This is a genomic window from Acinetobacter sp. HZNU-JH01 (assembly GCF_037996845.1).
Lineage (GTDB): Bacteria > Pseudomonadota > Gammaproteobacteria > Pseudomonadales > Moraxellaceae > Acinetobacter > Acinetobacter haemolyticus.
Genome location: NZ_JBBMZX010000001.1, coordinates 2768228 through 2825898 on the forward strand (window position 1 = coordinate 2768228; position 57671 = coordinate 2825898).

Annotated in this window: 45 protein-coding genes and 3 pseudogenes (2 of these 48 running past the window's edge); 21 read left to right on the forward strand and 27 right to left on the reverse strand. The window is 37.3% G+C overall.

Annotated features, from left to right (window positions below):
- On the forward strand, positions 1–1606 hold the 3' end of the coding sequence (locus AAC851_RS13120) for a BapA/Bap/LapF family large adhesin (protein WP_340600937.1). Its footprint begins 6551 nt before the window's first position; the window shows 1606 of its 8157 coding nt (coding positions 6552–8157); its start codon lies beyond the left edge, outside the window; the stop codon is at positions 1604–1606.
- Between the two features lie 48 nt (positions 1607–1654).
- On the opposite strand, the gene AAC851_RS13125 is transcribed toward AAC851_RS13120, so the two are convergent.
- Entirely contained in the window at positions 1655–2812 is a 1158-nt protein-coding gene (locus tag AAC851_RS13125) for an IS4 family transposase (protein ID WP_008942576.1), read from the reverse strand.
- A 207-nt stretch (positions 2813–3019) separates the two neighbouring features.
- Here AAC851_RS13125 and AAC851_RS13130 point away from each other — a divergent pair, with 207 nt between their 5' ends.
- Genes AAC851_RS13130 through AAC851_RS13140 form a run of 3 tightly spaced genes read left to right on the forward strand, consistent with a single transcriptional unit; the run spans position 3020 to position 9326 of the window.
- Positions 3020–4675 carry a poly alpha-glucosyltransferase gene (locus AAC851_RS13130; protein WP_340600938.1) on the forward strand — a complete coding sequence of 552 codons (1656 nt, stop codon included), beginning with the start codon at positions 3020–3022 and terminating at the stop codon, positions 4673–4675.
- Positions 4676–4686: 11 nt separating this feature from the next.
- On the forward strand, positions 4687–7875 hold the full coding sequence (locus AAC851_RS13135; RefSeq protein WP_125502884.1) for a CapA family protein: 3189 nt from the start codon (positions 4687–4689) through the stop codon (positions 7873–7875).
- Positions 7875–9326 (forward strand): Mur ligase family protein, encoded by a 1452-nt coding sequence (locus tag AAC851_RS13140; RefSeq protein ID WP_125502882.1) that lies wholly within the window; start codon positions 7875–7877, stop codon positions 9324–9326. The genes AAC851_RS13135 and AAC851_RS13140 overlap by 1 nt, the downstream gene beginning before the upstream one ends.
- Here the strand turns inward: AAC851_RS13140 and AAC851_RS13145 are convergent.
- The gene (locus AAC851_RS13145) at positions 9319–10056 is read right to left on the reverse strand and encodes a metalloprotease (RefSeq protein WP_125502880.1); all 738 of its coding nucleotides are present in this window, start codon (positions 10054–10056) and stop codon (positions 9319–9321) included. The genes AAC851_RS13140 and AAC851_RS13145 overlap by 8 nt on opposite strands.
- Before the next feature lie 82 nt (positions 10057–10138).
- Between AAC851_RS13145 and AAC851_RS13150 the strand changes: the two genes are divergently transcribed.
- Positions 10139–10453 (forward strand): MGMT family protein, encoded by a 315-nt coding sequence (locus tag AAC851_RS13150; protein WP_005084354.1) that lies wholly within the window; start codon positions 10139–10141, stop codon positions 10451–10453.
- 179 nt (positions 10454–10632) lie between these two features.
- Here AAC851_RS13150 and AAC851_RS13155 read toward each other — a convergent pair whose 3' ends face one another.
- The 6 genes from AAC851_RS13155 to carA all read right to left on the reverse strand — a co-directional run bounded on the left by AAC851_RS13155 (position 10633) and on the right by carA (position 17257).
- Positions 10633–11070 (reverse strand): universal stress protein, encoded by a 438-nt coding sequence (locus AAC851_RS13155; RefSeq protein ID WP_004640302.1) that lies wholly within the window; start codon positions 11068–11070, stop codon positions 10633–10635.
- 225 nt (positions 11071–11295) lie between these two features.
- Complete coding sequence (locus AAC851_RS13160) at positions 11296–11922, reverse strand: CatB-related O-acetyltransferase (RefSeq protein ID WP_340600939.1); 627 nt, start codon at positions 11920–11922, stop codon at positions 11296–11298.
- A 62-nt stretch (positions 11923–11984) separates the two neighbouring features.
- Positions 11985–12200, reverse strand: coding sequence for a hypothetical protein (locus tag AAC851_RS13165; RefSeq protein ID WP_004640299.1), 216 nt, complete (start codon positions 12198–12200; stop codon positions 11985–11987).
- A 100-nt stretch (positions 12201–12300) separates the two neighbouring features.
- A complete protein-coding gene (gene greA / locus AAC851_RS13170; protein ID WP_004640296.1) occupies positions 12301–12777 on the reverse strand; it encodes a transcription elongation factor GreA in 477 nt (158 codons plus the stop codon).
- 92 nt (positions 12778–12869) lie between these two features.
- Positions 12870–16103 (reverse strand): carbamoyl-phosphate synthase large subunit, encoded by a 3234-nt coding sequence (carB, locus tag AAC851_RS13175; RefSeq protein ID WP_125502876.1) that lies wholly within the window; start codon positions 16101–16103, stop codon positions 12870–12872.
- A gap of 14 nt (positions 16104–16117) precedes the next feature.
- Positions 16118–17257 (reverse strand): glutamine-hydrolyzing carbamoyl-phosphate synthase small subunit, encoded by a 1140-nt coding sequence (gene carA, locus AAC851_RS13180; protein ID WP_125502874.1) that lies wholly within the window; start codon positions 17255–17257, stop codon positions 16118–16120.
- A gap of 360 nt (positions 17258–17617) precedes the next feature.
- Here carA and AAC851_RS13185 point away from each other — a divergent pair, with 360 nt between their 5' ends.
- Complete coding sequence (locus AAC851_RS13185; protein ID WP_004640291.1) at positions 17618–18160, forward strand: hypothetical protein; 543 nt, start codon at positions 17618–17620, stop codon at positions 18158–18160.
- Between the two features lie 53 nt (positions 18161–18213).
- Here the strand turns inward: AAC851_RS13185 and AAC851_RS13190 are convergent, their stop codons facing one another.
- Together AAC851_RS13190 and yhbY are read right to left on the reverse strand one after the other, a co-directional pair.
- Entirely contained in the window at positions 18214–18750 is a 537-nt protein-coding gene (locus AAC851_RS13190; protein ID WP_125502872.1) for a DOMON-like domain-containing protein, read from the reverse strand.
- 5 nt (positions 18751–18755) lie between these two features.
- Positions 18756–19082 carry a ribosome assembly RNA-binding protein YhbY gene (gene yhbY, locus AAC851_RS13195; protein WP_004640287.1) on the reverse strand — a complete coding sequence of 109 codons (327 nt, stop codon included), beginning with the start codon at positions 19080–19082 and terminating at the stop codon, positions 18756–18758.
- 264 nt (positions 19083–19346) lie between these two features.
- Here yhbY and rlmE point away from each other — a divergent pair, with 264 nt between their 5' ends.
- From rlmE to AAC851_RS13220, 5 genes are all read left to right on the forward strand, one after another.
- Positions 19347–19997, forward strand: a complete 651-nt coding sequence (gene rlmE, locus AAC851_RS13200) for a 23S rRNA (uridine(2552)-2'-O)-methyltransferase RlmE (protein WP_004640284.1) — start codon at positions 19347–19349, stop codon at positions 19995–19997.
- 137 nt (positions 19998–20134) lie between these two features.
- A complete protein-coding gene (gene ftsH / locus AAC851_RS13205; protein ID WP_004640283.1) occupies positions 20135–22030 on the forward strand; it encodes an ATP-dependent zinc metalloprotease FtsH in 1896 nt (631 codons plus the stop codon).
- 133 nt (positions 22031–22163) lie between these two features.
- A complete protein-coding gene (gene folP / locus AAC851_RS13210) occupies positions 22164–23015 on the forward strand; it encodes a dihydropteroate synthase (RefSeq protein WP_340600940.1) in 852 nt (283 codons plus the stop codon).
- 126 nt (positions 23016–23141) lie between these two features.
- Positions 23142–24761 carry a vWA domain-containing protein gene (locus tag AAC851_RS13215; protein WP_340600941.1) on the forward strand — a complete coding sequence of 540 codons (1620 nt, stop codon included), beginning with the start codon at positions 23142–23144 and terminating at the stop codon, positions 24759–24761.
- Between the two features lie 109 nt (positions 24762–24870).
- Positions 24871–25185, forward strand: a complete 315-nt coding sequence (locus AAC851_RS13220; protein ID WP_005089457.1) for a DUF5713 family protein — start codon at positions 24871–24873, stop codon at positions 25183–25185.
- A gap of 30 nt (positions 25186–25215) precedes the next feature.
- On the opposite strand, the gene AAC851_RS13225 is transcribed toward AAC851_RS13220, so the two are convergent.
- Entirely contained in the window at positions 25216–26814 is a 1599-nt protein-coding gene (locus AAC851_RS13225) for an alpha/beta hydrolase family protein (RefSeq protein WP_340600942.1), read from the reverse strand.
- 154 nt (positions 26815–26968) lie between these two features.
- Positions 26969–27916 carry a DMT family transporter gene (locus AAC851_RS13230; protein ID WP_340600943.1) on the reverse strand — a complete coding sequence of 316 codons (948 nt, stop codon included), beginning with the start codon at positions 27914–27916 and terminating at the stop codon, positions 26969–26971.
- A 448-nt stretch (positions 27917–28364) separates the two neighbouring features.
- Between AAC851_RS13230 and pnuC the strand changes: the two genes are divergently transcribed.
- On the forward strand, positions 28365–28967 hold the full coding sequence (gene pnuC, locus AAC851_RS13235) for a nicotinamide riboside transporter PnuC (RefSeq protein ID WP_151211692.1): 603 nt from the start codon (positions 28365–28367) through the stop codon (positions 28965–28967).
- A gap of 49 nt (positions 28968–29016) precedes the next feature.
- Here the strand turns inward: pnuC and AAC851_RS13240 are convergent, their stop codons facing one another.
- Positions 29017–30156 (reverse strand): glycerophosphodiester phosphodiesterase, encoded by a 1140-nt coding sequence (locus AAC851_RS13240; RefSeq protein ID WP_005089465.1) that lies wholly within the window; start codon positions 30154–30156, stop codon positions 29017–29019.
- Positions 30157–30362: 206 nt separating this feature from the next.
- The gene (locus tag AAC851_RS13245) at positions 30363–31976 is read right to left on the reverse strand and encodes a phosphoethanolamine transferase (RefSeq protein WP_005089467.1); all 1614 of its coding nucleotides are present in this window, start codon (positions 31974–31976) and stop codon (positions 30363–30365) included.
- A gap of 341 nt (positions 31977–32317) precedes the next feature.
- Here AAC851_RS13245 and AAC851_RS13250 point away from each other — a divergent pair, with 341 nt between their 5' ends.
- The 3 genes from AAC851_RS13250 (at position 32318) to AAC851_RS13260 (ending at position 37691) form a co-directional block, all read left to right on the forward strand.
- Complete coding sequence (locus AAC851_RS13250) at positions 32318–35419, forward strand: efflux RND transporter permease subunit (protein WP_075315055.1); 3102 nt, start codon at positions 32318–32320, stop codon at positions 35417–35419.
- A 279-nt stretch (positions 35420–35698) separates the two neighbouring features.
- A complete protein-coding gene (gene mgtE, locus AAC851_RS13255; RefSeq protein WP_075315057.1) occupies positions 35699–37036 on the forward strand; it encodes a magnesium transporter in 1338 nt (445 codons plus the stop codon).
- Between the two features lie 76 nt (positions 37037–37112).
- Positions 37113–37691 carry a DUF4112 domain-containing protein gene (locus tag AAC851_RS13260; RefSeq protein WP_005084386.1) on the forward strand — a complete coding sequence of 193 codons (579 nt, stop codon included), beginning with the start codon at positions 37113–37115 and terminating at the stop codon, positions 37689–37691.
- Positions 37692–37754: 63 nt separating this feature from the next.
- Here the strand turns inward: AAC851_RS13260 and htpX are convergent, their stop codons facing one another.
- Positions 37755–38660 carry a protease HtpX gene (gene htpX, locus AAC851_RS13265; RefSeq protein WP_004640254.1) on the reverse strand — a complete coding sequence of 302 codons (906 nt, stop codon included), beginning with the start codon at positions 38658–38660 and terminating at the stop codon, positions 37755–37757.
- 217 nt (positions 38661–38877) lie between these two features.
- Positions 38878–39741 (reverse strand): lytic transglycosylase domain-containing protein, encoded by an 864-nt coding sequence (locus AAC851_RS13270; protein ID WP_125502858.1) that lies wholly within the window; start codon positions 39739–39741, stop codon positions 38878–38880.
- 495 nt (positions 39742–40236) lie between these two features.
- Between AAC851_RS13270 and ttcA the strand changes: the two genes are divergently transcribed.
- Positions 40237–41142 (forward strand): tRNA 2-thiocytidine(32) synthetase TtcA, encoded by a 906-nt coding sequence (ttcA, locus tag AAC851_RS13275; protein WP_004640251.1) that lies wholly within the window; start codon positions 40237–40239, stop codon positions 41140–41142.
- A gap of 196 nt (positions 41143–41338) precedes the next feature.
- Positions 41339–41722, forward strand: a complete 384-nt coding sequence (locus AAC851_RS13280; RefSeq protein ID WP_004640249.1) for an SCP2 sterol-binding domain-containing protein — start codon at positions 41339–41341, stop codon at positions 41720–41722.
- 48 nt (positions 41723–41770) lie between these two features.
- Here AAC851_RS13280 and AAC851_RS13285 read toward each other — a convergent pair whose 3' ends face one another.
- Positions 41771–42880, reverse strand: coding sequence for a transglycosylase SLT domain-containing protein (locus AAC851_RS13285; protein ID WP_005084391.1), 1110 nt, complete (start codon positions 42878–42880; stop codon positions 41771–41773).
- 374 nt (positions 42881–43254) lie between these two features.
- On the opposite strand from AAC851_RS13285, the pseudogene AAC851_RS13290 reads away from it, so the two are divergent.
- The 3 genes and pseudogenes from AAC851_RS13290 to AAC851_RS13300 form a co-directional block, all read left to right on the forward strand.
- Positions 43255–43395: pseudogene (locus AAC851_RS13290) on the forward strand (transcription elongation factor GreAB); the annotation flags it as partial.
- Between the two features lie 118 nt (positions 43396–43513).
- Entirely contained in the window at positions 43514–44773 is a 1260-nt protein-coding gene (locus tag AAC851_RS13295) for a hypothetical protein (protein WP_340600944.1), read from the forward strand.
- Positions 44774–44887: 114 nt separating this feature from the next.
- Positions 44888–45200 (forward strand): annotated as a pseudogene (locus AAC851_RS13300) (DEAD/DEAH box helicase); the annotation flags it as partial.
- 227 nt (positions 45201–45427) lie between these two features.
- Here the strand turns inward: AAC851_RS13300 and AAC851_RS13305 are convergent.
- From AAC851_RS13305 to AAC851_RS13320, 4 genes are read right to left on the reverse strand one after another with little or no spacing between them, the layout of a single operon-like run.
- Positions 45428–46756, reverse strand: coding sequence for a nucleobase:cation symporter-2 family protein (locus tag AAC851_RS13305; protein WP_340600945.1), 1329 nt, complete (start codon positions 46754–46756; stop codon positions 45428–45430).
- Between the two features lie 17 nt (positions 46757–46773).
- Positions 46774–47565, reverse strand: coding sequence for an outer membrane protein OmpK (locus AAC851_RS13310; RefSeq protein ID WP_340600946.1), 792 nt, complete (start codon positions 47563–47565; stop codon positions 46774–46776).
- A gap of 16 nt (positions 47566–47581) precedes the next feature.
- Positions 47582–48535 (reverse strand): isopenicillin N synthase family dioxygenase, encoded by a 954-nt coding sequence (locus AAC851_RS13315; protein ID WP_340600947.1) that lies wholly within the window; start codon positions 48533–48535, stop codon positions 47582–47584.
- A 14-nt stretch (positions 48536–48549) separates the two neighbouring features.
- Positions 48550–49524 carry an isopenicillin N synthase family dioxygenase gene (locus AAC851_RS13320; protein WP_340600948.1) on the reverse strand — a complete coding sequence of 325 codons (975 nt, stop codon included), beginning with the start codon at positions 49522–49524 and terminating at the stop codon, positions 48550–48552.
- A gap of 301 nt (positions 49525–49825) precedes the next feature.
- Here AAC851_RS13320 and AAC851_RS13325 point away from each other — a divergent pair, with 301 nt between their 5' ends.
- Complete coding sequence (locus AAC851_RS13325) at positions 49826–50752, forward strand: LysR family transcriptional regulator (protein ID WP_340600949.1); 927 nt, start codon at positions 49826–49828, stop codon at positions 50750–50752.
- 66 nt (positions 50753–50818) lie between these two features.
- On the opposite strand, the pseudogene AAC851_RS13330 reads toward AAC851_RS13325, so the two are convergent.
- From AAC851_RS13330 to gmtZ, 6 genes and pseudogenes are all read right to left on the reverse strand, one after another.
- Positions 50819–51841 (reverse strand): annotated as a pseudogene (locus AAC851_RS13330) (BMP family ABC transporter substrate-binding protein).
- A 62-nt stretch (positions 51842–51903) separates the two neighbouring features.
- Positions 51904–52995, reverse strand: a complete 1092-nt coding sequence (locus tag AAC851_RS13335; RefSeq protein WP_340600950.1) for a hypothetical protein — start codon at positions 52993–52995, stop codon at positions 51904–51906.
- A 23-nt stretch (positions 52996–53018) separates the two neighbouring features.
- The gene (locus AAC851_RS13340; protein ID WP_340600951.1) at positions 53019–54008 is read right to left on the reverse strand and encodes an isopenicillin N synthase family dioxygenase; all 990 of its coding nucleotides are present in this window, start codon (positions 54006–54008) and stop codon (positions 53019–53021) included.
- 506 nt (positions 54009–54514) lie between these two features.
- A complete protein-coding gene (gene greB, locus AAC851_RS13345; protein WP_340600952.1) occupies positions 54515–54988 on the reverse strand; it encodes a transcription elongation factor GreB in 474 nt (157 codons plus the stop codon).
- Entirely contained in the window at positions 54985–55596 is a 612-nt protein-coding gene (gene gmtX / locus AAC851_RS13350) for a gamma-mobile-trio protein GmtX (RefSeq protein ID WP_340600953.1), read from the reverse strand. Before gmtX ends, greB begins: the two co-directional genes overlap by 4 nt.
- Positions 55586–57671, reverse strand: partial view of a gamma-mobile-trio integrase GmtZ gene (gene gmtZ / locus AAC851_RS13355; RefSeq protein ID WP_340600954.1) — the 3' portion only. The gene runs 674 nt beyond the window's last position; 2086 of the gene's 2760 nt are visible here — the last part of the coding sequence; the start codon falls outside the window, past its right edge; it ends in the stop codon at positions 55586–55588. The genes gmtX and gmtZ overlap by 11 nt, the downstream gene beginning before the upstream one ends.

Consider the following 57671-nt stretch of genomic DNA (forward strand, 5'->3'; position numbering starts at 1 on the left):
CATGGCCTTTGATGGATTACTTGGTGTTGGTTTGTTAGGCACCTTGTCAGCAACTATGGATCTTTATGATCAATCGCAAATTGGCGGTTATGAAGTCGTTGCAGCGTCTGGTAATGTGATTACTGATGCTGGTATTGATGGTAATGCCGATGTTACGACACCATTTACCACTGTAAGCAGTGTCAATGGCGTAGCAGTAGCTGCTGGTGGAACGACTATAGAAGGTACCTATGGTACTTTAGTAATTCATCCAAATGGTAGTTATACCTACACACCATATAGTGATGTAACAGGTTTAGGTCAAGTGGATCAGTTCACTTATACCTTGTCTGATCCTATCGGTGGACCAAATGCTGCGACAGCGACGCTGTACTTCCATCTTGACAGTAGCGTTGTAGATATGACATGGAATCCTGCTGATCCATCAGAGCCTGCAACATTCACATTTGTCGCAACAGATGATGTTGATACATCATCACTAGTGATGGTGAATGAAGTGGATGAGGATTACTTCAATGCCTCAGCGTCATTGCTAGGTATTTTAGCAACGACTCAAACTTACACTTCAGGCACATTCACATTAGGTTCCAATATGGATGCGTATGGATTGATTACGGTTAACTCTTTGGCAACTGCTGGAACAGTAAACCTTAATTTAAATCTACAAATGAATGTAGGCGGGGTTTGGACAACTGTAGCGAATGATAGTTACTCAGGAATTATCTCATTGCTTGGTACATTGGCATCACTAGACCTATCTACTTTAGATCTAGCAGCTGGAACATACCGTATTCAAACAACCTTACAACAACCATTATTAGGTGGATTGGCGGCGCTAGTTGGTATCAATACAGATGTAAATGTTACTTATCTTGATCAATATGTGGTATCGAATACGATTGAAGCAGAAGGTAATATCTTCGGAAATGATGCAACTGGCTCTACATTCACTCAACTTCAAGTAACAGATGCAAATGGTAATGTAATTGATGTCTCATATGGCACGATCATCCAAGGCCTACATGGTAATCTGGTGATTAGTGCAAATGGTGACTACAGTTATACACCATCATCGACGACTGGAGGTGGTAGTGAGAGCTTCACTTATACAGTAACTCATTTGAATGGTGATACTATAACTGCGACCTTGAATATCAATGTCGGCTACACGATCCAAGGCAGTACAGGTAATGATATTATTACTGACAGTGCTGGAGATGATCTGATCTATGCTGGTGCAGGTAATGATACGATCAATACTGCAAATGGTGGCTCAGATACCCTAATCTTTGATCTGTTAAATGCTGTAAATGGTACTGGTGGAAATGGTCATGACACATGGTTCAACTTCCATGTCGGAGATACAGCTATAGATAGCGAAGCCGATAAGATCGACATTAGTGATCTGTTAGTAGGCTACGCAGGAGATGGTAGTGCTGCTTCTCTGAGTGCTTATGTAAGCGTAGACTTTGATGGTACAGATACAATCATTAGCATTGATCGTGATGGTGGTGCTGGAGTACATAGTTCTACAGAACTTCTTACACTGAAAAATGTAGATACTTCTTTAGAAGAGCTATTACAAAACAACCAATTGTTGTTCTAATCTAGATTGATAAAAAAAGAGGGCTTTCGAGCCACTGCTGTCCCACAATTATTCCAAGAAGAACCTCAATTGAGGTTCTTCTTGTTTTCGCCACTTCTTATCGGGTAAAAATAATGCCTTTAGAAGTTTTCTTTCAAATAAATTGACCTGAATAATTCTTAATAATCTCTGGACAGTCCATCCCTCATGAGCCATATGTTTTGCAAAACTCACTAATAAATAGGCAATTAATGCAATCCATATTTGAGTTTGTATGGCATTTCGGCTTCGACCTAGAAATGATTTCAATTTTAAATTCTGTTTAATCGCTTTGAAAAATAATTCTACTTTCCAACGATCTTTGTAAATTGCTGCAATAGTCGATGCAGCTAGATGAAAGTTGTTACTTAGAAATTCAAATGTCCTTTTCTTTTCAACATCATAAAATTCTATTCGTCTTAATCGCTTCGGTGCACCACGCTTTTTAGCATAATCACTGCTCAACTCAATATATTCATCCGCAAGAATTCCTTTGCAAGCGTATACTTCACGTTTTGACTTTACTTCATAAACCGTCTTCGGTCTTAGCCGTGTCACAAAGCTGACTTTTCGGTCAGTCATCTCTGCAAACCACTGATAATCAACATACCCCTTGTCAAAAACTACGATACTTCCAGGTGGAAATTTGAGTAATCTGCCTTGCACCATATCATTTTCAATACCATCTCCGAGTGCAACAAATTCAGGAATCGTATTGCTGTGATTTAATCCAACTGTCAGTTTAATGCTCGCTTTGGATTCATGTACTTTTGCCCATTCGCATAAGGACAGTGAAAGATCAATGTGGCTTGCATCAAGTGAATACAGCGGATTCTTAAATCGAAATTTATGTGCAATCTTTGTGTTTTCACAATGCCGAAGTAACTGAGTAAATAATTGCTGATATAGGCTGGCAGGTTGTTCTTGATTGATTCTTGCCAAGGTGCTTCGTGCAATAGTCTTAGCACCGAGGTGATAGAGCTTTTCCTGCTGTGATTCGAGATTGGATTGAATATCTCTTAAGCTTTGCCGACAGGACAGCTGGGACATCAATATGGCAATAAACTGATCCCAGCGTGTGGCTGATCTTAATTTTTGTCCACAATGATGCTGCTTGGCAAGACGTTCAAAATCACATCGTGAAATAGGTTTAAGTAATTGATGAAATACGGTATTCTGATGTGACAAAACCTGAGTCCTTGTAGTTAAAGTGTTTGTTCGCACTTATATTTTAACTATTTTGGACTCAGGTTTTTTATTTAAACAAAACTATGGGACAGCAGTGCTTTCGAGCTCTCTTTTTTTTATTTAAATAAGTAAATTCATATATTCAAACAAAAGTTCTATGCTATATTTTGAGACAGGATAATGTTTATAATCAATAAAGTGGAAGATATGGGCGTTCAAATTTATAATGAATTATTAGACTTTAAAAAGAAATTAGAGAGTTGGATAGATAAAGAAATTGAAGATAAAAAAATAAATGAAAACGTGTTTTGCATTTTTTTATCTTATGGAACAAAAGATCAGAGATGCAATGTATGGAATAATGCTGATAAAAATGTACATTTGATTAAGAAAAGGTTATTTAGCTTTGTTGATAAAATTTTTGAAAAAAATAAAACTCAGCTTAACTTTATAAAAATAGATATTGCTTATCAAATTGAACAACAGGCATGGCCAAGTGTTGTTTATCAAGTTATAAATCAAGTACATAATAATCATTACCGCAAAGGTATTAGTTTAGATGAAAATTTTAATATTGCATTTCTTGAGCAAGAAATTTATGGGCGAGCAGTAATAAGAGGCTTGCGATATGATCAGCCTAACTTTTTTGATGAGAAAAATTTAAATAATGCGATTAAGAAAAAATATCCTAATATTCAAAAAAATATAATTTTAGATCAACTTCAATTTGTATGGACTTTTGAGACACATGGCGCAATATATGAAGGTAATCAATTTATCGAATTGCAAAGTGGTGGTTGTCAAAATGGTGTTAGGAAACTTATAGACGATAAAAAAGAACATTTAGAGCATTTGATTGAAAAAAATGCGGAGTTTTTAGCGCAACAAATCCAAGAAGATGGGCGATTCATTTATGGTTATTTTCCAGCATTTGACCGTGAATTAAAAAGCTACAATACGGTTCGCCATTGCACATCGGTATATGCATTAATCGAAAGTTTTGAAGTTAAAGAAAAACAAGCCTATTGGCCAAAGGTTTATAGTGCAATTCAGTATGCTATTGATACTTTTTATAAAGAAAAACAAAGTAATACTGCATTTATGATAGATGGAGAAAAAGACCCAGAAATTAAGCTAGGATCAAACGCTGCGGCTATTCTCATGCTTACAAAATATCAAGAACTTACCCAAGATGACCGCTATTTAGAATATGCTGAAGCGATTGCAAATGGGATTATGGAAATGGTTGATGACAAGGGTGAAACAACACATGTCTTGCATTATCCAAGTTTAGACGTCAAAGAAAAATTCCGCATCGTGTACTATGATGGAGAAGCAGCATTAGCATTGCTAAGACTTTATCAAATTAATCATGATGAAAAGCTCCTAATAACAGTAAAACGTATGTTTGAGCATTTTATTGAGAAAAAATATGAAAAATATCATGATCATTGGTTAAGTTATTGTACCAATGAACTCACGAAAATTTGTCCTGAAGAGCAATATTTTCAGTTCGGCTTAAACAACTATTTAAAACATATGAACTTTATTAAAAATAGAAAGACAGCATATGCAACATTTTTAGAAATGTTAATGTCTGCATATAAAATGGTAAATCGATTAAAAGAACAAGGTTATGATGATCTTTATGCCAAAGCTGAATTTGACAAATTAAAAGAATTGATTGAAATCAGAAGTGAGTTTCAAAGAAGTGGCTTCTTTTATCCAGAAGTTGCAATGTATATGGCAAGGCCAGATAAGATATTAAATGCTTTTTATGTACGACATGACCGTTTTAGAACACGAATAGATGATCAAGAACATAATTTATCTGGATATGTGGCATACGTGAATTATTTCTAAATGGTGAAACAATGATTATAAATAAGAACAATATCAAAGAAATAATGCCTGGAAAATGGTATATCGAGCCTAAAGAAGACTGGTTTGTTCAGCATATTTCTGAAAATAAGTTGAATTGTAAAAAAGATGAAACATTATTTGTAGCGATGGACAAGGAGACATGGTTAAAAGGGACTGGTAATACAGGTGTATATGCAAAATGGGAGGATACACATGATCTTTTACATACGTTTCATGATCAGGTAAAAGGAGTTGTTGTACAGCGACCTATACCAGACTTACCTTCACATCTGCCACAATATATCGTAGAGGATTCTTATCAGTTCATTCATCAATGTGCTGAATATATGAGAGAAAATATTAAGAGTAAAACAATTGCGATTACAGGAACAGTTGGAAAAACGAGCACTAAAAACTATCTTAATTTACTCTTGCAAAACTATGGGTCAACCTATGCAACTTATGGAAATCATAATTCTCGTACAGGGGTAAAGTTGACGTTATCCAATGCGATGGTTGAGCCCAATTACTTAATTCTAGAAACAGCAATGTCAGCACTCTGGATGAAAGATGGGGGGATTAGTCAATTAATACGTCCTGATATTGCAATTATTACTGAAATAGGAGTCGGTCAAAAGGGATATGATGAAAATCAAACTGCAGATTTTAAAAGCCGAATTGCAAATGGTCTAAGTGTAGATGGTCAAGTAATTTTAAATCGAGATATAAAGAATTATGATCAACTCTTAGCCTACGTACATCGATATAGTCATAATGTTTTAAGCTATGGAAAGCATTCAACTGCTGATGTTAAGTATCAACGAGTAGAAGATGGTTTTTTAATTTTTATAAAAAATAATAACTATCATGTTTCATTGGATCATTATGTTGATGATGGCACTTTAAGTAATATGGTTGCGACTTTGGCAGCAATACATGCACTAGGTCTTGATATAACTAAAGTTTTACATTTATTTAATTCTATCAGTAATAAGGAATCAACATTAGAACTGTTATCTGTATATGATAAGAATGCCTATTTAATAGATGATACTTATAATGCAGAATATCTATCAATGGTGAATGCATTTAAATATTGCCATGGTAGATATAAGGAAAATAGAAAAATATTAGTAGTCGGAGATATCATAAATTTAGAAAATAAGTCTAAAGAAGTTCATGAAAGCCTGCTTAAGCCGATATTAGAAAATGAGTTTGAATTAATCGCCACCTTTGGAAAAGACACCCTATATTTGAATCAACTTTTGCCAAATGATCGAAATTTGGGGCATTTTACCGATGCAAAGCAATGTGCTCTAAAAATCAGAAATATTCTACATAAAGATGATGTAGTTCTGGTTAAGGGATCGAGACGAAATTCGACGATTGCGACGATCCCTAATTTGATCGCTTTACCAGAGAATAGTCACATAGACAAAAGTATACATAAATATGTTACTGCACATTTATCTCACGTCAATTTCAATGAACAGATATGGCAAACCAAGACTGAATATGGAATTGGCCCATTAATCCTAATTTATTTAGCTTTAAAAAAATATGCGTTAGAAGAGGTACAGTTAAACTCTGTTTATAGAGTGACTGAGAATGTAGATCGAGAAGCAAAAAGGAATAATGCTTTAGGTTTATTCCTAGGAGAACGTTATTATTTCATCCAAATACTACAATATGTTATTTTGACTCAAAAGCCTGATTGTATTTTAGCTCTAGCTGAACTGCTATATCGGACAACTGCAGAAGCATTAAAAGAAATAAAGAAAGAAGCTGAACTTCTTGGTATAGATCAAAGTCAGATTTTGAATATTACAGGTAGAAATGTAAGAGATAAGACTCAAGAAAAAACTTTTTTAGACATTTTTAAAGTGAGTAAAAAAATATTTGAGTTACCTGCTTATTTTAGAAAGCAATTTTTTGTTGATATTACCTATTTTAAAGGCGCTATCTTAAGACCGATTACGTCGGTAGCATCTAATATAGGTTTAGATGGTTTTTTATTCATTGGCGATCGAAATCGGCGAGTCTATATTGGTTTTAGTCAACAACAAAAGAAAAAAATAAGTATTCATTACACCGATGGTGAGGCCGCTAAGATTGAGCATGTTTTGCCATATCATCAAACTTTTAATGCGCTTCCAATCCCTAAAAAAATACATGCTAAAAGCCAATATATAAACATTTTAGGAGATACTTATTTTGGTGAATCTTATACAAAAATTAGGAAGAGGAGAGGGGTGATTGATGCATTACAAAAATATGGATATACGCATTCTTTTGAGAAAATAGCATCTTTCTTTGGTAAAGATGATATCAATATTGCAAATTTTGAAGCTGTTTTTATTGCTAATGATAGTCAGCAGTCGCCTTTAGAAAAAATTAAACCTTTCATTTTGGGTGCTGATGCAGACAAAACTTTAAATGAGTTTTTACATAGGAACATCAATCATGTCGTACTCGCAAATAATCATTTAAAAGATTATGGAAGTGAAAGTCTAGAGTTTACTTTAGACCAATTTGACAAGAAGTCGATCGCGTATATAGGTGCTGGTCGTAATCAAAATCAAGCACATGAGTATTTTGAAATTGATTGGAAAGGTAACAAACTTGCGATTTTTAATGGTTACTGGCATAGAGATGCGGCTTACAACAAGTTTGATTTCTATGCGTTAGGACATCGTGATGGCGTAGCTTGTACTAATGGTATTCTTCTTGAGCAGGTTAAAACATATAAAAAAAATTATCCACACCATAAGATTATGGTGATAAGCCATTGGGGAGTGGATTTTAAGTCAATTCAGGATGAACAAAAACGAATTGCAAAAATACTTGTTTCCTGTGGTGCTGATATGGTGATTGGGCACGGCCCACATACTATTCAACCTATCGAATATATAGATGGTAAGCCGATTATTTATAGTATCGGGAATGGTGTGTTCAATAGTAATGGCGAATATGATAAACACGGAGCATTACCTTATGGCTGTATTGTCCGATTGGATATGGAACAACAAATGTTAAAGCTTTATCCAATTTTTACTAATAATTTGAAAACATTTTGGCAGCCATATGTTGTAAGTAGAGAAGATTTTGATCGAGCATCTAAGTTATTACTGGATAGAGTTCAATGTGAAATTGAAGTTGATAAAAATGACTATGGTTACTATTTAAAGGTGAATTTCTAATGTTGGATTTAACATTATTAGATATTTTAGAAATCTCTAAGAGTTCATTCAAGCTAGATAAAAAATACTATAATAATAAAATATCTAAATTCAGTATTCATGTCGATAATTTATCTACTAATGATTTGTATTTTCATTGGAGAGTAGGGGAGGAAAGTTTATTATTTATTGATAAGGCTTTAAAGAAGGGGGCTTTCGTTATAACTAGTGAGGAAAAATATAAAAAAATAGAATTAGACGGGAGTAAAATTATTTATGTTCCTTCTGTTAAAAAAATATTATTAAAATTAGCACAGTATAAAAGAAGTGTTTTTGATGGTGAAGTTGTTGCTATAACTGGAAGTGTAGGAAAAAGCTCAATAAAGAATATGCTTTCAATGATTTTATCTATGAATGCTCATGTTATTTATACGGTAGGTAATGAAAATGCTTGGTTGGGGATATATTGTGCTTTATGTAATATTAACCAAAAAACCAAATATGTTGTATTGGAAACAGGAGCTTCAGGTCTAGGAACCTTATCAACTCCTATAAAAGTTGTTTCGCCTACTATATCTGTTCTATTAGATATAAATTTCAGCCATCAAGGAAAATACCCGACAATAGAGGATCTTATTTTTGAAAAGGCAAGTATAATTGGAGCATTACGCTTAAAAGGGAAGTTAATTATTTCTTATAATACATTGAATATGCTTAGAAATTTAAAATATGTCATTAGGGAGGATATACATGTTATTAGTATTGGGGATGGGGCGGATATAAGCATATTGAGAAATAATTTAGGTAAAAGAAATTCAACTGTAGATGTGAGTTTTCATGGTGAACTAGTAAAATTAAAAATTCCTCAAGGGAATATTGCTGATTTAATAAATGCAGTATATGTGTTCGCTGTACTAAATAATTTTGGTATTAATTTTATTAAGTTTAATGCTTTATCTAGTTTTTACAGACCTTTACCTAGGCGCTTTGATCGTAGTCGAATAGGTTATAAAGAAAATTTAACTTTTGAACTCATCGATGATGCATATAATTCTTCACCTATCTCTATTCAATCATTATTGGAATCAATTGAAATTAGAGAGGTTCAAGAAAAAATTCTAATCTTAGGTGATATGCTAGAGTTAGGAATGGATAGTGTAAAGTTACATCAGAGCATTCTAGAAAACCAATTATTGAATCAATTTAGTAAAATTATTCTCATTGGTGAGATTTTTTCTCAATGTGAAAAAAGTGATGCGATGCAATCTTTTTTAAATGTTGACCAGTTTATAGGATCTATAAATGATTATATTTCTGATGGTTGTTTATTGGTGTTAAAGGCTTCTCATGGCATCAATTTATATAAGTTGAGAAACTTTTTTGACAAAGAAGCCATTTCAGTCCAAAAAAATATTGATTGGTTTGTCGAGGATGAAGCCTATAATTTATATTCCAAGCAAAATACTATTTAGCTCGATGATAATAATCCATTATCGTCGAGAGTTGTTCACGATTAAATCCGATATTACGTTGACCACCACTGCCGAGCTTACAATCAGCGCTGGTCATGATATTGGTTGAATCTTTTAATTTTGCACCTGGTGCACAGACATGCTTTAAGCCAAAAGCATGACCCATTTCATGTGGCGTTGCTGCTTGAATATTATAATTTAATCTCTGCCAGTCAATTAAAATAAATGGTTGGCCTGTGTTACGGAATCCCCAACTGGTGACATCCCTAAATTTTAATCTGTCACTATATGAGTCGTATATAATGAAGAAAACTTCTTTCGATCTACGCTCTGGAAAGCAATGTTTTACAGCAGCAGGAATATTTTCAGTAATTATTTTTCGAGGTTGATTAAGCTGATAAGCTAAATCACAGTTACGTTTGTTAAAGTTTTCATAAGAAAAATAACGGTAAGGCTTGAACCGAAAGATTTTTTGATTATTTTCATCCACAAAGTATTGGTTTAGGATATTAATCTCTTTCAGCATTTGATTTCGGTTGTCGTACTCGCGTGCTTTAGGTGTATTGGTTGTATAAACAAAACTTACATAAACGACTGGTAGGGTACTTTCTTCTTCTTTGTGTAATTTGATCGGATGTTTTTCTAACTCAACATAACTTTTTTCTTTAGTACTGCATGCTACACAGACTAGGCTGATCATGAATAGTGTCGTAATTTTCTTATATGCCATTTCCAGATCTCTAATATTTTAATATTGAATTGGTTTGTGTGATTTTTTGCTCATAATAGCAATTTTTTGAGGTTTTATCACGTTGAATGAACAAGAGTTACATCGCCAAATCCTTGAGGTTATTGATCTCATTCCTTATGGAAAAGTGGCAAGTTATGGTCAGATTGCAAAATTAGCAGGTTTACCTAAACATGCACGGCTAGTTGGATTTGTGCTAAAACATTTGGATCAAGAAAGTAAAGTGCCTTGGTATCGTGTCATAAATGCACAAGGACGAATCAGTGTTAATAGAATCAATGATAAAGGGGAAAATGTTCAGCAGTGTTTATTAGAAGCAGAGGGCGTTTACTTCGAGAATGGAAAGGTTGATTTTAAAATTTTTGGTTGGACCATTTGATAAAAATAGTCTCAATGTATATTGAATAGATTGAAGGGAATTTACTATTTATTTGCAATGCTTATACATAACGTTACGCATAAGTTTTGAATTTCAAATGAATTAAGTTGTTTTATTGGAATAAAAAGCATGGTAGTTACCATGCTTTTGAGTTATTAATCGCTAAACTTAAAAAGTAATTAACGAACTATAAGCACGGGGAGTTGGCTTTCTGCCAAAACTTTCTGTGCAACGCTTCCTAGAACAAATTGTTTAAATCCTGTACGACCATGAGAGCCCATAATAATTAAATCACTTCCAAGATTTTGTGCAGCTTTAATGATTTCTTGGTGTACTGAAAGGCCCTCAAGTGTTTGAGATGCAACACTCAAACCTAAATTTTCAAACTTTTGTTCTGCTTTGTCTAGATTGTCCTGTACATAGCCTTTCACACGCTCAATAAGTTCATTGCTTTGTCCAAAGCGGATATAAGTATCAGCTAAGTAAGGATCTAGAGTGACCACCCCAACTACCGTGATTTGACTGTCTAAAGCTTTTGCTAGTTGAGCTGCTTCACGAATGACTTTATCCGCAGTTTCTGAGTCATCGATAGCGACTAAGATTTTTTGATAGCTCATATTTGTTACTCCTTGTTTTTACGATGTTCTATTGAATTGGCTTATAAAAATTTTGTTTAAAATATTATCTTATTTCCATATTAAACTTATTTTTTATGAAATAAAACCTAGTAAATTTATAGGGATAGTGTTTATTTCGTGTTATAGGCGAAATAATCTTTACGACTAAAAATAAATGAATTTTCTTCAAAAAATAGAGTTTTGTTTATCAGTGACTTACATAAGTTAAAATGAATTTTTTTCAAAAAAATCTAACAGTGAATCAATATTATTGGTTTGCAATTGCTCACGCATTTTTAAAATTTGTTTTTCATCTCGCTCATAGAGTTTAAGTGAAAGGAGTTTTTCAATTTCAGTTTCTGTGAAACGAGATTTGATTACTTTGGCTGGAACACCACCGACAATGGTGTAGGGAGGGACGTTTTGAGTGACAATGGCACCTGTTGCAACTATAGCACCTTCACCCAATTTAACCCCTTGCATGATCATGGCTCGGCTACCAATCCAACAACCATCTGCAATTACAGTATCGCCCGCAGGTAGAAAGCTACGTGTATCAAAAGGGAAGGTTGAGATCCAGTCTGGACGGTGTAACTGATTGCCACCCATCATAATCACGCATTCAGCACCAAAACAGACAAAATTGCCGATATGAAGTTGATCAATTGGCTTTTCAACTGTAGAGGCTTTGTCATGTAAGTAACGCACTACACAGCGTTCAAAGCCTTGATCCCAGTAAGCAGAATAATAGGAATAATTGCCTTTGATATGGATATTGGGGTTTTTCACTGTTTTAGAAATAAACTCGAACTCACACCAGTGTTTAACAGGAGAGTTGATTAATGGATCCATGACTGAGATAAAATATTAAATGAAAGCTTGGATCATTATAGCTTTTAAAGTAGGAGAGAATGCTAATTGGAGAAAAATTTCCATAGCCAACTAAACAGACGTTGAATTTGATTGGGAAATACAAAACCGAGAACAGCACAGAGCAAGGCTGTATTTACAATAATAAGTATAGAACTGGTAGCGGGATTAACGTGAAATGCCCATGTGATGGCAACACCAATACCAAGAATAACTCCTGCAAAGGTGTAGATCAATGCACTTATCAGCCGATCTTGCATTGCTATCTCTCATTTTTATTCTATTTATAAACAAGATGCCTGAAACAAAAGAACTCTTCAACCAATGAAGAGTTCTTTTGTGAATGAGTCTATCGCTGGATTAGAGATATTCCACGCTCACGATTTCATATTCAACCTCACCTTGTGGTGTTTGAATTTTGGCTTCATCGCCTTCGCTTTTCCCTAATAAACCGCGAGCGATTGGTGAGTTCACTGAGATTTTATTGATTTTAAAATCTGCTTCGTCATCACCGACGATTTTATAGGTTTTACGTTCTTCGGTATCAAGATTTTCAATTGTTACCGTGACGCCGAATACAACACGACCATTTTTCTCAAGATCTTTAACATCGATTACTTGGCAAGCACCGAGTTTGCCTTCGATATCTTGAATACGGCCTTCGCAAAAACCTTGTTGCTCACGAGCTGCATGATATTCAGCATTTTCTTTGAGGTCACCATGCTCACGTGCCTCAGCAATAGCCTGCGTAATACGTGGGCGATCGACTGTTTTTAGCTGTTGTAATTCTTTCTCTAAGGCAACCTTGCCTTCGGGAGTCATAGGATAACGTTGCATTCTGGTCCCCTCTAAATTGGTTGGGAAAATACAGGATTAAAAAAAGAAAAAGCCCGCCACCGATAAGGTGACGGGACTTTATCGGTAGAGAATTAACCTACAGTTTGTAAATCTTGCAAGCGGTATACATCCATTGGCAATTTCACAGCAAATGCTTGGCAAACTGCTTCTGCACCGTTGATGGTCGTGGTGTAATACACTTTGCCTTGGAGAGCAGCACGACGAATCATAGCCGAATCATATTGAGCTTGTTTGCCTTCAGTTGTGTTGACAATAAGATGAATTTCACCATTTTTCAAGCGGTCAACAATATGTGGGCGACCTTCTGTGACTTTGTTCACAGCTTCGCATTCCAAACCAGCTTCTTGCAGAACTTGGTAGGTACCATTAGTTGCTACAAGCTTGAAACCATAAGCAATTAGCTGCTGAGCGATGTTCGCAATATATTTCTTATCTGACTCACGAACAGATAAGAATGCATATTTCACTTCGCCCTCAGTTGGCAAACCTGGTAAGCGTTCATTTGAACCAAGCACAGCTTTGTAGAATGCTTCGCCAAAAGTTTCACCTACACCCATGACTTCGCCTGTAGATTTCATCTCAGGTCCAAGCATTGGGTCAACACCTTGGAATTTAGCAAACGGGAATACCGCTTCTTTTACCGCAAAGTGAGTCGGGATGATCTCTTTAGTGAATCCTTGAGATTCCAAAGATTGACCAGCCATACAACGGGCAGCAACTTTCGCTAAAGATTCACCGATACACTTAGATACGAAAGGAACCGTACGTGATGCACGTGGATTCACTTCAAGTACATAAATGTCGTTACCTTTCACTGCAAACTGAACGTTCATCAAACCAACAACGCCAAGTTCTTTCGCCATCGCAACAGTTTGACGACGCATTTCATCCTGAACTTCTTGTGAAAGAGAGTAAGGAGGAATTGAACATGCTGAGTCACCTGAGTGAATACCAGCTTGTTCAATGTGTTGCATGATACCGCCAATCACAACATCTTTACCGTCAGATACGCAGTCTACATCAACTTCAGTTGCATCATCGAGGAAACGGTCTAGCAGAACAGGCGCTTCATTAGACGCTTGTACTGCTTCACGAAGATAACGTTTTAGTTCTTCTTCGTTATATACGATTTCCATCGCGCGACCACCTAATACATAAGATGGACGAACAACAAGTGGATAACCAACTTTAGCAGCTTCTGAGATACCTTCTTCAGCAGATTTTACAATGCTGTTGTTTGGTTGACGAAGTTGTAGACGTTGAATCATTTGTTGGAAACGTTCACGGTCTTCTGCACGGTCAATCGCATCAGGAGATGTACCGATGATTGGCGTACCTGCTTCTTCTAAAGCTCGTGCCAATTTCAAAGGAGTTTGACCGCCGTACTGTACGATTACGCCTTTCGGTTTTTCGGTACGTACGATCTCCAGTACATCTTCAAGTGTTACTGGTTCGAAGTATAAACGGTCAGATGTATCATAATCTGTAGAAACTGTTTCAGGGTTACAGTTTACCATGATGGTTTCGTAACCGTCTTCACGCATTGCGAGGGCAGCGTGTACACAGCAGTAGTCAAACTCGATTCCTTGACCGATACGGTTCGGACCACCACCGATGACCATGATTTTGTCACGGCTTGATGGATTTGCTTCACATTCTTCATCATAAGTTGAATACATGTATGCTGTGCCAGATTCGAATTCGGCAGCACAGGTATCAACACGTTTATAAACTGGATATACACCCAAGTTCCAACGTTGTTTACGGAATTGCTTTTGTGAAATACCCATTAAGTCAGCAATACGAAGGTCAGATAAACCTTTACGTTTGAATGAACGGATATTGTCAGCGTTTAAATCACCAAAACCTAAAGTTTTTACTTGAGCTTCAGTTTTAACGATATCTTCAATTTGGATCAAGAACCAACGGTCAATCTTCGTTGCTTCAAACACTTCATCTAATGAGAAACCATGACGGAATGCATCCGCTACGTACCAGATACGCTCAGGGCCTGGAACTTTAAGCTCTTTTAAGATGACGTCTTTCGCATTTGCTGTACCAACTTCGATTTTTTCATCAAAGCCACTAACACCAACTTCAAGACCACGAAGTGCTTTTTGAACAGATTCTTGGAAGTTACGACCAATCGCCATCACTTCGCCCACAGATTTCATCTGAGTTGTTAATACAGGCTCAGCTTGTGGGAATTTTTCAAAGTTAAAGCGTGGAATTTTGGTGACAACATAGTCAATTGCTGGTTCAAAGCTTGCTGGAGTTACACCACCAGTGATGTCGTTTTTCAACTCATCAAGGGTATAACCAACCGCAAGTTTAGCAGCGATTTTTGCAATTGGGAAACCTGTCGCCTTAGAGGCAAGTGCAGATGAACGAGAAACTCGCGGGTTCATCTCGATCACAACCATACGACCGTCTTTCGGGTTAATACCGAATTGAACGTTCGAACCACCTGTTTCTACACCAATCTCACGAAGAACCGCAACAGAGGCATTACGCATCAATTGATATTCTTTGTCAGTCAAAGTCTGAGCAGGGGCAACTGTGATTGAGTCACCTGTATGTACGCCCATCGGGTCAAAGTTTTCAATTGCACATACGATAATACAGTTGTCGTTTTTGTCACGAACAACTTCCATTTCGTATTCTTTCCAACCAATTAATGATTCATCAATCAATAATTGTTTGGTCGGCGAAAGGTCAAAACCGCGCTCACAGATTTCGATAAATTCTTCTTTGTTATACGCAATACCGCCACCAGAACCACCCATTGTAAACGATGGGCGAATGATGACAGGGAAGCCAAAACGTGACTGAATTTCTAATGCATGTTCCATGCTTTCAGCAACATCCGCACGTGGACATTCTAAGCCGATTTTACGCATTGCAATGTCAAACAGTTTACGGTCTTCAGCTTTTTCAATTGCTTCTTTTGATGCACCGATTAATTCAACATTATATTTTTCAAGAACGCCATGTTCATCTAAGGCAAGGGCACAGTTCAATGCAGTTTGTCCGCCCATCGTTGGAAGAACTGCATCTGGACGTTCTTTTTCAATGATTTGTGCAACAGTTTGCCAAGTAATTGGCTCAATATAGGTTGCATCCGCCATTGAAGGATCAGTCATAATGGTTGCTGGGTTAGAGTTTACCAAAATAACGCGATAGCCTTCTTCGCGTAATGCTTTACAAGCTTGCGCACCTGAATAGTCAAACTCACAGGCTTGACCAATGACAATAGGACCAGCACCAATAATTAAGATGCTTTTAATATCCGTACGTTTAGGCATTATTCGCTCCTTAATTACTTCTTAGCTGCTTCGATAAGTTCGATAAAATGATCGAACAACGGCGCGCAATCATGTGGACCAGGACTCGCTTCAGGGTGACCTTGGAAGCTGAATGCTGGTTTGTCAGTGCGATGAATACCTTGGTTTGTACCATCAAACAATGAACGATGCGTTACTTTTAAGTTTGAAGGTAAGGTGCTTTCATCAACTGCAAAGCCATGGTTTTGAGAAGTAATCATCACTGTACCATTCTCAAGATTTTGTACAGGATGGTTGGCGCCATGATGTCCATGATTCATTTTCATGGTTTTTGCACCAGAAGCCAGCGCTAAAATTTGGTGACCTAAACAAATACCGAATACAGGTAATGTCGTGGTTTCAACAATGGTTTTAACCGCTTCAATGGCGTAGTCACATGCTGCTGGATCACCAGGACCATTAGACAAGAACACACCATCTGGATTTAACGCAAGTACATTTTCAGCAGGTGTCTGAGCAGGAACGACGGTGAGTTTGCAACCACGGTCTGCGAGCATACGTAAGATGTTGGTTTTGACACCATAATCGTATGCAACAACATGATATTTAAGTTCTGGTTGGGTGAAACCTTGACCTAGAGTCCAAGAACCTTCAGTCCATTCAAAACCTGCTGGATCACAACATTCTTTTGCAAGATCTAAACCGTTTAAACCGCCGAATGCACGTGCTTTTGCAATAGCTTCTTCTTCTGTAATATTTTCGCCAGCAAGGATACAACCATTTTGCGCGCCTTTGTCACGCAAAATTCGAGTGAGTTTACGTGTGTCAATATCTGCAATTGCAACAACATTGTGTTGCTCTAGATATTCACTTAATGATTGTTCAGAACGGAAGTTGCTATGCAATAAAGGAAGATCGCGGATAATCAGACCATTCGCCCATACTTTATGGATGCGACCTGATTCAACGTCTTCACTATTACAGCCAGTATTTCCAATATGAGGATAAGTCAACGTCACAAGCTGCTGTGCGTAACTTGGGTCAGTCAAAATTTCTTGATAACCAGTCATGGCAGTGTTAAAAACGACTTCACCAGTCGTACTACCCGATGCACCGATAGACGTTCCTTTAAAGATCGTTCCATCTGCGAGGGCTAAAATGGCGGGGGTGCTCAAACCAAAGCTCCTGAACTAAGACCACAAAAATAGGGCTGTAAAAAAGCGAGTAGACATAAAAAAAGGCAGGCTGTCTTTCAAAAACATGCCCCTCCTTCCAGTCTGCTCGCTTGTAACTTAACAGCGCATTATACGCATGAGTAAGTCAGAAGTCTATGTGTTTTAATTATTAAATAGAGAAATGTTCGCTCTCCAATAACGTTGTAAGCGGATAAAGGTCTATTGCTAAATCTGTCATTTTGATGACGGTCTGGTGAGATATTATGCAAATTGTCTAACAATTTTTTGGTGATTCTTACTTAAAGCGATTTATCTTATATCTAGCCAAAAAATCAACAATCAATATAGAGGGGAATCAAAATGGCTGAAAATCAAACTGCGACAACTGTTGAAGAAGTTAAAGAAACCGTTGCTGCTAAAACGGCTAAAGCAAAAGAAACTGTGACTGAGAAAACTGCAGAAGTCAAAGAAGCTGTTGCCGTGAAAGCGACCAAAGCGAAAGAAGTGATTGCAGAAACTCAGGAACAAGCGAAAGAAGTGATTGCAGAGACTCAAGAGCAAGTGAAAGAAGTGATTGCAGAAACTCAAGAAAAGATTGAGACAGAAGCAAAAGAGTTGAATCAAAATATTCAAAACCAACTTGCGCAAATTAAACAAGATCTTCTAGAACGCATTGAAGTGATCAAAACCCAACTTAACTCATCTCAAGGTAACTTGCTTGAGTTAAAAAATGCGCTTAAAACTGAGTTAAATGCTTTAATTGAAGATTTAACGAAAGTAAGTAAAGAATTGAAAGATGACATTAGCCAGATTTCTGTGAAGCATAAAGAAACTCTAGTGGGCAGTTTGAAGCGCACTAAAGAACAAGCAGTTGAAGCTTGGAATAAAGTTCGTGCTAGCTAATTAATAGAGCAGAGTGATAAAAAAAAGCGAGAATTTTTCTCGCTTTTTTTTATTTAAAATTGATGCAACCAATCACGTTTGTTATGAAAGTCAGCGTGAGGGCTACTATGTTGCATTGCAAAATAATGCATACCTTGAGTGGTATTGAGCACCGCTGTAAGACCGATATAGAGATCAGACCATTTGAGTTTATGCTGTCGCATAAACTGAGACAGATCTAGACTGATATTCAAACCATAATGTGTGCGCTGTAAATGATTTAGCTCAATATCATAGGCAGCGATAGGTGGCATATCTTCTGGAAAGCGATATTCTTCAAATTGATAAACTTGCCAAGCCTGAGAAGGGGAAAGATTAATTTCTCTATAGAAATCTTCATCTTTCACACCCACAAAAATTTCAAAACATGTTTTTTCCCACAAAAAGTCATGGCGTGGGTGCGCAGTAACTTGATCTGGGTAAATTAAAAATTGATTTGGGTCACGAACCCAAAAACCAACATTCAATGTTGCTGGCGTTTGTTGCTCAATCGCTCCAACCACCGTAATGGCACTAAAGCGATCAAATGCTGACAGTTCATAACTTGCCATAATGATTACTTATTACTTAAATGAGCAAAACGAACTAAGTTTGAAAGGTGTTGGTTTTGTTTCGCTGCTTTTTTATAAAGCAAAACGATTTTACCGATTTTCTGAACAGCTTCAGCGCCTGTTGCTTCAACAATTGCATCAATGACGGCCGCGCGCGCATCACGATCTTCGCCAGCAATTTTAACTTTAATCAACTCATGGTCATTCAGTGCACGTTGAGCTTCCTCAATGACGCTTTCAGTAAGACCTTGACCGCCAATCATAACCACAGGGTTAAGTGCATGACCAATTTGACGTAAACGTTTACGTTCATGGATAGATAAAGCCGCCATTAAAAATACCTGATTCGAAAAACGACCTAGTATAACAAAACTTAGGTGTGCTTGCGGAATTTTAATTGATGCTTTGTTACCATGTAAAATGCGAAGGTGTTTTGTTTTAAATGTGTTTGAATACCCGAATTGGTGTTGATTTCATCGATCATGATAATCAGAAAAATCTACAAAAGATCGTATTATCCATGAGTGTTTGTACTGTATTCAGCCCAAATTTAACGTACAATGACCAATCAGAAGTTTTTTGAAATTTAGTGAGTTATGGCAATACGCATTACCAACCAAAAATTGTCGAAAAGCAGTCGTGCATGGATGAGAGAGCACTTAGATGATCCTTTTGTAAAAAAAGCACAAAAGGAAGGTTATCGTGCACGTGCAGCGTACAAGCTGCTTGAAATCCAAGAAAAATATAAAATGATTAAGCCGGGAATGACGGTCGTTGACTTAGGTGCAGCACCCGGAAGTTGGTCTCAAATTGCAGGTAAACTGGTCGGATCAAATGGTCTTGTAATTGCATCTGATATCCTAGAAATGGATGCACTTCCAGATGTCACTTTTTTACAAGGTGATTTTCGAGAAGAAGAAGTTTTCGAAAAATTGTTAAATATTTTAAATGGACGTCAAGTAGACGTTGTAATTTCGGATATGGCCCCCAATACATCAGGTAATAGGGCTGTTGATCAACCACGTCAAATTTATTTGTGTGAATTGGCTTTGGACTTTGCTCAAAAAGTGCTTGGACCGAATGGACAGTTTGTGGTTAAAGTGTTCCAAGGTTCTGGCTTTGATGAGTTTAGAAAGCAAGTGGTCGATAGTTTTGATGTGTTAAAGACAGCAAAACCTGCGGCATCCCGTGCTCGATCAAAAGAGGTTTTTTTGATTGGTCAAGGCCGCAAGAAAGCGTTGCGATAAAAAGTATACTTGCCAAGTTGCTAAAAATTGTGCATTTTGTACCTTTTAAGTTTTTTGTAACGCAAATCCATTGCTGTTTTTGTGAAGGTCAGCCAAGATTAGGTATGATCAAATTAGATTGATATGGGAATAAAGCCTTGAGCGATTACTTCAAGAATGCCGTATTGTGGCTCGTCATACTCGGTGTTCTGATTTTGATTTTTAGCAACGTCAGTGACCGAAATAAGCCTGCGGCGATGAAATATTCTGATTTCGTTGCGGCGGTGAATGCTGGACAAATTAAACAAGTTACAATTGATGGTTTAAATATCAGTGGTGAGAAAACAGATAACTCTTCATTCGAGACTGTTCGTCCACAAGTAGAAGACACTCAGTTGCTACCAAGCTTGAATAAGCACAATGTCGTAGTTGAAGGTATTGCACCACAACGCCAAGGCATTTTGATGCAACTTCTCATTGCAAGTTTCCCTATTTTATTAATTATTCTGTTGTTCATGTTCTTTATGCGCAATATGGGTGGGGGAGCCGGTGGTAAAAATGGTCCGATGAGTTTTGGTAAATCAAAAGCGAAGATGCTCTCTGAAGACCAAATCAAAGTGACCTTTACTGATGTTGCAGGCTGCGATGAAGCCAAACAAGAAGTGGTTGAAATCGTAGACTTCTTAAAAGACCCTTCTAAGTTTAAGCGTCTTGGTGCAACGATTCCGCGTGGCGTGTTAATGGTTGGTCCACCAGGTACTGGTAAAACCTTATTGGCCAAAGCAATTGCTGGTGAAGCTAAAGTTCCTTTCTTTAGTATCTCAGGTTCAGACTTTGTTGAAATGTTCGTTGGTGTAGGTGCTTCGCGTGTTCGTGATATGTTTGAACAAGCTAAGCGCAATGCGCCGTGTATCATCTTCATCGATGAGATTGATGCTGTTGGTCGTCACCGTGGTTCAGGTACAGGTGGTGGTCATGATGAGCGTGAGCAAACCTTAAACCAAATGCTTGTTGAAATGGACGGTTTTGAAGGCAATGAAGGCGTGATCGTGATTGCAGCAACCAACCGTGTTGATGTATTAGACAAAGCTTTACTTCGCCCAGGACGTTTTGACCGTCAAGTGATGGTTGGATTGCCAGACATTCGTGGTCGTGAGCAAATCCTCAACGTGCACTTGAAAAAGTTACCTTCAGTCACTGGTGTGGACGTTAAGATTCTTGCACGAGGTACACCCGGGTTTTCTGGTGCACAATTGGCAAACTTAGTGAATGAAGCTGCATTATTTGCTGCTCGCCGTAATAAAAACACGGTCGATATGCATGATTTTGAAGATGCAAAAGACAAGATCTACATGGGACCTGAGCGTAAATCGATGGTGATTCGTGAAGAAGAGCGTCGAGCGACAGCTTATCATGAAGCAGGGCATGCGATTGTTGCTGAGATTTTACCGGGTACTGATCCTGTGCATAAAGTAACGATTATGCCACGTGGTTGGGCACTGGGTGTCACTTGGCAGCTTCCTGAACAGGATCAAACCAGCCACTATAAAGACAAGATGTTAAATGAACTATCTATCTTGTTTGGTGGACGTATTGCTGAAGAAATTTTCATTAATCAAATGTCAACTGGTGCATCAAATGACTTTGAGCGTGCGACAAAAATGGCACGAGCAATGGTCACTAAGTACGGTATGTCTGATGCGCTTGGTGTCATGGTTTATGAAGATGAGAATCACAATGGCTTCTTTGGTAACGTTGGTAGTCGTACTATTTCTGAAGCAACTCAACAGAAAGTGGACGAAGAGGTTCGTCGTATTCTTGATCAGCAATACAAAGTTGCACGTGATATCTTAGAAAACAACCAAGAAATTGCACATGCGATGGTAAAAGCGTTGATGGAATGGGAAACTATTGATCGTGACCAAATCCGTGACATCATGGAAGGTCGTGAACCACAACCACCAAAAGTCTATGTCGCTGAAAATCCTGTGGCTGATTTTGAACCACCGAAAGATGGTCCATCTACACCACCACCATTGCCAGCGATGAGCTAATGTAGCGATCCAATATAAGAGCGACTTCGGTCGCTCTTTTTTTGTTTAACTTTTCGATGAAGCTGAAAATAAATCAACTCTGAGTGGGTGGCTGTCTTGCTAAGATAGTCTGATTAAAATGTGGAGAGTTTTGATGCAGTTAATGCCATTACCACAATCTCAATTAAGCTGTGGACGTTTTACTTTAGATTTATCCCAGCCACAGATTATGGGTATTTTGAATGTTACACCTGATTCATTTAGTGATGGTGGATTGCATTATCAAAAAGACCAAGCGATTCAACGTGCTATACAAATGATGGAAGATGGTGCAGGTATCATCGATATTGGAGGAGAGTCAACACGTCCAAATGCATCCCCTGTTGCAGTCGAAGAGGAAATTCGCCGTGTAATACCTGTTGTTGAGGCACTATCTCAATATAAAGTGATCATGTCGATTGATACCAGTCAGCCCGAAGTCATAAAGGCCGCTGTCCAAGTAGGTGCCCACATCTGGAATGATGTTCGTGCCTTAACACGCCCTCATGCATTGGAAACGGCCGCTGAACTTAATATTCCTGTGATATTGATGCATATGCGCGGTGAACCAACCAATATGAACCAATTAGATCAATATCATGATGTAACTGAAGATGTGATGCTTGAGTTACAACAACGACTTGATCAAGCCTTAGCAGTTGGAATAAGAAAAGAAAATATTATTATTGATCCAGGTTTTGGTTTTGCTAAAAATGCCCAACAGAACTTTCAACTGTTGAATGAGTTTTGGAAGCTTAATCAAATGGGCTATCCCATCTTATCTGGACTATCTCGTAAACGTTTTATTGGTGAGGCATTAAATGGTGTGCCTGCACCAGAACGTGCGGTAGGAAGCGTGATGGGACATATGTTGAGTATTCAACAGGGTGCAAGTATTGTTCGGGCACATGATGTCAAAGCGACCAGTGATGCAGTGAAAGTGTGGAATACAATGCGCTTAGCCTAAATAATAGTAGAGAAATGATGAAGATAAAGATACATTCGAATACGATGTATCTTTATTTTTTTGCATACAATAATGTGTATAAAACCATTTATTTGAAAAGACAAAATAAAACTTAGGGATTATCAGATGCGCCAAAAGACAAGAATATTCAGCTTCACCGTACTTAGTTGTATGCTGATGGCATGTAGTAACCCTGCCAAAGAGCGTGGAGTTGTTGTGGCTGAATTAGCAATGCCAGCACCAAGTCGAGCAGTAGATAACGCACGTAAAATGATTGTACCGGCATCATATGTTGGGATACGACCAAGTCCAGAAAGACTACAATTGGAACAAAACACCGAAAAATATCAAAAAAATGAGGTGAATCCAGTCCATCGTGTTACAGATCAGGCAGTTTCAACATTTAGTATAGATGTGGATACTGGAAGTTACACCAATACGCGTCGATTCTTAAACGATGGTCGATTACCACCTGTTGATGCGGTACGAATTGAAGAGATGATTAATTATTTTGATTATCAATATCCACAGCCAAATGGTGTACATCCATTTTCTGTCACCACCGAGACTGTTGACTCCCCTTGGAAAGAAAATGCAAAACTGATTCGAATTGGTATTCAAGCAAAAGATCTTGCACTTCAACAATTACCACCTGCGAATTTGGTTTTTTTGGTGGATGTTTCTGGCAGTATGAGTGCTGCAGATAAATTACCCTTAGTGAAACAAACTTTGCGAATATTGACTGAACAATTAAGAGCACAAGATAAAGTCACGATCATTACCTATGCAAGTGGCGAAAAGTTGGTGCTTGAACCGACGTCTGGCGAACAAAAAGAAAAGATCTTGGCTGTGATTAATGGTTTACGTGCTGGCGGAGCAACAGCAGGTGAACAAGCAATTCAATTGGCATATAAACAAGCTGAAAAAGCTTTTGTCAAAAATGGAATTAATCGAATTTTATTGGCGACAGATGGCGATTTTAATGTGGGTATTACTGATTTCAGTACCTTGAAAGGGATGGTGGCTGAAAAACGTAAAAGTGGGATTTCTCTAACGACATTGGGTTTTGGCACGGGCAATTATAATGAACAGCTCATGGAACAACTAGCCGATGCCGGAGATGGGAACTACAGCTATATTGATAATAAAAATGAAGCAAAGAAAGTGGTACAACGGCAACTTTCTTCTACACTTGCCACTGTTGCACAAGATGTCAAAATTCAAGTTGAGTTTAACCCTGCGACCGTAAAAGAATATCGTTTAGTGGGGTATGAAAATCGAATGTTGAAGCAAGAAGATTTTAATAATGATCAGGTTGATGCGGGAGATATTGGGGCTGGACATAATGTCACAGCACTATATGAAATCATTCCTGTCGGGCAGCAAGGTTGGCTCAATGATTCACGTTATCAAACCTCAGTTAAAATGGACAGTACGAAAAAATCCGAATATGCCTTTGTGAATCTACGTTATAAGCTGCCGAATCAAGAGAAGAGTATTTTGTTGAATCAGCCAATAAAAGTGGGGAGTAAAACACTTGCTCAAGCGCATGGAGATACTCGTTTTGCCGTGGCTGTAGCGGCTTATGCTCAGCAATTAAAAGGTGGACAATATAATGGCTCAATGGGGTGGGATCAAATTATTCAGTTGGCGCAGCAATCGTCAAAACCAGATCCTTATCAGATGAGGGAGGAGTTTATTGAACTTGCTAAAATCGCTAAGAGTTTAAGTGTAAACAAAGATTAGTATTTATTTATAGAAGGCGGTCGGAAAGACCGCTTTTTTTATGTATAAATATCGTGATTTATGCTGGAGTATGTTATAAGCAAGGCGTTTTATTGGCATATGATTTTTTATGTTTGAAAATTTACTTCTCCCGATGTTTGACGACGAATATTATCCCGATATTTTGGTTGCGGAAGTCAAACAACATATTCACCAGTTTGCAAAAAAAGTGGGGCGCACAGACTTATCTGAGTCTGAAATCTATCGTTTTGCTCATCAAACCATGATTGAAATTAATGAAATGAAGCCGCAATTTGAAGATCTAGACTCGAGTTTGGATGATACGGCAGCGGATTATATTGCTGAAGCTATGATGATGGTGGTGCAAGATGTTGGGCATTTAGAAATTGAAATGGAAGAATTAATTGCCAATCGAGAGTGGTGATAAACCACTCTCGACGACTTGGCTAAGTCATTATTGTACTGAATTTTCTATCGACCAAAGTTTGGGTAAAATTATTTCTCCTGAAATCCCCACTTCAATTTTGGGCTGTTTAATTCTTTTATAATAGATACTTTCAGTATTTATGAATAATCCTAAAGTGTCTCCCTCCTTTAACTGGGTATTGATACCCGATAACTCTATCATTTGAGTTGCCCCGTGTTGAGCTGAACCCAACACAATCTGGTCGTATTGATGCTTTTTATCAAGGTTAAATGGTGTGGTTTGCTCATTCACGATTTGATATTTACCTGTTTGTTTAGACTTAAGGGCTAGAGATATGAATAGAGTAGGTGATGTCGTTTGCTCAGTTTCAACTTTCAATTTTAATAATGGGCTACCTGTAATATGTTGTACATGTTCAGCAACTTGAATAGGTACAAATACGGCTTGGGTTTTTGTTGCAGTAATTTTTGTTGGTGTGATTGTATATGCTGTATTTGCCATTAGATCTTGCAAAGAACGGACTGGACTGTTATCCACACACAGTTCATCGAGATTTGGTTTTTCACTTCGATCTTTGAGCTGATGATTCAACCAAGCAAGGATCGTGTCTTGTAAATTATATTTCTGCTTATTGCCACATTGTACTGTTTTGCCAATATACCAAAACGGTGTTTGACCTGATGGTGAACTTTGTGCAAAAGGTTGTAAATGTCCGCCTTCAACACCGATCAGATGCACATCTTTTTGCGCATTTTTAATACATTTTGCTGCTTTTACACCTTCATTAAATGGAAATAATACATCCCTAAAACCTTGAATAATCAATGCATTGGCCTGTGGTTTTTGATTGTGTTCGCAAAACCATTTTGCCTGATGTCGTTGTAAGAAGTGGTAAGAAGAAGGATCTAGTTGTCCTTGTTGAGTGGATCTATAGGCCTGTTTGAGTTCTGGATCAAATTTATTCCAATTCCACCAATCCCCAATTAGGTTTAGAAAACTGATCCAGTTACTTTTAGGGACGCCATTGGGGGCCAGACTGTTTACAATGTCATACCACGTCGTAATAGGAACAATCGCTTGCAAGCGCGGATCCAAGGCTGAGGCTAGATATTGTACGCCACCAGCATAGGATTCACCGATCATGCCTGTACGCACGCCGTTTTGATTGATTGCTAACTGAGGTAAATTCTTTTCTGCCCAGTCCATGATGGTAATGATGTCTTGAGCTTCTTTTTCAGGATCAGTTAGACGGATTTTTCCTTGGCTATTACCATGACCACGTTGGTCGTAACTAATGACCCAATAGCCTTGTTTCCATGCCGATTTGGCGACTTGTCCAGTAGGTAATAAAAAACCGTATAAGCTCAGCTCAGGACGTTTCATGCGCGATAAACCGAAACCATGCGTATGCAATAGCAACGGTGCTGTTTGATTGGCCTCTAACTTAGGTTGGTATACCGTAAATGCCAGCACCGTGCCGTCGGCAGTGATTGTTTTAGCTTGATAAAAGCGTTGTTTTAAAATGGCTGTTTTCTGTGGATGCAAGGCTGATTGATGGGTATGATAAGCACAGCCTTGTAAAACCAAAGCAAGACTTAAAATAAACCACAAAACGTAAGTACGCATCGATTTTTCATCCTTGAATAAATCTTTGGGAAGTCACGCTATAAATCAAAAGGAACTGATCTGTTGAAGCATCATTTCAGTTCCTTTCCGTGAGTCATTGCATAATATAATACAAATGTTCTGATCATTTATCAGACTCAGCAGTTTTTATATCTTATCTGGACCATTGTTTGGGATAGACATACATGATTAACCCGATTGCTAAGCAAACCAAACCCATAAATAAGTGCGAGCTAAAAGGTTCCTGATTTAGCGTTATTCCCCAGAGTGTTGCCAAAGCTGGGGTTAAAATTGTGGTAAGCATTACCGTTGTGGGTTTGAGCTTCTGTATCAAATGAAAATAAAACATCATCGCAAGAACAGAGGAAAACAAAGCACTATATATTAAAGCTAACGATGTTTGTAAGTTCGGTAACTGTGTTGGTGCTTCAGTGCAAAAAAAAGCAATAAGACCGAGATAACCTAACCATGACACTAAAGTTGATCCAGCCGTTTGTACGATTGGATGTATTTCGGCTTTAATTTTGTTTACTGCAAACATGGACAGTACATACAGCAAAACAGCAATAATTTGGTAAGCAACACCAAGCATATCCAGTTGAATTTCTTCAGTTGCAAGACCGAGCGTCAGTACTAGACCAAATATCGCTAATACTAGACCAACCCATTGCAGAATTAAAAAGCGTTCTTGTTTTAAAATAAATACCGCGATTAATCCCGACCATAGTGGAGCCGTTGCATAGATGATTGAAATCATACTCGAAGGTACGCGTGTTGCGCCCAGATAGCAAAACGCCATAGACCCAAATAGTCCAATTGCACCAGCAGCATAGCTAAGTAAAGCTTTTGCATTGCATGTTAGCTTTAGTTTGAAATACAACAAGCAGATGTAAACTAAAGGAATGGCGAGACTAAATCGTAGAAATAAGCCCCACGCCCAATGCAGTTCATTGACTGTCCATACCGCCGCTAAGGGGGTAAATGACCAAATCAGAGTGACTGCAATAAATTGACCGACTGTTGCGAGGCGAGGGTATGTAGACACAACAGTCGGCTGTATCTGTGTGGAGGGCAGTAAACTTTTTTCATGTAGTTGAGACATGGGTAAACTCCAGTGATGACAACGTCATCTTGATTTTTAGGCAACAAAAAAGGCCACGTTTGAGGTGACCTTGTCATTTCATATGATGTTCTATTTATAGATATTCATGAGATGAAATCGATGGATAAAGTCTCCTCGCAATAAAATGCAGACACGTCGCCATGCGGCACTGACGTGAGTGCAATCAACGATGTGATTTGTGCGAGTTGAGGAAACTTGTAGTGTGAACATTGATAGATCATAAAAAATAGTTATGTATTTTTATAACACAACCATTGCTGAATAAATAGCCACTCTAAAAATTAAAATGCTTTCTACAATTCTATTTCGGCCCTTAACTAAAATATAAAAAGGTAATAAATCATTCCATATAAAACGAAGGAACAGAAAAACAATCAGTGAGGCATTTTGAGATTTAGCTGTTGCTTAAATCTAGGATTTTTTCATAATGTCACGATCGAATATTCAAAGAAGTTGTCTTTTGTCTGCATTAGAAATTATTGCCGTCATCATTAGCGTGATAGGAGTAACATTAACCATACAACGGAATATGTGGTGTTGGTGGTTCAATATTTTGGCTTGTTCATTATATGCTTACATTTTCTTCACCTATAAATTGTATGGTGAAACCATCTTACAATTTTTCTTTATCGTGTTTAATTTCTATGGTTTTTATTATTGGTTAAAAGGGCAACGTCAAGATCATGAGATTCGTATCGAGCCGATCAATCGAACGAGTGCATTGGCACAAATATGTTTAGCTGCAACTGGTGGTTTAATTTTTGGCATGGTTTTGAAGTATTGTACGGATGCTTCACTTCCTATGTTGGATTCTCAACTTGCAGCCTTTAGTTTACTTGCAACCTATTGGACCAGCCAAAAGCATATTGCTACTTGGTTACTTTGGATCATCATCGATATTGTCTATGTGGGAATGTTTCTCTACAAAGAGTTATTATTGACGGCAGGGCTTTATGCAGCTTTTGTTGGTTTGGCAACTTATGGTTGGTGGCAATGGCAACAGGTTCGACAAAAACAGTTAACACATTAAATGACAGTGTAGGGGAGCACCATGTGGTTCTCCCCATCAATGATAAAACTTATTTGCTTTGACCTAAATAATTTTGGACTGCTTTGCGGGCTATTGCTGGATCATCAGCAAAAATACCATCTACTCCTGCTTTAAAATATAACTGCATTTCTTTAATTGCACCATCTGGGCAGCGTTCAGAAACATTTTCTTTATCCGCACACTTTAACGTATCGGGCATATAATAATTTTCTGGACGGAAAGTATAAGGATGAACTTTTAAGCCAACTTGATGAGCATCAGTGATAAACGATGTGGTTTTGGTCATTTCCTCATCTTCAAAAATATATGGCTTCCAAGGGCCAACACCATTTGCATAAGTTGCAACCTCTTTTAGACCTTCAGCGGTGGCCATATCTGCATAAGTTGTTTTAATATTTTGCACCACATAATCTGCGGGTTTTGTTGTTTTTTCATCATAGAGTTGAATGAGTTGTGCATGTTTGATGCTTTTATGTTGGTCGAGCTGTTGTTTTAAATATTTAAGATTTCCCACTTCAAACGACTGTAAATAAACTGGTGCGATATCTCTTGTGTAGCGATATTTTGCTAGGGTTTTAAGTAGTGTATCTTCCATAGCAAGGTTTTGTTGTTGAAAGAACGTTGGGTGTTTAGTTTCAATATAAAGACCAATAATTTTACCTGTCTTTTTATAGTGTGCTTCCGTCAATTCAATAATTTGTTCTAATGTCGGTACTGTATACAAATCATTATATTGTTGATTCGCCGGTCGATATTGTGGGATACGTTCGCGTGCTTTGAGTTGTTGTAATTCTTGCAAGGTAAAATCTTCAGTGAACCAGCCTTCATAGCGGACACCGTCAATCACTTTTTCTGTTTTTCGATTTGCAAACTCTGGAAGACTGGCAACATTCGTTGTTCCACTAATTTCGTTTTCATGACGAGCGACCAAAACGCCATCTTTAGTCGAAACCAAATCTGGTTCGATGAAGTCTGCGCCATCATCAATGGCCTTTTGATATGCTTCCAATGTATGTTCAGGACGAAGTGCACTCGCGCCTCGATGCCCAACCACTAAAATCTGGGGGAGCTGATATTCTGTTTTGTTCGTATTTGATTGATCGTTGTTATCGTTGTTGCAACCAACAAGCGTAAAAAGGCAGAGACTAAGAACGGATTTCTTTAACATCGTAAAACTCATGTGCTTTTATTAATTGTATTAGTTTGCAAATAAAATTTATCAAATGGATGACAGTTTGATGATTATTTTGTGAAAATAAAAAGAAAATTGTGGTGTAAAGCTTGCTGGGTAAGCAACAAGCTTTATCATTTGTTAAAAATGATCAATCAAGAGTATTTGTGTGTATCACTAGACTCTACTCAGATCGATGATGCTTAATGCTTCTTTTGCCAGTAGGGCCAATTTACTTCAGGGTTAAAGTGATAGTTGGAATCAAACCAATACGATTGAGGCGGCGCATATTTGTCCTTCAGACCCATGATCTTCATCAGATTATTGTCTAGTTCAGCCGTATTTAAAGTTGTAGTGAGATCGACGCCAACAGATGGCATATGGTCATACCACATGATGACAGGCACTTGATAACCTGCTTTAGTATTTGGACTATGTCCTGCATAGTCTAACTCGTGACCTACTTCATTGCCATGATCGGATACCACGGTAAATGAACGTTGATCTAGATCCTTTTGAGTGGTTAAGGCATCAAAGAACTGAGCCAATAAAGTATCTTGATATAAAATGGCATTGTCATAATGATTGCGCATTGAACGAATCCACGGATCAATATCATTTTTCTTGAGTGACATTTCTACAGCATCATTACTATTACTATTAAATTTATTAAACGCAATTGGATAACGTTCTTGATAGTTTGGATGTGTGCCAATCATATGCAGAATAATTAGTTTTTTAGGTTCAGGATCAGCCAAAGCTTGTTCATAAGCAGGGATTAATTTTTCATCTAAAGATGTGCTACTACGACCTGAGCGGGTGTTTTTATAGATGGCTTTATCCGCATAAGCACCGAATAAAGATGAAAGATAAATATCATCTTGATTACTGATCCAGTAAATTTTATAACCAGCTGCTCGTGCGTAAGCCAAGATACTTTCGGGTGAATATGTTTTATATTCTGCTGCTGGGCTTTCGGTCAGTAACACACGCAAAGCATTAATCGTCGAAGGCGATGGTGAAAAAGCATTACAGAAGACTTTAAGTTGATCTATTCGTTTGTTAAGTTCTGGCGTAGTGTCTCTGCTATAACCACAAAGACCTAAATCAAGACTCGTGATACTTTCAGAAAGTACTAAAACATGGGTTTGTTTTAGTTTGCTTGGATCTTGAATAATCAGGTTCTGTTGTGCACTTTGATCCCATTGTTGATGTACATTCTTATGTTGTTTGATTCGATCGCGGAAATCTTGAATTTTCTCATGATAATTCGTCCAAAATACAACGGGATGTACTTTGCGAGAAGGCTTCATGAGATAACTGGTTAAGGTTAATAGCACCAAAAAAATGATACAAATACGATAGAACCGACTATTCCAAAGTTGTTTAAAGCTATTTTCTTTTAAGTATTTAAATGCCGCAATGTTATATCCAACTGTCAATGCGATGAGACCAAATAATACCGATAGAATGGTGAGCATATGAAGCTGGAAAAACTCCCACGTTTCTGCATAACTGGTATTCGCAATCGCCTCAATAATAAAATAAGCTTCATTATCACTGCTGAACAAGATCCAAGTGCTTGAGCGAAGCAACGAATCGAACCAGAAAATAAACCACCAAAGGATAGAAAGAAGATACCAATAAAATTTGCGTTGTGTTGCTGCAAGAACTAGGAAAATAACGCCTGGTAATGATAAAAAACCAAGTCTCAATCCGTCAGATAAATTGCCAGAAAAAATTAATAAACCACCAGTAATTAATGCTGGCAGCAAAATTAATAGAAGAATATTAAAGTTTTGCAGCGTGGTTTTCATAAATGACGAATAAAATAGGGGGTGGCAATAAGCGTGCTACTATCTGATTTACTTACGTGGCTGTCAATCTGTATTTATGAAGTAATTGATAGCAAAGCGATTTAAATTAAATACTTTTTAGTCAAAATAATCTGTAGCAAATCGATGGAGATTTGGTCGATATTAAATCGTACAAATCCACGATTCCTCCTTAATTAGCACTTTTTGAAATGATATGTTAATAGGGATGGTATTTTGATAATGACTTAGAGATGATCAAGCTTAAAATCTGTACTTACTTTAATTGATCTTCCACCTATCTTTTTGAAAAATTGACTGTTTCTGGAACGGAATGAACAGCCATGTTATCTAAGTTTTTTATTCATCGTCCCATCTTTGCTGGTGTTTTAGCAATTATCGTCATGGCTGTTGGCTTACTCGCGGTATTAAACTTACCGGTAGAGCGATATCCAGATATTGCGCCACCACGTATCACTGTCGCAACGAGTTATAGTGGTGCAGATGCACAAGCTGTAGAAGATAGTGTTACCCAAGTATTAGAACAACAAATTAAAGGGATTGATCACTTACTTTATTTTAGTTCTAGTAGTGACGCTAGCGGTAATAGTCGGATCAGTCTGTTTTTTGCACAAGGTACTGATCCAGATCAAGCACAGGTTCAAGTGCAAAACGCAATTAATGGTGCCATTAACCGTCTACCAGAAGATGTACAACGACAAGGGGTAACCGTTCGAAAATCTCTGAGTGATTCATTTATGGTAATTGGATTGGCGGATTCATCTGGCCGTTCTACCAATATTGATATTTCAGACTATTTAACCAATCATTTTGAACTAAATTTGAGTCGTATTGAAGGTGTGGGTGAAATCAGTGTGTTTGGTTCACAATATGCGATGAGAATTTGGTTAGATCCAAAAAAGTTACAACAATACCAACTAAGTGTCAGTGAAGTTAGAACAGCTTTAGAAAGTCAAAATGCGCAAGTGGCTGCTGGGGCCATTGGACAGCTTCCTAGTACCGAAGATCAATATTTAAATGCAAGAGTGACTTCAGGCTCCTTGTTACAAACACCTGAGCAATTTGAACAAATTATTATAAAAGCCCATGGAGATGGCAGTTTAGTTTACTTAAAAGATATTGCGCGTATTGAAGTGGGGGCAGAAAACTATCAAGTGTTTAACCGTTTAAATGGTTACCCAGCTTCTGGATTATCGGTATCTTTAGCTGTGGGTGCCAACGTGATGCAAACGGCTGATCTTATTTATCAAGAAGTAGAACGAATTAAGAAGGATTTACCCGAGGGATATATCGTCGTTTATCCTCGGGATGATACGCCATTTGTTAAAGAGTCAATGTCTCAAGTACTAGCGACCTTGATTGAAGCGATCATTTTAGTGGTCTTGGTGATGTTCCTGTTTTTACAGAATTGGCGAGCAACGCTGATTCCTGCGGTTACAGTTCCTGTCGTGATTTTAGGAACCTTTGCTGTGCTCGCAGTTTTAGGGATGAGTATTAACACTTTGACTTTATTTGCCATGGTGTTGGCGATTGGTTTACTCGTCGATGATGCGATAGTGGTAGTTGAAAACGTTGAACGTATCATGCATGAGCAAAAGTTGGATGCTAAACAAGCCAGTATTCAATCCATGCAAGAGATCAGTGGAGCATTGGTTGGTATCACTTTAGTGTTGACCGCCGTATTTATTCCAATGTCGTTTTTTACAGGTGCGACGGGCATTATTTATCGTCAGTTTTCGATTACTTTAGTCGCAGCGATGTCTTTATCCTTATTGGTTGCTTTAATTTTGACACCTGCCTTATGCGCAATTCTTTTAAAACAGCAGCATCAAAAAGCAAAGTGGGCTCAAAGCTTTGAGCGAGGGTTAGATCGGGTTAGGACTGCTTATCTAGCGCTTGCAAAAAAAGCAATTCAGGTAAAGTCGGTGGCGATTGTTTCATTTATCGTGTTAATCAGTGCCTTTGCTTGGGTGTATCGCGAATTACCGACCAGCTTTTTACCACAAGAAGATCAAGGCCTTTTAGGAGTACAATTCCGTCTCGCAGAAGGGACTCCCATGAGTCAAACTCAACTTGTGGGTCAGCAGATTTCAGATTACTTTTTGAGTGAGGAAAAAGATAATCTCAATGGTATTATGGTGATTCATGGTCGTAATTTTTCAGGTACAGGGCAAAATCTTGGACAAGCTTTTGTATCTTTAAAACATTGGGATGAACGTCAGGGAAGTGAAAATAGTGCACAAGCGATTCGTGCACGGGCAATGAAACATTTTGCACAAAACAATCAAGCAAGAATCATGGTGGTTATGCCTGCTGTGATTCGTGGCTTAGGTAATTCCGATAAAATTGATTTTTGGCTACAAGATACCCAGGGAATGGGACGGGATAACTTATTAACCTCATTTAGAGAGTTACAACAACAAGGTAACGCACTAGAGAGTATTGAAAATCTAGATAAAAAAACCAATGATGATCAGGCGGTTTTAAACCTTCAAATTGATCATCGCGCGGCGATGTTGCATGACTTAAATGTGAGTGAAATTAATCGAACGATTTCGACAGCCTGGAGTGGCAGTTATATTAATGACTTCATTGATCGTGGCCGAATTAAGCGTGTTTATTTACAAGGTGATGCACCGTATCGCTCAAAACCAGAAGATTTGGGCTTTTGGCATGTAAAAAATGCACAAGGTCAAATGATTCCATTTACTCAGTTTAGTCAAGTGTCTTGGCAGGGTGCACCGCCATCTTTACAACGTTTTATGGGCTATCCTTCGATAGAGTTAGAAGCTGATTCCGCGAATGGCTTTAGTAGTGGTCAAGGCATGCAAGCCTTGACAGAACTTGCAAATAATATGCCTGGTATTGACTTGGCATGGAGTGGTTTATCTTATCAAGAGCAACAGTCTAGTAATCAAGCAATTTGGTTATACGTGATTTCTATTGCCTTCATTTTTCTATGTTTGGCTGCTTTATATGAAAGCTGGTCGATACCATCTGTGGTGATGGCTGCAATTCCATTAGGGATCGGTGGAACAATTTTGTTTAGTTATTGGTTTGGTTTCGCCAATGATATTTATTTCCAAATTGCTTTGCTGACGACCATAGGACTGTCCTGTAAAAACGCCATTTTAATGGTTGAGTTTGCTGCGAGTTTACAACAGCAAGGAAAATCTTTATTGGATTCGGCTTTGCGTGCTGCGGGGTTAAGATTGCGCCCAATTTTAATGACATCGATTGCCTTTGGCGCAGGGGTAATTCCATTAATGTTTTCAACGGGAGCTGGGGCTTTGAGCCGCCAAGCAATCGGTTATAGCGTTTTTGGAGGTGTTGTATTTGGTACGATATTAGTACTTATTTTTATTCCATTAATGTATGTGCTGATTCGCTCCATCTTCAAAGCGAATACGGTCATTCAACATTAAATTTCTAAAAATGTCATATTTGATGAACGTCGTTTAGATTGAAACAAAATAAGACATATTTCATAGAGATAGGGCTTGAGCCATTAGGTTCAAGCCTTTATTATTCATGCGCCGTATAAACGGTTCAATTGAGAGTTTATCTAAAAAATGGACACACAGAGTTGTAGGTCTCGATCAAGTACTTACTACCTTAAATATTCCCTAAATACGCTAGGTTTTTACGCGCACGATTAATTATGTCTGCGACCTAGCCGAATGTGTTTGGGCTAGGAGATTCGCATGTCAAGAAATGAATTAATCACACTACTCAACGAAACTGTTGCAAACCATCACCTCGATCAAGCACTCGTTTTACTCAAAGGTGTTCCCTCTGCCGACTTGGCTGAATTATTACAACAAATGATCCCAAGCTATGCAGCTTATTTGCTCGAGCATTTACCACAACGTGCCTATATTTTTGCGGAGTTCCCTGCGAAACAGCAAATGCTGATCGCACAAGAAATGCCTCGTCAAGTACTGGCAAAGATTGTAAGTGAAATGCCATCCGATGATCGTGCTGATTTGTTTAAACGTTTAGATCCGAGTGAGCAGGAAACTCTATTACCCGCATTAGCCCAAGCTGAAAGAGAAGACATCCGCCGTCTTGCAGATTATGTCGAAGGCACAGCGGGGGCGATCATGTCTTCGGATTATGTGACGCTAAAACCTGAATTTACTGTTGCTCAAGCAATAGAGGCATTACGTAAGGATGCCCCAGACGCGGAAACGATTTATCAGGCTTATATTATTGATGAACAACGGCATCTGATCGGTGTTGTGTCTTTGCGTGAATTGGTTTTGGCACAACCAGAAACACGAGTTGCACAGTTGATGGTACGTGATGTGATTAGTGCGCGTGTTGATGACGATCAAGACCACATTGCTAAAATTATGGCGCGTTATGATTTGCTTGCTTTACCGATTGTGGATGCACAACAAGCTTTGGTGGGGATTATTACTTACGATGATGCAATGGATGTTGCCAGTGAAGAAGCAACAGAAGATTTCTTAAAAGTAGGGGCTGTCAATGCAACCACTAAACTAAGTATAAAGTCCGCACCTATCTTACAGTTGTATCAGAAACGCGTTTTTTGGTTGGTTTTTTTAGTATTTGGTAGTCTGTTATCGGGTATCGGAATCGCACATTATGAAGATGTCATTGCGCAACATCTTGTTTTGGTGTTTTTCTTACCACTTTTAGTTGGGAGTGGGGGAAATGCAGGATCTCAGTCATCTACATTAATGGTGCGAGCATTGGCAACAGGTGATGTGCAATTTAGAGATTGGTTTTATTTATTAGGTCGAGAAAGTTTAGTCGCGTTATGCTTAGGTGGAACGATGGCAATTGCTGTTTCACTCCTTGGTTATGTACGTGGTGATGCATTAGTTGCATTGGTTTTGGCATTTAGTATGGTTGGAATCGTACTCATGGGATGCTTGATTGGTATGAGTCTGCCTTTTATTTTAAATCGATTTGGTTTTGACCCTGCCAGTGCATCTGCGCCTTTGGTTACTTCGATTTGTGATGCAATGGGAGTATTGATCTATCTCTTTATTGCATCGATGATTTTGTTTTAATTACAGAACAAAATATACCGAAAAAATTGATATGCTAATTTATCATCAATAGAACTATGTATCTTAGGCTGACTGAATGACCCAACAAAAAAAACTAACGCAACAGCAGGCGATTGCAGTAGAGCGTGATTTAGCAAAATTTGCCAACACCATGGATAGTTTGGTGCGTATCCCATTTACTAAACAAGGGGTGGGTGCCGATGCCGCATTGAGTACCATTCCCTTTGCAGGTGACATCGCAGGATTTATTTTAACGCTCTATGCATTTAAAAAAGCCAGAGAGGTTGGTGTTCCGCAACATAAATTGAATGGAGTGGTGAAGCTGGCAATCTTGGATATGCTTGTTGGTTTTGTCCCGATCGTCGGGACAATTTTTGATGTGTTTATCCGTCCTAGCCGCAAGACCTTAGACATCGTACATGATCATATTCGTGAAGAATATCAGGTGCGAAGTGATATCCATGTGGTGCATCCTTTTTTACATGAAGCATTAGAACAAAAGCAAAAAACTTCAGCATTTTGGCGTAACCCTATTGTGAGTTGGATCTGGTTGCGGATACCTGATTTATTGGGCATTGCCATTCTTATTTTATTGGTGGTTGCTATATGGGCTGGATTTAGTTTTTTATGGCAATGGTATCAATCCTTTCATTGAGCGAGATACTCATAAAAAAACAAAGCCTCCATATAGGAGGCTTTGTTTTTGAATCTGTTTGATTTAATGAACATTCAATTGTTTGAGCGCAGCAACACGTTGCTCAATACTTGGGTGAGTTTGGAATAAAGCAGCTAAGCTAAAGCCTTGTTCCTTACCTTCCGTAATTGCAAATGCTTTCATTTCTTTTGGCATTTGATCTGGCATTTCTGACTCAGCTTGTAAGCGAAGCAGTGCAGAAATCATGGCATCTTTACCTGCTAAACGAGCACCAGCTTCATCTGCACGATATTCACGTTGACGAGAGAACCACATTACGATTGTGGATGCTAAAATACCAAACACAATATCTAATACGATGGTAATAGCGAAATAAGCAAGACCAGGTGCTTCCCCATCCTCACGACCAAAGACATTACGGTCGATAAAGTCACCTGCAACACGTGCAAAGAACATAACGAAGGCATTGACTACACCTTGAATCAAGGCAAGTGTAACCATGTCACCGTTCGCAACGTGTCCGATTTCGTGTGCAAGTACGGCACGAAGTTCATCTTTGTTCATGCGTTCTAATAGACCTGTCGAAACAGCTACTAGTGCGTCATTTTTATTCCAACCAGTTGCAAATGCATTTGATTGATAAGATGGGAAGATCCCCACTTCAGGCATTTTAATACCTGCACGTTGAGATAATTGAGAAACTTCTTGCAACAACCACGCTTCAGCCTGATTACGAGGTGCATTCGGGTCGATTAATTCAGTCCCAGTGGTTTTTTTAGCCATCCACTTTGACATGAAGAGGGAAATAAATGAACCCACCATACCAAAGACAAAACAGAAGACTAATAGGTTGCCTAGATTTAAGCCACCCGCACTACGGTAACTACCGACACCGAAGAGTGACAAAATAATGCCAGCTACAACCAGTACCGCGAGGTTGGTTAGCAAGAACAAACCAATCCGCATCATTGAGAAAACCCTCTTATAAAGAAAAAGTGATCTGATTTATAAATATAAATCATCACCATAATATGCAGGCTGAACCCTAAAAATTCAAGAAAAAAATGGATGGAATTGTATTTCAGTATTAAAATGATGAATGAATGAAGAAACAACAACTTAAAATCATTTTAATGCGCTAAATAAGTACACATTATGAAGATGTATCGTTGTTTTAATGTACAGTTTAATCACTCAATCGTATGTGTGCAGATGCTGAGGCATTTGCAGTTGAATAGGTGCCCGCAGGTGCATCTGTAAATGTTCCATCTGCAAGTGTAATAATTTGACGGTTATATTGTTTTGGGGCGGGGCTGCTAGTGGATAGATTACTTGGTAAGTCAGCATTTGAATAACTGACGGATTGTGCCATCAATGCATTATTCGTCGTCACACTGCTTAGACCAGAAGCATACAAGTTTTGATAACGGCTAGTTACGCGACGTACATAATCTTGCGTTTCACGAAAAGGTGGAATACCACCATACTTATCAACATTACCTTCGCCAGCATTATAACCAGCCAGTGCGAGTTCGGTATTGCCATTAAAACGTTTTAATAACCAGCTTAAATAGCGAGCACCAGCAAAAATATTTTGTTGTGGGTCATATGCATCACTAACATTAAATCGTCGAGCGGTTGCAGGCATTAATTGCATTAAGCCTTGGGCACCTACTGGGGAGCGCGCGCGGACGTTAAATCCCGACTCAGTATGCATGACTGCTTTAATTAATCCTTCAGATACACCGTGTTGTTGTGCTGCTTGTCTTATGAGGTGATCAAAAGCATTTCTGTTACGACTATAGCTGGGAAGCACAGAGGCCTCTGTTTTACCCCAATTGCTATAGGTGTGAATATTACTGTCAGGATAATAAGTCGCTTTAACGACTTTTAAATGGCTATATTCCGCTTTCTTCTTGTTGGTGAGTAAGGTTGTACCGTTAGTATCTTTGAATTGATAGATGGTTTGCCCTGCATGAACATGTGCAGAGTTATAAAAAAAACCGATTGTCCCCAAACAGAAGGTCATCAAATACGTTATTTTGTTCATCGTTATAATATTCACAAATAGATGAGCTTTAATTCCTTAGCGCAGTGTAACAAAAAAATGCAAAAAATGGAGTTTTAATACAATTTTTTTTATTTTGCTGTCTAACAAAAAATCAAGTCATTTTGTTCGAATGTTCAGCAAAAAAAAATTTAATTTTTTTTAAAATTGAAGTATTGACTTATATAAGCTATTGATTATTAATGCTTAAAATAACTGATCAAAAAATGATCAATTTAATCAAAAGCCTTATTATCTGATCAAAACAGTTTGTCAATAGCTAAGAAATCCACAATTTTATCCACAGTTTTTGTGGAAAACTGTGGAAAAGTTTGAAATATAAGCAATCTAGGCAATTTTTATAATTTTTGATCAGAATTTTACCAGTATGAAATCTGAATATGACGATAGAAAGAAATTGAAAAATTCTTTTGGTGCGGTTTTTTTCGAATTCAGATAAAATCTCGCAGTGTTTTTGTTTATGAGTTAATCACGTCTATGTACGCGCCAGTGGAGTCCAACCAAGGATTTAATTTCAAGCCAGAACTTCCAACCAGTTCGGCCTATTATCGCCTGTTGAAAAAACTGCGTCGCCAAGTGGGGCATGCAATTCGTGATTATAAAATGATCGAGGATGGCGATAAAGTCATGGTGTGTGTGTCTGGTGGTAAAGACAGCTACACCTTACTTGATATTTTGTTGCAGTTTAAACGTATCGCACCGATTAATTTTGACATTGTTGCGGTCAATCTTGACCAAAAACAACCTGGTTTCCCAGAAGATGTTCTTCCACGTTATATGGAAGAAAATAATATTCCATATTACATTTTGGAAAAAGACACTTATACCATTACCAAGCGATTAACGCCTGAAGGTAAGACCTATTGTGCGGTCTGTTCTCGTTTACGTCGTGGTTCGCTGTATGGTTTTGCACAAGAGATTGGCGCAACTAAGGTGGCATTAGGTCATCATCGTGATGACATTATGGCAACATTTTTCTTAAATTTATTCCATGGTGGAAGTTTAAAGGCAATGCCGCCTAAGCTTCTTTCATCAGATAAAAAGAATATCTTAATTCGCCCTTTAGCGTATGTTGAAGAAAAAGATATTATTAAATACGCAGAAATGCGTAAGTTCCCAATTATCCCGTGTAATTTGTGTGGTTCTCAAGAAAACCTGCAACGCGCTATAATCAACGATATGTTGCGTGAGTGGGATAAGCAATATCCAAAACGTCTACACAGCATTTTCGGTGCTTTACAGAACGTATCACCGTCACAATTGGCTGACCGCGAATTATTTGATTTTGAAGCTTTAGATGGGCAGCGTGAGTTTGATCTCAAAGATCCTGAAGAGCTGAAAAATCGTCTCGATGTGGTCAATTTAAGTTTTGCAGCTGATTAAAATGTAAAAATTTTTAAAAGGCACTTTGTTAAGTGCCTTTTCTTTATAATTTTTTTAAAATTTGGATCCTACGTACAAAAAATCATAGCCTAAAATAAAATATACGTGCTATAACATGGCACGAGCAAATTGCTTCATGTGATGTTGTCTGGATAGATAACACAAGAAATTGAACAAATACATTTGAGGAATAATCATGGCTGCATTTTTAACTGATGATTGGTTTGCAACAGTCGATAAACTTACTGCTGAAGCAGGTGATTTAAACTTACCACCAGCGCTTGCGAATTTAGCGATTAACTTAGTTGTAACAGATGCAGCTGGTAATACTGAGCTAGCTCTTGATGCTGGTAAGATCCAAAAAGGTTTGTCTTCAAATGCTAAAACAACTTTAAATATGGATGCTGAGACTTTACGTAAAGTATTCTTAGAGTTTGACATGGCTGCTGCAATGCAAGCATTCATGACAGGTAAAATCAAAGTCCAAGGCGATATGTCTCAATTAATGGCATTGCAAACTGCAAAACCAAGCCAAGAGCAAAAAGATTTATTTAAAAGAGTACTTGAGCAAACTGCTTAAGTGATCAGCAAAAAAAAAAGCTTACCCATTGGTAAGCTTTTTTTTGCTTTAGACATTGATCAAGTTACTGGTCTTGATATGTTCTAAATAGGTACGAATACGTTTTACGTATTGCACGGCTTGTTTATAACGACCATTTCGAGCTTGGTTACGCTGTAAATAATCATATAAGTTCACCCATTGGTTAGGATCTTTTCCTTGGGCTTGGATACGCTTCTGAATTTGTCCGACTGCTCCAGGTCCCATATTGTACGCTACAAGCGCATACCAATTACGGTCGGGATAAGGGACATGTGCAAACTGATCCAGCATCAAGTCATAATACTTTGCACCACCTTGAATGCTCTGTACTGGATCAGTGCGATTGGTTACACCCATTGCTCTCGCCGTGTTATTGGTGAGCATCATAATCCCACGTACACCTGTTGGTGAAACAGAGGTCGGTTTTAGATAGGATTCCTGATAACCAATGGCAGCCAATAGATGCCAGTCTAGATTGTATTTAGAAGCACTTTGCTTAAAACTTGCCTTATAAATAGGTAAACGCTGATTCAAGTCTTTTTGAATGATAGACCATGATTCTGGCTTAACCACATTACGATTATAAAAGGAAGCAAGTTGTTGGGTCGTGCCTAGTTGTTTGCTTTGGCACACAAAACCACTGGCAGTAAGTGTTAAAGGATCATCAGCTTGTTTAAATACCCAATTTAATTGGGGGTTTAAACCATTACTACTTAAACTTGCTTGATCACCACAACTTGCTGAGAATGAAACCAATTGTTTCTTTTCAATATCTGCAATTGTTGAAGTGGTCATTGCGAAATTGGCTTTGCCTTGTGCAATCCATTTCAATGCAGTTGCATTGTCTGGGACTGTTTTAAAATCAAGTTTTACATTTAAGCTTTGTGCATAGTTACGCGCTAAATCGTAACCAAAGCCATGTAAGAATTGATCTTCTTTAAATACGATGGTTGGGTTTTCTACGGCAACCACAGTTAAAACATTTTTTGCTACAACAGTATTGTACTGGTGAGATTTTTCTGCGCTTAAGCTATTGAAGGGAATAATTACAACACCTAATGCTAAAGCTTGAAACGGGAGTTTAGAAGATAAAGAGTTAAGGCTAGGCCTAGACCCAGAACTTGAATTACTGTGCATGTTGTCTCCGCTACAGGTAATTTATGCCCTAAAAGTTCAGCAAAACGATGCCTTAACTTTTAAAAGTTGATAAATTCAATAAGGGTGGGCAAGTCATGACGTCATTCAAAATGACATTGGGTTAATCGGGAAAATGATGCAGATGTTACACATCATTCACAAAGTGTATAAAAAATAAACAAAAAACTAACTTAGGGGCGCATAATAAGCGTCCAAAAACAGATTGTCAAATTTTGAGCCAAAAATAAATGATAAATACATCACAAACACATGATTTAAAAAAGAATAAAATTTATACACTTTAGTGATGGTGAAATAAGGAATACAATGCAAAAACTTGTAAACGGATTGTTATCTTCACGTATTTTCTTCTTATGAAATCAAACTTAATTACCCGTACGGGCCATGACTTATTGGTCGCTGAATTAAAGAAACTTTGGCATGATGAACGGCCTGAAATCACTAAAAAAGTGAATTGGGCTGCGAGTTTAGGCGATCGCTCTGAGAACGCTGATTCTTTTAATATAGCCCCATTTTCTATACTATTTAAAAAATATTATTTTATTTACAATAACTTATTAATAGTATGTGTACTATGTCAATATACTATTCTAAATTCAGGATACTGTAAGAATGAAAGAAGAGAAACTTAAGTTCGATATAATTTCAGAAGAGGTCGGCGTATCTGAGTTATTGCAGGATTACTGGCAATTTGGTGAAAAAAAGAAATTTGCATTAACTGCTAAAGAGGTATTTACGAAGCATAATATTCAATCACCTACAATGTTAACGAAAGAAGTCGGTAAAATTGGTTTTTTACAGGTAAGTAGATTGAAGGACTGCGGTAAATGTTATGATATACGTAATTTTCATGTTAGAACCGATTTTAATTATTATATTGATAGAATAAGTAGTTTTGATAAAATATGCACTGAGTGCGCTAATAAAAAATATATAAAATATGCGTTGGATACGCTAGAATATTATAAAAATAATTTTAGTTTATCAGAACCTAATTTAACTCAAAAGAAAGAGTTAAATTATTTAGAGAAAATACACTTATATTTATTAATCGAAAATAATATCAAATACTTTCGCCCAGGAGGGAGATGGTATTTTTCAAATGTTCTTAGTGGTTATTCCTGTCATGCTAGTTTAGAGGCTTTGATTGAAAAAGGTTTTATTTTTAATCGTGATAGTAATATGGATTTTATAAATAGAAAAAATAATTTAGGAACAATATATCGATCCAATAAAAATATTTTTGATAGTTCTTTAAGTGAGGAAATCTTTAATTTTTTACAAGTTAACTTTGAATATCATACTGAAATATTGATTCCTACTCGATTTGAAAATATTAACGATTGGTTTATAGAACTATTTAGTGATATTCAGAGCCATAAATTAAAGCTTGAGGATATCAAAAATATAGAAAAATTCTTATTCAATATGAGAGTTTCTGAAATATATAAACTCGCAGAATTTGTTTGTAATGAGAATAAGATACCTCTACTCAAAAACAATGCCCTTGAGTTTGAATTTTTAAGAATAGTTGACAAATATAATTTGGAGCAAATCTATAATATTTTTAATTATCAAGCAACTTACACTACATCTACTCTTTATAAAATAAGTGTTTCTGAACATGACTCTTTAAAGTTTAATAAAAATAAGCTTTTTACCAAAAATATAGGCTATTTTATTTCTCGTATGGAGCATAAAAGCCCCGATCAGCATTATTCAAAACCTTTACCGTTATCTTGGGAGCAATCTGAATTTGAGCAATTTGTCAGTGCCCATATTATAGGGAATGCTGAAAAATGGGAAAAATTAACACCAAAACAAATTTTATCCAGTTGGTTAAATGCTGTGGAATATGATGTAGATGATTAAATTATTAATGTATATGTTTTAAATCTTAAAACTTTCATTGATACCACTATTTTTGCTAAGATTGAGTCAATTTTTATTGATTCAGTGTTGTTATGCCACTATTGGATTGGGTAAATTCAACTAAGAGCGTATTTAACTAAGTTCATTATTGAATGAGCGTAGCTTTACGCTTATTCAATTACATCGTAGTCAATTTCAATTGTCATTGGCTGTTTCGCGTGTGCTTAATCGACTATTTCAGCTTGCTCGTAAACAAGCATTCCAAAGTGATTAGTTTGCAGAGTTCAAAGTAGCAGAGGAATCAAAACAAGAAAATAGTTTTGAGTTTTAGCGTGGGTTTTACCCAGTCAGAAAGCCTTATCGTGGTAGCTATAATTTCAAAAAGCATTTTTATGCCCAAATCGATGATCTGAAAGAAAAAACTGAATCATGAAATATATCTTAAGTGTTTAAATGTGCGCAACTTGCATATTCCTGCGCAATTCTACCACTCATTCCTATTCCGAGTCGGCCAGTCCGTAATAAAATAATGCAGACAAAGAAAAAACCGAGCTAATTGCTTAACTCGACTTTAAATGAAAGACTGCCAATCTATTTTAGGACGGGACAGATATAGAGAATACAAATTTGTATTAATTTTATTTTTAGAGCTAACTAAGCACCTTTAAGTTGTTCATCAGCACACTTCATTGATTCACTTTTACGATTGAGGATGACATTTAACGTAACAGCACAGAATGCCGTAAGTAGTATTGGGCTGTTTAATAACGGTGAAAGGGATGCTGGTAAATTCGAAAAAATAGTTGGTGAAAATACTGGAAGCATTCCTATACTTGTGCTTATTGCAATTACGTATAGATTGTTAACATTCTCAAAGTCGACACGCTGTAATACCTTGATCCCATTTGATGTGACCATACCAAACATAAACAAAGCTGCACCACCTAATACACATGAAGGAATAGATGCCACAAAATAAGCTAATTTAGGGAAGAGTCCCAATACGATTAAGAATACACCAGCTAGAGCGCATACACTACGATTCTTAACACCTGTAATTGAAAGTAGACCAATATTTTGTGCGTATGAGGTGTATGGAAAAATATTGAAAATACCACCAATCATCGTACCCAAGCTGTCAGCCTTGAAACCTCTAGTTAGCTTTTCTTCATTTATTTCTTCATCAACAACTTCTCCAACAGCCATAAACATGCCAGTAGTCTCAATAAAGATCACTAGCATCACAACACACATTGCAAGGATTGCCCAAAAATTGAATTCAGGCATACCAAAGTGAAATGGCATTACCCAACCTAGCCATGGACTATCATCGATTTTATCTAGACTAATCAGGCCAGAAAAAGCAGCAATTACATAGCCAATGATTAAGCCAATCAATACGGAAATATTTCCAAAAAAACCTTTAACATATCGACTAATCACAATAATTGTGAATAAAACGCATGCAGCAATAGAGAGATATAAAGGATTACCAAAGTCTTTTACACCATATCCACCAGCAGCCCAAGTACCAGCAATACCGATCAAAGATAAACCGATAACCAAGATTTGAGTACCTGTAACCACAGGAGGGAAGAAACGTATTAATTTGCCGACAAAAGGTGATACTAAAAAACCGAAAATACCTGCAACAATGGTCGCTCCAAAGATACTGAGAAGCCCCATATCAGGATTTGTTCCAATTGCAATCATCGGTCCTACGGCAGTAAAAGTCACTCCCATCATAACTGGGAGTCGTATCCCCACATTTTTAAAACCAATGGTTTGTATCAGTGTGGCAATACCACATACAAATAAATCAGCAGTAATCAAAAATGCAATTTCAGCTGTACTTAGACCTAATGCACCACCAACAATTAAAGGAATTGATACTGCGCCAGCATACATCACGAGAACATGTTGGAGACTTAAAAAAATCATGGAAGGTGTTTTTAAAGGAAGGGAACTATTTTTATTCGTCATATTCATATCTCCTTATTTTAGAATGTATATTTCACAATAAAGCTAGTTGCGCTTTGATTTGTCTTAAAATATGGAGAATCTTTAATTAAGAATTTATTTTTCCAATAATCATATTCAATCCCAGCTGCTAATTTCTTCGGAGCTAATCCAAAATGAGGGCTTAAGTCATATTTAATTTGTGGATTAAAGTGGAAATCGGAAGAGTTGTTGCCTTTAGCATTTACAACCCAATCAATGTAACCATCAAAGATGACCGATGAGTTTAAGAACGGAATGGTATAAGACCATACGGGGGTGATTTGCCATTGCCCATTAGCGGTATCACCATCATCAGGTATGCGGTAATAAACGTTTAGAGTGAAATAGTCAAAACCTTTAAAATTCAAATCAAAACCAGGTCCAACTAGATAGGTATACATATGGTCATAACCATCTTTATCTTGAACACTCCAGTCAAAACTCGTGGCAATTAGCACGTCTTTGACAGGACCAAAACTTAGATCTTTGCCTGTGATTTTTCCAAGCGAAAAGCGTGGTGCTATTTCTGTATAAATAGCATTGTTACCTTGAGATGCTGTTTTTTCTCCCGCAAACCAATACGTATCAACGAATAGGAATATATCGCCCCATTTCCAATTACTGGTATGTTCAAAGGTCAAAGTTTCATGGGTATCAGGTTCTACTTCAAAACCTTTTCCATAGAGTACGGAGACACTATTGGATTGCCAATTCAGCCAAGGCGTTTCTGCTGCAAAGGTATATGAGCTTGCTAATGAACATCCAAGTAATAAAGCACTTAATTTTTTCATAAATTTTCTCCTTTCCTTAGACATCTGCACGATGTTTATAAGTTGCACTAAAGCGTGATTGCAGATATTCCATGCTTGTAATTGGAGAGTACTTTGCTGGATTTGAATGGCTAAAGCAGTTAGGTAAGCACTGGATCACTGTGTGCGGACTGGGTTGAATAAAGAAAGGGAAAGAAAAACGCTGCTTGCCCTTTGGACTTGAAACTCGATGGGGAGTAGATTTATAGGTATCATTAGACCAGCGTGCCATCATGTCACCAATGTTAATGACGTAAGTATCTGGAATGGGCGGAGCATCAATCCATTGACCATGGACATCTTGGACTTGTAAACCACCGATCTCATCCTGTGCAAGGATTGTGACACAGCCATAATCTGTATGTGTTCCAGCATTAAATGATGCTTTATCCGTATTATCTAAGGTTGGTGGATAATGGATGAGACGAAAAAAGCACAGGCTATCTTTTAAGCAGTGCTCAAAATAGTTTTGTGGTAAACCAATAGCGTGAGACATTGCATTTAATAAAACTTTCGCTAATTCCAGCATTTCATCAAAATAACCTTGCATGACTGTTTCCCAATTCTCTATATTTGGATAGACATTGGGTCCACGCAGTGGCTCTTGATTAACGACATCAGGATGATTGTGATCAAGATGAACGCCCATATCGAAAATTTCTTTAAAATCTTCTGGCAAGTCAGGGTTGAGTTGTTCAACACCTAATGCGCCATATCCTCGATGAGTATTCTTATTTTTTTGAATATCTAGTTGTAGTTTTTCAAGTAACGGCTTACTGAAAAATTGCTTTGCAAGATCATAAACGTATGGCAGTTGGTTGGCTTTATATCCTGAAATATAGAAGAATCCCCATTCACGGCACGCTTGATCTATCTGGTGACAAACTTTGGCATATTCTGGGTGAGAGACATCGTAAAGAGGTGTGATATTGATTACAGGTAATTTTTTCATAGCTTTCCCCAGTTTTAAATATATGTTTTTGAAAACATATTTCTATAATGCTGTTCTACGCTGATTGGTGGATATAGTGCTTGTTCATCGTTGGATATGCATTCTTCGATGCATTGAATTTGATAACGATGATTCCCACTGTAGAAGAAAGGAACGGAATAACGTTCTTGACCAGAGATGTTGATAACCCGATGTAACGTTGAGGTATACGTATTATTGGTCCACATAGACATTAAATCACCCAAGTTCACGACGTAGCTGTCTTCTATGGGTTCTGCCCATATCCATTGATTTTGTGCTTGATCCCAGACTTGTAAGCCTTGATTATGATCTTGCAGTAATAGTGTTAACCCTCCAAAATCGGTATGAGCGCCACAGCCTTTTTCATTCGGTTGGGCATTTTTAGGCTGCGGAGGGTAATGTAAAAGTCTTAAGGTTACTAAGTCTGCATCCTTGCAGAATTCGTCAAAGTAGCTTTCATCTAGATTGAGTGATAATGCAATGGCACGCATTAAAGATTCGGAAACTTGGATCATTTGGTGTTGATATTCCTCCATAACTGCCCTGAAACCCTCAATATCTGGCCATTGATTTGGACCTTGATTAAATGACTTCTGAAGAACGAATGGGTCGTCTTCGGCACGTTCTTTGCCAATATAAAAACCTTCTTTGATATCTGGTGGTGAATTGGCTTCTAGTGTTTGTGCTTTGAGCGGTTCATACCCACGGTTTGCCTGCGATGCGGTGATGGAGTATCGTTCTTTGTCTTCAAAAGGCAGATCAAAAAATGCTTTTGAATATTCAAAAACTTTCTGACGTAATGTCTTGGATACACCATGACCGACAATGTAAAAAAAGCCTTTATCAAGACAGGCCTTTCGTATATTCAATGCAACTTCTTTACGTAGGTTTACATCACTATTGTTCAAGTTGGAGATATCAATTAGAGGAATAGATAATGCAAATGGATTTTGTTCGAATGAAGACATGGGTTTACCTACAACAATGTTTTCATTATGTTTATAAAATATTCCTCCAGTTGCATAGCACTGAATATCGAGCAAGGTGATGCCAAAATGAGAGCTTTAATAATTTTTTTAATTAACAATTATTTATTTTTATTTTTCTAGAAGTGTTGCAGAAAAGGCAACAAGGTGTACGAAAAACAGTCCACCTGAGTAAGGCATTTATAAGTGTGTTTGTGGCAAGTTTTTTGCTTCTATTTCAATGATTCAATTCAATTTGTTAATCACTTTGAATTTATATGTTGGCAGAGGAAGTGGTGTTAAAATGAGTACACGTGGCCTTAGGTTTCATTCTGCAGCAATTCACTATTTTGATGCAGTTCGTCGATGTGGTTCAATTAGGGAAGCAGCACGACAGTTAAATGTTGTGTCTTCTGCGGTAAACCGTCAAATTTTAAAATTAGAAGATGAGGTTGGTACACCACTATTTAATAGAATCCCAACAGGGATGGTACTGACGCATGCTGGAGAATTATTTTCCAGACATGTCAGCTTAGTTTTGAGAGATACGAAGCGCTTAAAAAACGAATTAGATTCACTTAAAGGGCTATATAAAGGACATGTAGAGATTGCGAGTGTAGAAACTCTTGTTATTAATTTATTACCTGAAGTGATTGAAAAGTTTCAGCAAAAATATCCCAATGTCACAGTTGGCGTAACTATTTTAGGATCAAAGGATATTCCAAACGAAATTATTGAAAGTCGGGTTGATTTAGGCTTGGCATTTGCTTTGCCAAAACATAATGACTTACACCAAATCGCCATATCACATTTCAAACTCGGTGCAATCGTAGCGATTGATCATCCATTGGCACAGTATGAAACCGTGTCATTTCATCAGTGTTTAGACTATGACTTAATCATGCCAAAGCCCAACCTATCTATTTATCAACAATTAGCACCTTTATTTCTACACGAACAACATTCAATTCCTAAGTTTAAAATGCAAACAGGTTCATTAGAGTTAACCAAGCAATTAATTCTCAGAAATAAAGGCGTGGGTTTTCAGACTATTTTTGGTCTAGAAAATGAAATTATTGATCAACGTCTGAAATATATCCCTTTAAATGATAATAATGGAGTTTACTGTGATCTAGGTTTGTATGCACGAAAGGGGCATTTTCTTTCTGCTGCTACAGATACATTAGCAAGAATGTTTGCAGAAGAAATTTTATCGAGAGCAGAGGGTTAGAATTGTTAAGTTGATAAAATTAGTGGTAAAGCCTTAACTAAATCAATAGTGAAGGCTTTTGATTTATTATTTAGGATAGGGGGAATCTACACCCTTAACAAAGTAATTCATTGTCATAAGTTGTTTATCAGATAAGTGTTTACCTTTCTCTAGAATTAATGAGCCATTTTGATTATAAATTGGACCACTAAAGACAACATATTTACCATTACGAATATTATTGCGAACTGCCAAAACTTTATTTTTTTCATCCATATTGACCATAGGGCCAAAATTTTGAAGATCAATAGCTCCTTCTTTTATGCCATACCATAAGGCGCCAGATTTCCATTTTTTATTCGCAACACTTTGTAAAACAGGAGTATATATTTTTTCCCAATGTAGGACGGAAGCTGCTAAATGAGCTTTTGGGGCAAATTTACTCATATTTGAGTTCCATCCAAAGGCATATTTTCCTTTTTCTTGAGCAGCCTGAGCAACAGCGGGTGAATTTGTCACTTGAGATAATACATCTGCCTTTTGAGATATTAATGCTAAAGCAGCTTCACGCTCTTTTCCGGGGTCAAACCAAGTATTGATCCACACAACTTTGGTTTTGATGTTTGAGTTTACTGATTGGGCACCTAGTGTATAAGCATTGATATCTCTAATCGCTTCTGGAATAGGAAAGGGAGCAACAACCCCTATAATATTTGTCTTCGTTTTATAGCCTGCTAATACTCCCTGTAGATATGAGCCTTCATAGGTTCTTATGTCGTATACACCAACATTTTTTGCAGTTTTATATCCAGATGTATGCATAAAAATAGTGTTAGGAAATTGTTTCGCAACTTTTTCAATCGTATTCATATATCCGAATGTAGTTGCAAAAATTACTTTATTCCCTTGTTAAGCAAGGCTTCGATAAGTGCGTTCTGACTCAGCGTTATCAGGTATATTTTCAATGAATGACGTTTTAAATTTTCCATTCAAAGCTTTTTCAGCTTTGAGCCGCCCAATATCATGAGAATATGACCAGCCATAATCATTTTTATGTGCAACATACACAAAAGCTGCTTTTTCATTTGCATAAGCAGTGCCGGTACTCAGTAGAAGAAAAGCACTTACAAGACTGGTTTTTAAACAATAGTAGTTTAGAGAAAGACTTTTTTTCATGCTAAAACCCCTAATTGGGTGTTTGCATTTTCAGATGTATTTGTGGACTTTTTTGCCATAAAAACTGCTAATCTTTCAGCATAAATTTCGCGTATATATTTAGCTACACTACAACTATCACCGAACATATTATATTTCCAGTTCAATCCGTAAGATTCCAGATTAATGTTATCTACGGTCATCAATTGAATCTTCGAATCTGGATTATTTAGATAGCTATCGATTGTCTTGCGAATTACTTCTTTGGTTGGTGCTAATTTATATGCATGCCAAGTATCCGTATGCCATTCACCATCACTAGGCTGATTAAACGGATATTGAATACCTCGGCCGGGTCTATTGGTGCCTAAACCATAGTAAGGTCCGGTCTCAAATGCCCACCAATTGACAGGATTATTGGGTACAGCAGGTCTAATTTGAGCCCATGTAACTAAGTTTCGGTTTAACCAATCATCAGCAAAACTATCATGATTAAAAGGATCTAATTTTCGAGCTGCTTCTGGATCATTGCGAAATTGTGAAACAGCCAATTCATTTTCATTCTCAATTTTAAAAATACAGTGACTATAATCCATTGCAAATTCAAAAGGTACACCTTCTTTTTCAACGAGATCAGCAACAGGAATTACACGACGGTAATCTTCAGACCAATTGTCAACGTGGCATTCTAGAGTAATAGAAACCCCTTTGCTTTGCGCATATGAGTAAAATTCGATATATGTTTTTGCAACTTCATCATTTGTAACATAGTGCCCATCTGCATGTTTTGCCCAAATCATACAGTTATGAAATTTTGCACCGACAGCTGAACTGCGATTAATGTCATTTTTAAAAGCTTCTTCATCTTTGCCAATAACATATAACCCACATCCAGAATGAATAGGAATATTAGTGAGTTGACTTGCTTTAATGTATGAATCAATTTGACTGTCTTCGAGAGGGATTCGATCAATAAAGTCAAACACCGCAGCATCTTTAAGTAATTCAAATTGTTCTAAAATAGTTGGCTCATCTAAGCTAACAGGATTAAATTTGGATGAGTTTTGTATGCCTAAACCTGCGCAGCCTAATGGGAACATTTTTTTCATATTTTTAATACCAATAAAATTAATTAAACAGCTTCTTTTTTAGATGCATATGTTTTTTGATACATATAGGCTAAATATTCACCTACTGTCATTTCTTTTGCATCGGATTTAAATTCATCCCCCAAATTTTCTAAGGTTTTGATTTTGTATTCATAATCAAGATCAAAGAAAGTTGGTACTGAGTAGCGTGATACGCCAGCCTTATGATTAAAGACTCGATGCATGGTCGATAGATAAAGACCATTTGTCATGAATTGGACTAAATCACCTAAATTAACGATGAAGGTATCAGGGATATGTGGTGCACGAATCCACTCACCATCACTATTACGAACTTCTAATCCACCGACTTCATCCTGAAGCAGCAGGGTTAAAAGTCCCCAATCTGTATGTGCACCACAACCTAACTGATTATTAATGATTTTTTCAGATTGAGGCGGATAATGGAGTAAACGCGTAATAATGACTGCTTCTTCATATCCTTTTTCAAAATAGTTTTCATCAAGCCCTAGGGATAAAGCCAATAACCCTGCGAGGTGTTTACCTAGTTTTAAGGTTTCTTGAATATAGGCTTCAGTCTGTAGTTGAACCTCAGGTGCTTGTTGAGGCCATTGATTTTGCCCATGCTGCGGATAACCTTTTTGAACATAAGGATGTTCAGCTGCGAGATTTTTGCCCGACATAAAACCTTCTTTTAAGTCAGGTGGTGAACCTTCATCAAGTGTTTGTACAGCCATTGGTTCATAGCCACGCATACATGAAGAGTTTTTAAAATCGATAGCAAGTTTATCTTCAAGTGGAAGATCAAAAAACGCTTTCGTTATTGCCAATTGTTTTTCTAATACTTCATTAGGTATACCGTGGTTTTTAATATAGAAAAAACCCGTTGTTCGACATGCTTTATGTATTTCCCAAGCGACCGATTTTCTTTTTTCTAAATTGTCAGAAAAGCTGTCGCTTAGATCTATGAGTGGAATGCTCTTGGGTGTAGAAGGTGGGGTATAAATCAACATTATTTGATCTCCTTAAGCTTTAAGATCAAATTAATTGTTAATAGAGGTACTGCATAGCAGAGAATCTAGCTCAAGTTGATGCCAAAAAGGCATCGCTCAATTTTTTAGTAGAATACAGATTAATTTTGCATAACAATCCTATGTGTGTGGTAATCATAGTGTTAAATTTAGAGGTGAATAGCTCCTGATTTTGTAGACACCTTTTAGTTAGATAAAATGGCTAATTAAAGAGGACTAATCATATCGGGGGCCGACTGGTGTTGGAAGATCTTGGTTGGCTTGTGCACTAGGTGCTGAGGCGTGTCATCTTAATTAAAGTGTAATGTACTTCAATGCAATAAGTCTATTCGATGAAATTGGGGCGGCTTTATCGTTAGGTGAGATAAAAAACTTCAAGAAAAAAATATGTTCTACTAAATTACTAATAATTGATGATTTTGGAGCCTGTAAATAATTTTGTGTAATTGCTTTACATAAATTAAATAGCTCTTGTTAACTATAACCGTTTACTGGTTATAGTTAATTTGGCAGATATACCAAGTTTTCTTACCAGTAGGTGTGTGTACTTGGATTTCATCGTCTATTGATTTTCCTAAACATGCTTTTGCTATAGGTGACTGGAGTGAAATATAGTCTTTACGACCATATATTTCTTCATCCCCAACAATGCGAAATTTGATGGTTTCACCATCATCATTCTCTAATTCGACCCAAGCACCAAAATAAGCTTTTCCATCTTGTTCAGGGCTGTATTCGACTTTATGAGCAACTTCAAAAAGTTTAGTTAAGTATCTAATTCTACGGTCAATTTCACGTAGCTTTCTTTTGTTGTAGTGGTAATCTGCGTTTTCAGACCTATCGCCGAGACTGGCAGCCCATGAGACTATCTTAGTAATTTCTGGGCGTTCTTTACGCACCAAATCATTTAGTTCATCTTGTAAGCGTTGGTAGCCTTCAGCTGTCAGCAATTTACGATTCAAGACAAATACTCCAAAGCCTTGCGTAAGGCATCTAAGGTTGAAACTTTAAAAACAGGCTTATTTGATTCGTCCACAAGCTCACCAAAATGTGTTGGTTTTAGATTCCACTTTTTCTGGAAGTCTACAGATAATAAATATTGTAATGCTCGCACTTCTTGATCAGAAAGCCTAAATGATTCATCAGGTATCATATTCTTATGATCATAAATATCAATCTTCTGTTTGGGCGGAATGATTTCACGGATCATTTGTTGAGCTTCTTTTAACTCTGATGCCATGATGCGCACGAGTAGTTGGTGTTTTGGATTCTGTATTTCTTCAATCCAGTCATTCTCACTTTGCGATGGTTTTCTCAACTTAGGGGTTTGAGATGCCAGATCTGCAAAGGATTGAATTAAAGCTCTGTATTTTTCACCAGTTTTATTTCGGATACTTTGGGCTTTAGGAACACCACGGTTATTACCTAATTTAGCAATTGTGCTGATAGAAAAATCACGGATTCCACGTTCCTTTTGCTCAATACATATCTCATAGATTGCATCAAGCGATTGCTGTATTTTAAGTGATGAGCCAAGTTTTAACTTATTTAGTAACTCTTCAGGATTCATGGCTTGCCTCAATCAAAGTTGGTGAATTATGAAGAATAAGTTCAATTTCCGATTTTTCAATCTGTTCATATTCTGAAAGTTCAATGAGTTTAATTTCACCATCCATAACTTTTTGGACTTTATCCCATGATTTGAGACGGCTCATTAAGAGTTTGAAAATTTGATTCCCTGCGGTAAGTTGTTGTTCTTTTGAAAGCATAAATAGGTTGGGCATAATTTCATTAAACATCGCCATCTTGTCGATGAGTTGTGTTCTTGGATAAATTGCTTGGTCCGCATTGCATGATTTATAGATGACTGCATTTTCACAAACTTCTTGTAATTGTTGATAGTGACTGACTTCTTCCATCTCTAATACTAATTCAGCATTAGGTGCTGTAATTAAAGTAAGTTTTTCACCACTCTCTATAAGAGGGTTGTTATTGATGAGTTTATGGCATTTAGTAATATGGCTATATGCGGCTTGAATATCACACAAGAGCATGTCTAATTTTTTTGCCGCTGTTTCGTATTCAGATTCAAAATTACGAAGATCAGTCTCTAATTTTGATCTTTCAGCAGCTCCTTCAAATTTTTGTTGTTTTAGATTGGCGATATATTCTTCTCTTTCAAGTTGATCAATACCTTCATTAATCATATTGATTTTTAGTTGTAATTTTGCGCAGATATCAGATTGATAATTGGATTGGAGTAAAATTTCGTTAGTAATTGCTAATAGTCCACCAATAAAAGCAGGTCCTGTAATGAAATGCCTACATCGTAAGCAATTTTGAATACCTAAATAACCTTGTGGTGTAGGTGTATAGAAAGAACTACTTTTGATTACTTCACCACCATCTTCACATCTTGATGCTGCAAAAGGGCAAATCCCATAATCTCTAAAAACATAATTTCCCGCAGGAACTTCATTAGACAAGGCTTGCAACAATTCGGTATTGTTTCCAATGAGTTGATTCTTGATATTTTCGATTTTATTTTGTTCAATTGTTCTTTGGATAGACTCCACTTCTGATTTTAACGCTATTTTTTCACCTTCTTCTAATCGTGTCCTAATATCATTGTTTGAAACTTTACAATAGTAGATCGACATGATGACAGAGCTATGCCCGACAATTTTCATCACAATTTCTATTGGCATACCCATTTCTAGGACATAGGCTGTAATGAGGCTAACACGCATACTATGGGGCGTATATTTTGATTTATAGCAACCCACTGTTGCGGGATTTCCTTCTAAAGCCGCTAACATCAAATTTGATGGTTGAATATGAAATAAAGCAGCAGCAAGCCTAGGCGTAAGTGCATTTGTTACAGTTGCTGGTTCAAAATCATTGAAGCGCCTAAATAAAAAACAGTTAATACCTTTGGCTTTTCTTTGTATTTCATTCAAATTTGTTCTTTGGCAGTCCAGCCAAGCACTTGGATATGAGATTGGATTATATTTTTGTTGCCATTTTCGTAACTTGACTAGCCAATAAGCTAAGTCATCTGGCATCCAAGGAATAGTATATCCCTGTCCATTATTATTTGTTTTATTGGTAGTGGTAAGCATGCCGATTTGTCCATCAGGCATTCTTTTAATAAATGATTGTTCCTTGGTTAATCCTGAAAGTGGAGAGTTGTTTTTTTGCCAGATAACTTTATTTTGGGGATCAATGTCCGCTATATATTCATCAGCTTCACCAGAGTCATTATAAGCAATTTGGCGACCACGTAACGGGATCTTGGTGAGAGCATAGGTGTGAATCCAATCGGTTGGACACCATAAGTAGGCTTGATTGTCGACTATACGATAAACACAATCGGGATCATATAAGTCTAATTGATCAAAGCTGACTTTAACCCAATCTGCATCGAACTTATGTAGGTGTTCGAGATCCTGAAAGCATTTTGCATTTGCAGGCATAATCCATTCTTGAGCCTTTTTTACGAAATGATATTGTAGGCAGGGCTTTGTTGTTTCTGAACGAATTGTACTCGAAGATAAATTCTGTTGTGTTAAAAAAAATGAAAATGGATTGCGAGCATTCTCAACCCGAACAATTTCTCCAGTTTCTTCATCTTCAATGGTTAAA

What these genes read in the sequence shown, in the direction of transcription:
- AAC851_RS13130 (WP_340600938.1), top strand. Translation starts at nt 3,020, where the DNA reads ATGGGCGTTCAAATTTATAATGAATTATTAGACTTTAAAAAGAAATTA.
- AAC851_RS13135 (WP_125502884.1), top strand. Translation starts at nt 4,687, where the DNA reads ATGATTATAAATAAGAACAATATCAAAGAAATAATGCCTGGAAAATGG.
- AAC851_RS13140 (WP_125502882.1), top strand. Translation starts at nt 7,875, where the DNA reads ATGTTGGATTTAACATTATTAGATATTTTAGAAATCTCTAAGAGTTCA.
- AAC851_RS13145 (WP_125502880.1), bottom strand. Translation starts at nt 10,056, where the DNA reads ATGGCATATAAGAAAATTACGACACTATTCATGATCAGCCTAGTCTGT.
- AAC851_RS13155 (WP_004640302.1), bottom strand. Translation starts at nt 11,070, where the DNA reads ATGAGCTATCAAAAAATCTTAGTCGCTATCGATGACTCAGAAACTGCG.
- AAC851_RS13160 (WP_340600939.1), bottom strand. Translation starts at nt 11,922, where the DNA reads ATGGATCCATTAATCAACTCTCCTGTTAAACACTGGTGTGAGTTCGAG.
- AAC851_RS13165 (WP_004640299.1), bottom strand. Translation starts at nt 12,200, where the DNA reads ATGCAAGATCGGCTGATAAGTGCATTGATCTACACCTTTGCAGGAGTT.
- greA (WP_004640296.1), bottom strand. Translation starts at nt 12,777, where the DNA reads ATGCAACGTTATCCTATGACTCCCGAAGGCAAGGTTGCCTTAGAGAAA.
- carB (WP_125502876.1), bottom strand. Translation starts at nt 16,103, where the DNA reads ATGCCTAAACGTACGGATATTAAAAGCATCTTAATTATTGGTGCTGGT.
- AAC851_RS13185 (WP_004640291.1), top strand. Translation starts at nt 17,618, where the DNA reads ATGGCTGAAAATCAAACTGCGACAACTGTTGAAGAAGTTAAAGAAACC.
- AAC851_RS13190 (WP_125502872.1), bottom strand. Translation starts at nt 18,750, where the DNA reads ATGGCAAGTTATGAACTGTCAGCATTTGATCGCTTTAGTGCCATTACG.
- yhbY (WP_004640287.1), bottom strand. Translation starts at nt 19,082, where the DNA reads ATGGCGGCTTTATCTATCCATGAACGTAAACGTTTACGTCAAATTGGT.
- rlmE (WP_004640284.1), top strand. Translation starts at nt 19,347, where the DNA reads ATGGCAATACGCATTACCAACCAAAAATTGTCGAAAAGCAGTCGTGCA.
- folP (WP_340600940.1), top strand. Translation starts at nt 22,164, where the DNA reads ATGCAGTTAATGCCATTACCACAATCTCAATTAAGCTGTGGACGTTTT.
- AAC851_RS13215 (WP_340600941.1), top strand. Translation starts at nt 23,142, where the DNA reads ATGCGCCAAAAGACAAGAATATTCAGCTTCACCGTACTTAGTTGTATG.
- AAC851_RS13220 (WP_005089457.1), top strand. Translation starts at nt 24,871, where the DNA reads ATGTTTGAAAATTTACTTCTCCCGATGTTTGACGACGAATATTATCCC.
- AAC851_RS13225 (WP_340600942.1), bottom strand. Translation starts at nt 26,814, where the DNA reads ATGCGTACTTACGTTTTGTGGTTTATTTTAAGTCTTGCTTTGGTTTTA.
- AAC851_RS13230 (WP_340600943.1), bottom strand. Translation starts at nt 27,916, where the DNA reads ATGTCTCAACTACATGAAAAAAGTTTACTGCCCTCCACACAGATACAG.
- pnuC (WP_151211692.1), top strand. Translation starts at nt 28,365, where the DNA reads ATGTCACGATCGAATATTCAAAGAAGTTGTCTTTTGTCTGCATTAGAA.
- AAC851_RS13240 (WP_005089465.1), bottom strand. Translation starts at nt 30,156, where the DNA reads ATGTTAAAGAAATCCGTTCTTAGTCTCTGCCTTTTTACGCTTGTTGGT.
- AAC851_RS13245 (WP_005089467.1), bottom strand. Translation starts at nt 31,976, where the DNA reads ATGAAAACCACGCTGCAAAACTTTAATATTCTTCTATTAATTTTGCTG.
- AAC851_RS13250 (WP_075315055.1), top strand. Translation starts at nt 32,318, where the DNA reads ATGTTATCTAAGTTTTTTATTCATCGTCCCATCTTTGCTGGTGTTTTA.
- mgtE (WP_075315057.1), top strand. Translation starts at nt 35,699, where the DNA reads ATGTCAAGAAATGAATTAATCACACTACTCAACGAAACTGTTGCAAAC.
- AAC851_RS13260 (WP_005084386.1), top strand. Translation starts at nt 37,113, where the DNA reads ATGACCCAACAAAAAAAACTAACGCAACAGCAGGCGATTGCAGTAGAG.
- htpX (WP_004640254.1), bottom strand. Translation starts at nt 38,660, where the DNA reads ATGATGCGGATTGGTTTGTTCTTGCTAACCAACCTCGCGGTACTGGTT.
- AAC851_RS13270 (WP_125502858.1), bottom strand. Translation starts at nt 39,741, where the DNA reads ATGAACAAAATAACGTATTTGATGACCTTCTGTTTGGGGACAATCGGT.
- ttcA (WP_004640251.1), top strand. Translation starts at nt 40,237, where the DNA reads ATGTACGCGCCAGTGGAGTCCAACCAAGGATTTAATTTCAAGCCAGAA.
- AAC851_RS13280 (WP_004640249.1), top strand. Translation starts at nt 41,339, where the DNA reads ATGGCTGCATTTTTAACTGATGATTGGTTTGCAACAGTCGATAAACTT.
- AAC851_RS13285 (WP_005084391.1), bottom strand. Translation starts at nt 42,880, where the DNA reads ATGCACAGTAATTCAAGTTCTGGGTCTAGGCCTAGCCTTAACTCTTTA.
- AAC851_RS13295 (WP_340600944.1), top strand. Translation starts at nt 43,514, where the DNA reads ATGAAAGAAGAGAAACTTAAGTTCGATATAATTTCAGAAGAGGTCGGC.
- AAC851_RS13305 (WP_340600945.1), bottom strand. Translation starts at nt 46,756, where the DNA reads ATGACGAATAAAAATAGTTCCCTTCCTTTAAAAACACCTTCCATGATT.
- AAC851_RS13310 (WP_340600946.1), bottom strand. Translation starts at nt 47,565, where the DNA reads ATGAAAAAATTAAGTGCTTTATTACTTGGATGTTCATTAGCAAGCTCA.
- AAC851_RS13315 (WP_340600947.1), bottom strand. Translation starts at nt 48,535, where the DNA reads ATGAAAAAATTACCTGTAATCAATATCACACCTCTTTACGATGTCTCT.
- AAC851_RS13320 (WP_340600948.1), bottom strand. Translation starts at nt 49,524, where the DNA reads ATGTCTTCATTCGAACAAAATCCATTTGCATTATCTATTCCTCTAATT.
- AAC851_RS13325 (WP_340600949.1), top strand. Translation starts at nt 49,826, where the DNA reads ATGAGTACACGTGGCCTTAGGTTTCATTCTGCAGCAATTCACTATTTT.
- AAC851_RS13335 (WP_340600950.1), bottom strand. Translation starts at nt 52,995, where the DNA reads ATGAAAAAAATGTTCCCATTAGGCTGCGCAGGTTTAGGCATACAAAAC.
- AAC851_RS13340 (WP_340600951.1), bottom strand. Translation starts at nt 54,008, where the DNA reads ATGTTGATTTATACCCCACCTTCTACACCCAAGAGCATTCCACTCATA.
- gmtX (WP_340600953.1), bottom strand. Translation starts at nt 55,596, where the DNA reads ATGAATCCTGAAGAGTTACTAAATAAGTTAAAACTTGGCTCATCACTT.